The sequence below is a fragment of the Chryseobacterium balustinum genome, assembly GCF_900168205.1.
Taxonomy (GTDB): Bacteria; Bacteroidota; Bacteroidia; order Flavobacteriales; family Weeksellaceae; genus Chryseobacterium; species Chryseobacterium balustinum.
In genome coordinates this window covers 57,672-110,206 of sequence record NZ_FUZE01000014.1, presented here as the reverse complement: position 1 = coordinate 110,206, position 52,535 = coordinate 57,672, and the positions used below count along the sequence as shown (strand labels likewise).

Genomic DNA, 52,535 nt, shown 5'->3' with positions numbered 1-52,535 from the left:
GTGGAAAACCCTCGTTTGCCTTTGCTTAAATGAGGTAAAATCCATTTTTCCAGTTTATCTTTGCTTATGAGTTCCAGATTTTAGTTCTTTTTTTTGCAACTCTAAATTGCTAATTTTCTGGAAACTCTTTTTCTGAAAAAGTTTAAACAAGTTCATTATAATCTAGGGCTACTTTTTTTAGAATAATATGTATAATAAGCTTTATCAATTGATAAATTATTATGTACATACCAAGCAATAAACCCAATCCAAATATTCCAAATAAAATATGTAAATGCTTATTGCCATCATAAAATTGACTAAACAGGATATTTTCTGAAAAATAAATCCATTTCGAGCGTTCAACTCCCATAACCAATAAGGTTATAAAAAAGCAGATAAAAGACAAATTGAAAATCTTCGTTCCTATTACTATGTATCTTTTGGTATTGTTTGATATTGCTTTGATCTTATCTAGTATGAAGCATATTGATGAAAGCAAAATTGTTGTATTTATTCCTATTATTGTTCCCATAGAATGGGCAACTGTAATATGCGTTCCATGGGTGAAAAGATTTAAAGCCGGTATCGACAAAAGAATCGCAAGAAAAAGATTAATAAAAATCCACAGCTCAGAAAGTATCATGAAAGAATAGGAGGATGAATAAAAAATTTTCTTCTCGTTCGACAGGTTTTTCTTCCAAAGATATATGATTCGTAAAAGTATTATCCATTCTGTCATACTTACAAGATAAGCTGCATATCTTATCCAGCCAGGATTAGGAACAGCATACACATGATGTGCCCAGTTAAACATTACATTAATTAACCCAAGAAAGAAAAAGAAAAAAGCGGTTTTTGAACGGCTGTAAAAGTCGTTTTCGCTGCTTTTTTCCATTATATACATGGATGACCCGTATACCAACATATTCCAGGCTCCTACATAAGCGCCTCCCGACTTCCACTGCATTGTTAAATTCTGTATATAATTTTCTCTGAAATAGGGTAAAATCCAAAGATGAGCCTCGGTAAAATGAAAAATCATTAGTAAAATTCCGGTTCCCCACATCCAATAATAGACCGGCCACTGAGAAAAATTTCGCCACATCACACGGAAATAATAGAGTCCAAATAAAAGCCAGCCCAACAGTATGGGAATGTAGAACCAATGCGGAAACTCCAGATATTCTTTTCCTTCAAACTTCTTAAAAAGATAGCTTATGACAATCAATATTCCCGTGATAAAGAAAATCCAAAACTGCCATTTCATTATTACAGGATTCACTTTATCATTTTGTATATACCAAAAAATACCGCCCATTGCAGCCATAAAAATCCATGACAATGCAAAAAGTGTATGCAGAGGCCTTAGAACGGTGAATGGAAGATTTTCTTTAATAAAATCTGGGATAACATATTGAACACCCGATAAAAGCCCAACCAACAGGCAAAGTGCAAGACTCAACAATCCAACGAGTATATAATATAATGGATATGTGCTATTTTTCATTATTTTCTTTTTTTTGATATTGAACCCAACCTGTATATTTTATCTGTGCATTTCTGTTTGGGTAATAGCCTGTTCTGTCAACTTCTTTTAAGAATTGAAGAATATACTCCTGCTCATCTGATGAAAAATTGAATTTGGGCATAGATTTCACACCACTTATCATCATCACTTTTAAGTATTCTGCACTTTTTTGGGGATGCGAAGAAACGTTTGTTAAATCCGGCCCCATGTACCCGCCTAATCCGTATAGTTGATGACAGGCGTTGCAATTATTCTGCAGCCACAGATTTTCTCCTTTTAAAGCATTAGAGGACAATTTAATATACCCAAAGTTGGTTTTTTCTGTGTAGATTTCTTTACTATACAATGCGTAGATTACTACCAAAATAAAAAATACACTCACGTAATATTTATGCATGCTGTACTTTTTATTGAATTTTTGAACCAAAAGCAGTCATACGTCCTTCTAAATAAGAAAAATGACATACATGATATTGCCAATTTCTATTTGTGATTGAGCTGATTAATTTTGCCCCGAATTTTAAAACATTGTCAAACTCATTATGCTTCTTTTTTAATAAAGCTCTAGAAGAGTTTACATTTTTTACTTGGTCATTGACATTGAGAATAATTTCAATTTCTGTTACACTTTTCATAATGATTTGAATATGATTCTATTATATAAATCTACAAAGGATGGTACGATGAGTATTTAAAATTTAGTGCTCTATCTGAATCGCAAGAGCAATATGATTTATGACACAAAAATAGAAAAAAAAAGTATAATAAGATAAAAATGTCTTATTTATAATATCTTTGTATCAGAATCAATTTTTCTTTTAAACTGGTACAAAATGGATACAAATTTATCTTCCGCCCACAAAATGTTATTTCTAAATACATTGGCATTTACCATCTGTTTTTCTTGCTGGACTTTGAATGGTGTTTTAGTTACCTATTTAGTAGATAATAATATTTTTAATTGGTCTGTAGTAGAAACAGGCTGGCTTTTAGGTATACCAATTCTCACGGGCTCAATTATGAGATTGCCATTAGGAATTCTTACAGATAAATATGGCGGAAAACCTGTTTTCTCCATCTTACTTCTTTTGTGCAGCATTCCACTTTTCCTACTTTACTTTGTAGATTCCTATTGGATGTATTTTCTGCTAAGCGCACTTTTCGGAATGGTGGGAACTGGCTTTGCAGTGGGAATCGCATTTACATCAGCTTGGTATCCTAAAGAATGGCAGGGTCGTGCTTTAGGAATTTTTGGAATGGGTAATGCAGGAGCTGCACTTACCACGTTTTTCGCACCAACTCTACTTAATTATTTTTCAGAAAACAACCCAGAAAATGGATGGAGATTACTCCCAATCATCTACGGAATCACTTTGGTTATCATTGGTTTGATTTTTTTATTTTTTGTACAGAATAAAAAAGCAGCTATTCAAAATAAATCTATCCGAGAACTTCTTGCTCCACTTTCTAAGGTTAGAGTTTGGAGATTTGGACTGTATTATTTCCTTGTCTTTGGTCTGTTTGTCGCCTTTTCTCAATGGTTAATGCCATATTATGTGAGCGTTTACAAAACATCATTGGTTTTGGGTGGACTTTTAGCCTCAGCTTTTAGTTTGCCAAGTGGTGTTATCAGAGCGTTTGGTGGCTATTTGTCTGATAAATTCGGGGCGAGAAAAGTAATGTACTGGGTTTTATATTCATCTTTAGTATTAAGCGGATTACTCATGCTTCCAAAAATGGAAATATTAACGCCGGGAAAAGGCATCACTGCTAAGAAAGCCGGAATAGTTACAGCAATAGAAAAAGAAAAAATTATCCTTAATACAGGTAAATTTGAAATTAATTCAAAACCCGAAATTCCACAACAGACCTCGGTGTTACCTGAATCTTTTTCGTGGCAGGAAGTATTAGTAAAACAAAACGAGCAGGTTCAGAAAAAGCAACTTTTAGCTCAAGGTGTTACCTTAATCAAATTTGAAGCACATATTTGGGTTTTCTCAATTCTTGTCATTCTCATAGGGATTATGTGGGGAATTGGAAAAGCCGCAGTTTATAAACACATCCCTGAATATTTCCCGAATGAAGTGGGAGTAGTTGGCGGAATGGTAGGTTTAATAGGTGGGCTTGGCGGTTTCATAGGTCCTATATTATTTGGATATCTGCTCGATTTCTCAGGATTATGGACGAGTTCATGGATTTTCGTCTTCATTGTTTCCGCTATTTCTCTGTTTTGGATGAATACTATTATTAAAAAAATGATGCACAACGAAGCTCCTCATCTCAAAGATAAAATTGAGCATGAGAACAACAACAAAGACTAAACTTTAAAAGAATAAACAATTAAAAATATGAACAATTCACATTGGTTAACCGACTACGACCCATCAAACGAAGAATTTTGGAACAAGAAAGGAAAAAAAATTGCCTGGAAAACACTGACAATAACGACGGCTGCACTTACTTTTTCTTTTGCTACATGGTTTCTTTACAGCGTTGTCGTCATCAAACTTCCCCATATCGGATTCAAATTTACCGATGACCAACTTTTCTGGATGGCAGCAATGCCCGGTCTTGCAGGCGGACTCCTGAGAATTGTAAATACTTTTTTAATTCCGATTTATGGAACGAGGAAAATCATTTCCATCAGTTCATTAATTAAAATCATTCCCTTACTAATGCTTGGTTTTGCAGTGATGAATCCTCAAACTTCTTTCACCTATTTTATGATTATCGGATTTCTACTCGGAATTGGAGGTGGAGATTTCTCTTCATTTATGCCTTCAACATCCCTTTTTTTTCCTAAAAAATCAGCGGGAACTGCACTCGGAATCCAAGCTGGCGTAGGAAACTTCGGAGTAAGTTTGGTGCAGCTTCTTTCTCCATTGATTATGAGTTTAACAATCTTTTCATTTTTAGGTGGTGGACAAATAATCGCCGAGACCGGAAAAACCATTTATCTGGAGAATATTGCATTCATTTATGTTATTCCATTATTGATAATCGGTATCTGGGCATGGTTTTCTCTAAAAAGTATTCCTGTAAAAGCTTCATTTAAAGAACAATTAGATATTTTCAAAGACAGACATACTTTGTACTGTACGATGACCTATATTATGACGTTTGGTATTTTTGCAGGCTTTTCAGCAGCTTTTCCGTTAATGATAAAAAATCTATATCTTCCCTTAGATAAAAATTTGGACCCTTTGCAATATGCTTTTTACGGTCCGCTTATTGGCTCAGCATCAAGAATAATTTTCGGAAAAGTTGCCGATAAAATTGGAGGTGCTCTTCTCACTCATATTACAGGAATTTCTTTAATAATCTTACTTACAAGATTAATTCTTGGTGGCTATTTAACTCCTACTTCACCGGATCAATTTCAAGGATTTTTACTGATTGTTTTAGCCATTTTCTTCTTTACCGGTGTTGGAAATGCGGCCACCTTCAAACAATTTCCTACCATCTTTGCCAAATCACCAAGAAAAGCGGCAGGTGTAATTGGTTTCACATCAGCAATTGCGGCGTTTGGACCATTCGTGTTTAATGTTTTGATTACTCAATCCCGAGCAATTTCCGGAGATGCGCGATTATTTTTCTGGTTTTTAGTTTTCGGATGCGTAATGGCTACTGGTGTGAATTGGTATTTCTACACGAGAAAAGGCTGTGAAAGACCTTGCTAAGTTCTGCTACTAATTTGTTTAATAAAAAAGTAATGAAAAAAATAACGATTATTCTACTCTTGCTTTCAATATTCCTAAATATAGGTTTGATCTATAAATTCTTTTACGAGGGTGAGAAAGTAATTTTAGCAAAAGACGGAAGATCCGAAATAAAGATGACTGGAGAAAACCGTGAGTTTGTGATGACAGAAATGCGTGGCTTTTTGGAAAGTGTTCAGAAAATCAACGAAGGAATTGCCAAAAACAATCCCGAAATAATTACAAAAGTCGGTCAGCAATCAGGAACCTGCAAAGTAGATGTTGTTCCTCAAGGATTGGTTAGATCTCTACCGTATGAATTTAAACAAATGGGATTTCAGACCCATGAGCTTTTTGATGCGATATCGAAAATAGCAAAAAAAAATTATGACCGTCAGCAAACTCAAGAGAAACTCAATCAACTGTTGAACAATTGTGTTGCATGTCATAAAACTTATAAAATTTCTGTTGAAAAATAATTTGATATGGTACAAAAATCAATAACCTTTGTTTCTATTTTTTTTATTTTAGGAAATGTCAATGCTCAGGTTGATAGCCTAAAAATGAATATAGATTTCCGAACGAGAGCCGAACTGGATAACGGAGCAAGAACAATAATGCCAAAAGGAAAATCACCTGAAACAACGATTGCTTCCAGGGCACGTTTTGGCATAGATTATTATTATAAAAATTTGGAACTTTATATCTCTGCGCAAGATACCCGCACTTGGGGTGAGACTTCGTCAAACGCAAGCAAAAATCAAAATTTCATTCTAAATGAAGCATGGGCAAAATATCAGGTTTCAGAGAAATTCTCATTAAAGTTAGGTCGCCAAATTCTTTCTTACGATAATGAAAGACTTATTGGAACACTCGACTGGATGATGCAGGGACGAAGTTTTGATGCATTAAAGGGTATTTATAAATTAAGCCTAAATTCAAAATTAGAAACTGTAGTAACTTATAATAATGACGACAATGATCTAAATGATTTTCCCGATAAAGAAATTTATACTATTTCGGAAGCGGGAGAAATAACAAAGTCTTTGCAGATCATTCATTATCAATATATCGGAAAGAAAAATTTTGAATTCTCTGCGATCGCTATGAATAATATATTACAGAATCCATCCGGAACCCATTACGATATGCTTACAATAGGAATTAATACAAAAAAATACTTGGAAAATATCGGCTTCTTTGGTTCAGCATATTATCAAACCGGAAAAAATACACTTGCGCAGAGTAAAAATGCTTATCAGTTTTCTGGGAATATTGACTTTACTCTTCATCCAAAATTCAACTTTGTTTTGGGAACAGAATGGCTTTCAGGGAAGAATTACGATACCGAATCCAGCAAAAATAAATCCTTCAGTCCGTTATACGGCACCAATCATTTTTATAACGGATTTATGGATTACTTTTATTTTGGAACAAGCCATTTTAACAGTTTTGGACTGAATGATTATTATTTAAAATCAAATTTAAAATTCAGTCAAAATTCATTGTTACAAGCTAATTTACATGCTTTTACCTCTAATGGAAAAATGGGTTATTCTGATTTTGGTCAAAAAATATCCACCTATTTAGGAACAGAGCTAGACTTTGTTTTCACCCATAAAGTCGGAAAAATGATTACAGCAAATGTGGGTCATTCTTTCATGTTTTCAGGGGAAAGCATGAAATTCCTTAAGAATGTCTCAGACCTTAAAAATGTACAGACATGGACGTGGGTGGGTTTGAAAATTATGCCCAATTTTAGATTGAAATAATATTTAGAAAGACATTTATATAAAAAAAAGGCTGTCTCAAAAGTGAGGCAGCCTCTTTTTTTTGTTGACTTATGATTTGCGAATCTCTGACATATTTAAATACTCTTCAGCAATTCCCTTTGTTGAAGTTCTATGCGTTACTAAAATTATAGTTTTATCTACTGAAGCCTCTTTAAGTGATTTTAAAATAATGCCTTCATTAAGACTATCTATATTGCTTGTAGGTTCATCTAAAAGTAAAAGCGGTGCATCATGCAAGAATAATCTTGCTAAACTTATTCTTTGTTTTTCTCCTGCAGACAGACGGTCTCCCAACTCTCCCACTCTAGTATCGTAACCATTTTCGAGCTTATTTATAAACTCATCTATACTCGCTTTTTTTGCGGCATTTTTAATATCCTCCAAATCTGCATTATAGTTACCAATACGAATATTCTCAGCAATGGTATCGTCTAGCAAAATAGGATTTTGAATAAGGTATGATTGATTAATCCTTAAAGATGATGTATTAATATGGTTTATATTTTCGTCTGATATTTTTATTGTTCCACTATCTGTTTCCCAAAAACGCATCATAAGTTTCAGTAAGGTAGATTTTCCGGAACCACTTTTACCATTGATGGAGAGAATTTTATTTTGTTCTAAATTTAAAGATAAACCGTTCAAAATATTTTCTTTTTGATAAGAAAAACTGATATTATCACATTCAAGTTTATTAAAAATAATATTAGAACCGTTTGTTATTTCATTTACTTCAGGCTGTTCATTAATTAAATCGATGATTCTTTTTCCGGAAGCAGAAACCAGTAGTAAAGTATTAGCGACATTCGAAAGCGCTAAAACAGGACCAAATGATGATAAAAGCGCAATCACGGGAATAATCATCGATGGGAAATCTATCTGACCTGTTTGATATAGCTTCCCCCCGAAAATAAGAATAAAAGCAGGAAAAAAAACCATTGCAAAACCATTCAATAAACTTGTTTGAAAGCCATATTTTTTCAGTTTCCGCTGATTATTCTTTAAGTCGGTTCCAATTTTAGAAATGGTATCAACTCTTTGTTTTTCAACACCAAACTGAAAAATCTCACTAATTCCTTTTAAAGTTTCATACATATAATCGTTGAGTTTAGAAAAACTTTCACGTTGCCTTATGCCGCTTTTCCTTCCCGCTTTTGAAATATATAAAGGTAAAAATACACCTACGAATAGATAGGTCAATAATGCAATTATACCAAATATCCAGTGAAATGATCCAATGAACAATACCATTACAATAGATACTATTCCGCCAATTATCATAGGTGATACCGTATGTGCATAGAAAACCTCCATAATCTCAACATCTGCTGTAACCATCGAAATAAGTGATCCTTTATCTCTGTTTTCTAATTTTGCAGGTGCGAGCCGACGCAAGGCAGAAAAAATTTTATCACGCAATAGGGCAAGTACGGTAAATGCAATAAAATGATTGCATAGTTGCTCTCCGTAACGCAGAAATCCTCTCAAAGCGGCAAACGTAAAACATAAAATGATGAGAACATTGAATGATAAAGGAACTTTAAACCCCAAAATATCTGCCATGGCATATGTTCCGAAAATTGGAATGAAAATAGCCATTAAAAAACCAATAACACCAGCGCTTACCGCCAAACACATATAGCCTGTAAGTGGTTTCACTAACTTTAGAAGTTCTAAAAAAAGATTCAGCATATTATCTTTTCTTTTATTACTATTTTGCATACTTTTCTAAATGTTTTTGATGTTGATATAAAATTGCATAGTCTTTCTGTGCATTAATAAGTTCTTCGTGAGTGCCCTGTTCTTTCACTTCTCCGTCTGACATATAATAAATATTATCAGAAAGTTTTACATTGGAAAGGCGGTGAGAAATAATGATAATGGTTTTCTCGCATGAGATTTTACGAATCAATTTCATGATAATTTCTTCGCTTTCTTCATCGATGTTAGAAGTTGCTTCATCAAATATTAAAATTTCAGGATCTTGAAGAAGGGTTCTTGCAATGGCAAGCCGCTGCTTTTGTCCTCCTGAAAAATTGCCGGCATTTTCAGAAAGATATGTTTCCAGCCCTTGTTGCTCATAGAGAAAATCATAAAGATGTACGTCTCTCAACAAAGAATCTATCTCTTCATTGGTTGCATTTGGATTTGCTATATGTAAATTTTCTTTGACAGTTCCTTTAAAAAAATAAGGATTATGAGTCAGCATATTGATCGTCATCATGCGGTTTTCCGTGGTAAGAAACTTATTCTCAATTCCTCCAATAATTATTTTACCCTGATAGCCAGTAACTGTTGCAATGAGTAAATTTGCAATTGTTGATTTTCCACATCCAGATTGCCCCACAATTGAAGTAATTTTTTTGTGAGGAAATTCCATATTCAAATGACTTATGATTTTATTCTTATCATATGAAAAACTAACTTCTTTCAGTTGTATGTCATAATCCAAATTCTCTATTGTTTGATTTGCCTGAGTATTCTCAGGAGCATCAAGAACATCCTTTATAAAAGTGCTAGCCCAGATTCCATTCATTGCAACATGAAATAATGAGCCCAAAATTCTTAATGGTACAAAGAAATCATAACAGAGAAGAATAATAAAAAATACTGCCAGAAGACGTGTATCACCTTGTAAAACAAACATTGACATTTGATGATTTTTTAGTTGATACAAAGCTGTAACAATTCCGGCGGCAAGACCTCCAAATGCAATAATATCCATCATATTAATTGAATTAAGCTGCGATCTCAGCAGACTCATTGTCTTTTTACGAAAGTCTTCGGCTTTAAGATTCATTTGCAAATGTTTTTCTGCATCTAAATCATAACTTTTTAGCATGGTGAGGCCTTGTATATTATCTAAAAAAATGTGTCCAAGACTAAAGTAGCTTTTCCAATATTTACCTAATATTTTTTTTGCTATCCTCAATCCAATCACTATCATTAATGGGATAATTGGTGATAGTAATAACAGAATAAGTGATGTTTTAATATTAATAAAAAAGCTGATCACAACCATTGTTAAAGTGGCCGCAATACTGTAAAACAACTGAGGCATAAAACCTGAATAATACGTTTGCAGTTGCTCAATACCCTCCCCGGCAAGCTGCATAATTTTGGAGGTAGAAATTTTCTGATTATAAGAAGGTCCAATCGAAATAATCTTTTTGAAAAATTTTTGGCGTAGGTCTATTTTAACGCTTTCTGATAATTGATGTCCGTAAAGTTCAGCCCTTCTTTCAAATAAAAATTTGACCAACCAAAAACTCAGTACCGAGATAAAATATAAAAAATAATTAGGAGGTTGACCAATAAACAAATCATTTAAAAGCCGTGCAACTGAAAAAGAAATTAGAATGTTCATCAACAAAGCAAACCATCGAAAAAGAACGTTCAACAGAATATTCTTCTTAGTTCCCTGTACATAATGTAAAAGTTCTGAATTAAGCATATAATGAAGTTTTAAATTAATAGTATAAGACCTTTTTATCTTATTTTTTATATTAGTTAAGTTTTTTCCATACATTCAAATATTGAATCAGAAACAACAACATATTTCATAATGCTTTATTTCATCAATATGTCTGATAACAAAATTCAATTTCAATAGTAAGCTGATTACTTAAAGATTTTGTAATTTTATCACTATTTTTTTGGGTAGAAATATTCAAAAAACATTTTTAAATAATTATTATAAATGCTAATATTTTCTTATACCTGTCAATACGCTATTAAAGCCTGCATTGTTCTTGCTACAGAAAGAAAAAAGATAGGTATCATTGATATTTCTGAGCAAATAGGTACCCCAACATATTTCACCTCTAAAATCTTACAACAGCTCACTAAAAAACAGTTGATCTCTTCAGGAAAAGGAAAAGGAGGAGGATTCTATCTAACAGATGAGCAATTTGAAAATCTTACCATTCAAGATATCTACGAGAATTTTGAAGGTAAAGAAGTTCTCACTTCTTGTCTTTTGGGTTTAAAACACTGCAGCGGTGAAAACCCTTGTCCTATTCATCATCTTGCAGTTGCAGTAAGAGAAAAGGTCCTTATTATGTTCCAATATAAAATTAAAGATTTGAAAGATTTGGGAAGTGTATTTCAAATTATGAGTCAACCTCCTGAATTACTGTAATTTTTTTATATTAAATTATTTATTTTCAATTTTTAAAGATCGTATAAAAGTTAGGATTGAAATCATTATAACAACCGAAGCAAAGAGCAGCCAATATTTTGAGCTTAAAAAAGGAATGTAGAATATTGAAAAAATTCCGGATAAAGCTAAGATAAATTCGTTGCAAATAATTCCGAAAACCATTAATAACACACTGAATTTTAATACGAGATTTAGTTTTATCATTCTATTCTGCAAAATTCTCCAAACCAAAAATAGACTAACTCCCATCAATAAAACCAAATGCAGATAAGCTATAACAATGTTAATATTGCTAAAAGCAAAAATTCCTAAACTTGGAATTACCGATAAACTTTGAAGAATAAATTTTAGAATAAAAGCAAAACCAAAAACACAAAGAAGAAGTTTCTGTATAAAATTTTGACGCTTAAAAATATTCGTTTTTCTTATCCAATTCAAAAATGGAATTGCGCCGAAGAATTGAATTACGGAAATCAAGACAAAAAATCCATATAAAACTGAGTTCATTTCAATCCATAAAACGGACAATCCGTAACCGAAAAAACATCCGAAAAACAAAAGATAGAAAATGGTTTTGTTGAGTTTTTCATTGATTTCAATTCCGATTTTTTTTAATGAAATCAACAATAATCCGATGCAGGAAAACAGGAAAAATCCGTTGTATTGATAATGCAAATAAAAGTAAGTGGAAGCTCGAAACAGAACATCAAACTCTTCTTTTTTGCTAGAAAAATACGCCAATCCGAAAATCCCGATTGCTGAAAATGTGGCAAAAAAAGCGCCTGATTTCAACCAGATAATTTCAGGATTTTCATTCGATTTTGTATCAATTAACAAAAAAATAAAATATGCAAACCCAGTAAACAAAGCAATCGATGCAAAGACAATCGACAACCAAAAATAGCCTCCATAAAGAAATGTAAACAACATTCCGTAGGAACCAATTTGATTGCAAATCATTAAATATTGATATTTCGCAAGATTGATTTTCTTGAAATTTTCACTTAAATATTTCGTCACAAAAAGAAAAATTCCCGCCGAAACCCAACCATAAAATGCAAAATGTGAATGCGATTCCTGCATAAATTTATGATTAAACCCAGACAAAGAAAAAGCCATATTGTAGCGCATCATCACACCGACGGCCGATACAACGAAGAAATTGAAAACGCAGATTTTTAACCAAAAATTAAAGTTTTTCATTTCTTATTCAGTACTATTTCTCAAAGTTAAAAATTACTCCGGAACATAAATAATTTCACCATTTTCCAGCTCATACGCGATTCCGATTTTCTTGCCTTTTTTGTCAGACGATTTTTTGTCTTCAGATGGTGTATATTTATTAATTTTTCCGCCTTCTTTGGTGATGATTTCCATATTATCTTTACCCGGATTTTTCACAACGGTGAAATCTTCTTTTGTGAAAACTTCCGACATATTCATATTCATCACCATTGCAACCATCAGAGCCACAGAGAAAACCATCGCAACATCAAAAAGATTTACAATCACACTCAACGGATCAACATCCTCTTCTACCCGAAATTTAGACATGCGTCTTTTTCTTCTCATTTCTACAAATCTTGGGTTAAAACTTGGGCAACATAATCCAAATTATTGGTTTCTTTGGCATACCATCTTTGCTTGAATTGCAAAGTCACCAAACCGACTGCACTCACCACCAAACCGACAACCGTGGTCGCAAAAACCACTTGCATATTGTACGCCATACCAGAAATATCGCCCGAAGACAAACCAACCAAAGCGGGACTCATCGCTATCAAAGTTCCAATCAAACCCAAAACAGGTCCTAATTTTGCCAAAAGTTTGGAAACCGCAATGTCTTTTTCCGCTTCACCTTCAAAATTTGAAATCAAAAAATCAGAATAAGTAACATCCGGACGATGCGTGAGCAAATCTCTTAAATATTTAATATACAAAGAATTATCTTTTTTCGGCAAATTGTTTCTCAGATTTTCTGAGGTTTCAGAACTTAATGTTTTGATAGACAAATCCAGCAATTTGTCGTTTTTCTGTTTCGTGATAAACTGGTTGTAAAAACTGCCCGTAAGCAATAAAGATCGTACAAATAAAATCAGCAAAATGATGATATCGGGAATCAGCAAACTGTTGGCGACCCAAAAAAGTACTTTAGAAATTGTTTCCATTTTCGTTTTATTCTATTATTTTTTTAAATTATTTTTATGATTTGGGCAGCTATTTGACTACGTCGAAAGCAATTTTATATTTACTTTTTATGGCAGCTTTTACGCCTTCCACTCCCGCTTTTTTGCTCGTCATTCCTCCTCACAAAAAGAGCTCCATTCAAGTCGGGCTGCGAGCAATTCTCTGTTCCAGACTATGGTTTCCGAAAAAATTTCCACCAGATTTTATTAATGAAAAATCCTGCAAAAAATAAAAATCCAAACAACCCAAAAGTAAATCCTAACCTTTGGAAATTCAGAGGTTCATCTACTGCAACATAAACCATTTTTCCACTTGTTGTGACGATTAATCCAAGAATTGCAACAAACAAACTCATCAAAAAATGAATCTCCAATCTCAAATCTTTTTCAGGAACCAAATAGCGAATTCCGAAACTTAAACCGATTATCAAAACAATGACAATCACAGCAAAAAGCATCGATAAAACTTCAAAATCAAAACCTGTAAAAGTGAAAAAACTTTGTGTCAGGAGGTACAACAAAACAGGAAAAATCAACAAACCGGGATAAAATTTCAAAACCGAATTCCATTTGCTTTGTTTTCCATTCATATATTCCAGCAAAGCCGTAAAACAAAAACTGAGGCAAATTGCAGATTCCAGCGTTACCAAAATCGCAATATTGCTGAGAATCTCTGTATTTTGAAGATATTCTTTCATTTTCACCTGCGACTGTTCTATCGCAAAAGGATAGACAAAAAATAGAAATCCGCCGGCTAAAATCGCCATTACCAAAATCTGCCAGAATTTCCAAAAACTCAATTTCAGCAGTGTGTTGATGATGATGAAGAGAATCAATATGTCGATGATGATGTTCATAGATTATTGTTCGTTTTTTCTTCTTTTTCTTAAAACAAAAATCAAAATTCCGAATAAAATCACAACCACAGCTCCGATGAAAACGCCGTTCAGTTCAGTTTTTTCCTGTTGATCTGCAGTTTGTCTTTCTTCTTTTTTAAGAACTTTTCCGTCTTTAGAAATTTTCCCATCGTTCACGCCTTCTTTCATTTCCCGAATCTGTTCTTTATAAATTTTCGCATCTTCAGGAGAGCTGTTTTTAGAAATATAATCCTGTAATTTTGTATTGTCTCCAGCAAAACCTCCAGGTTCTGCGCCAAATTCTTTTACCAGTTTCGTATGAAGCGAAGCAAGACCTTTCAATTGTTCTGCATTGGCTTTCCACATTCCTTTTCGGGAAGTTTCCAGCATTACGGCTGTCATTTCTTGCAAAGTGGCAGGATTTTCTTTCGTAAAAAATTCTTTCACGCCAAGATTATGAACGTCATTCATATAAGTATCATAGATTTCGTTCCACATTTCATTGTCAATAACTTCTGGTCTGGTTGCGTTCCAGCCGTAAGTATTGGTCACGATTTCTGTAATTTGCGATGCGCTGGAAGCTTTTCCTTTCATCACCTCATTAATATAAGTCGGGTTGAAAATCGTTGCTCTGGCTTCCACACCAATTGCTTCTTTCAGTTCCTGCATTCTCATATTATTTCGGTTTCGGTAATCTGCCAAATATGCGTCAGGATCTTTGCCCGTCACTTCTTTGATTGCCGTGTTCATTCCGCCCATAAATTCGTAAACGTGGTCCAAACTTATTGCGCCCCAAGTATTATTTTGACGAGGCTGAATAATGACATCCGTATTTTTAAGCGCCGCTCTCAACATTCCTTCGCTGTATTTTCCCCAATCTTTTTCCTGTCCGTAAGTTGCGCCCATATTGTAAATATATTGGTCGGCGATTTCCTTTTGGGAAGTCCATTTATCTCCTGCTGTAATCAGTTCTTTGATTCCTGTATCGTATCTTCCCTGCAAACCTCCGAAAATCCTTTGCTTCGACATTTCCCGCGCATCTTTTGGTGGAACTCCGTTGGCTACCAATTGTTTTTCAATATCTAAAGTTCCTTTATTAACTTGATTTTCAAAACCTTCATCTTTTGCATTCGCTGCTAATTCGATGGCTTTAGAAATTAAGAATAATCGTGAAGCCGCCAAATCTCTAAACTGACCAGAAGTCTGAATAATCACATCAATTCTTGGTCTTCCCAATTGTTTTGATGGAATCAATCTCACATCCGAAACTCTACCGTAAGTATCTCTCACAGGCTCGGTTCCCAACATGTATAAAACCTGCGCAATGGAAACACCTTCCGTTTCTACAAACTCACTGCTCCAAAATGTATAACAGATTTTTTTAGGAAATTCTTTATGTTTTTTCTTGTATTCGTCCAGTGTTTTTTGAGCTAAAGTCACGCCTCTGTCCCATGCAATTTCTGACGGCGTAGATTCTGCATTTACGGAATATAAATTATGCCCAGTTGGAACAGCATTCGGATTTGCAACTGCGTCTCCGCCAGAAGAAGGCGCAATGTAACCGCCGGATAAAGCGTTTAGCAAAGTCTGCAATTCAAATTCAGGGCTTTTTAGAAGATTTTCTTTGTAGCGCAAAACATTGGTCAAAGTTCTGTCGATTTCCAAAATTGCCCTCGCTTTATCCTTCATCGCTTTTGGAATTTCAGGTTTTTTGGAATCTGCAAAAGATGGCTTTCCTGATGGTTTTTCAGCATTTGGTTTTCCTGAATATTTCTGATTTCCGGATTTTGCAAAGTCTGGTTTTTGACCTTTCATTTTACTTAAATTCGGTTTTCCTTTTCCTGATTTTTTATCTAAAAACGCAGGTCGCATTTTTGGAGGATTCAAAAGCAATTTGGATTTTTCTAATTCATCCATTTTAACACCAGCAACAGAGCTTACAAATTCTGGAGAAACTTGTTTTCCATTTAAAATTTGATTCACTAAAACTTTCACAGGATTCAAATATTTTTGATTAAAAAAAGCTTTATTTTTCAGTTGAATATCCGTTACTTTTCCATTCATTTTATCCAATGAAGCTAAACTGTAAGCAATTGGATCTGCGCTCATCGCCAAAACGGTAGAATTTATTTTTTCTGATTTATAAGCTTGTCCAGCAACATAAAATTCACCATTGATTTTTTCCGTAGAAACTTCTTCAGCAAAATTATCCAGCTTTTCGATTTCCATTTCAGAATAAGGTTTTGTGAGAATACTGTCTAATCTCAAACTTCTGTGAAGTCCCATTTTAACAGCCATTTTCTTAACCTCGATAGAAATTTCAGGTTTATTTTTAGCATCCGTTTTATGATAAAATCTAATCTTGTCTTGCAAACTTCGGAAGTAATTTCGCATATCGCTTTCTACAAAAGCTGGCGTTAAATAAGAAATCGTTGTTGCATAAGTTCTTCGTTTAGCCATCATACTTTCGCCGATATTTCCAATCGTGTAATAGTAAAAATGAGGAATCGTTCCGACCAAAATATCGCCCCAATCGTTTCCGGAAAGAGCAACTTGTTTGTCTGGCGTAAATTCTAAACTTCCGTGCGTCCCGAAATGAAGCATTGCATCTGCTTTAAACTCTTTCTGAGCCCAAAGATAAGCGCCCAAATAAGCGTGAGTTGGAGGTTCTTTTACGCCGTGAGTAATTTTAAATTCATCATCACCAATCGCTGCAGATGGTTGTGGAAGCAATGCTATGTTACCAAAACGAACCGCAGAAATTGCGAGATAAGATTTTTCGTTTTGATTGACATTCATAAAATCTCCCGGTGCAGAACCATATTTTTTGATGACATCATCATAGGATTTTTTGCTTAATGAAGATTTCAGCCAAGAATCATATTTCGAAGATTCTATCAAAGTCGGTTTTCCATTTTTCACAAATTCCTCGAAATGACCTTTCGCTTTTGGACTGAAAATACTCCCTTGTTTTTGAATAATATTTTCAAATTCTTTCTCGGTTTCGGGAAGCCCGTTCAGGTTGTAACCTTCAGCTTTCAATCGCTTCAGAACGTTGTAGAGAGACTCTGTACCTTCCATTCCTTGTGCGTTCAGCGTGTTTTTTCCTTCACCTTTAAAATAATAGACCGCAACTTTTTTATCCTGATTTTTTATGTTTTTCAAATCAATAAAATTATTTACGATTTGGGTGAATTTCGCCAATCTGTCAGGAATCGTTTTAAACAAAAACATTCCGTCTTTGGTTTTTTCCTGAGCGATGAGAACATAAGGATAAATCGCGCCGTCCAATTCCGGCATTACGATACATTGCCCCATAAATCCACCGACCATTCCCATTGGATCTTCCAACCATTTTTCTTCCAACTGCAAAATAGAAAGTGGTGTGAAAAACGGAATATTTCTTTGTTTCAGCCAATTGACAGCTTCGTCGGGATTTCCCATTGTGAGACGACCGTGTGGAAAATAGACGACTGCATTTGGATTTATTTCTGATAAAAATCTGATTCTATCGGTGAAAGAAGCAACAGGATAAACATTCAAACCGGACTTTTGAAATGAGACAATAATGCTGTCCAAATACTGCTTGTTTCCGCTAAAAGGATCGTGAATACCAGAAATCAAAGCTACTTTTGGTGCACCTTCTTTATAGAAATTATTTTTTTTGAGGTAATCTTCATAAGATTTAATATCGTTAAAAGCTACTTTCTCATCAATATGGAAATAGACATTTTCTTTACTCGCAATCGCATCTTTAGGATTGGTGACGAATAGTTTTTTACCATCAATATCCTTTCGGATGTAGCGAACCAGATTTTGATAATTTTCTTTATTTCCGCTTTCGAGATAAGACGAAACTTTCTTCAGTTGAAGCGAATCTAAACTGTTGATATTATTTTCAGGATTCGTAACCGAAGTGAAATGCATCGGTACTTCTTTGGAAATCTCAGTTAGTTTTGCACGTTGTTTGTCATCGATTTTAAGTCCCATTCCGAAACCGAGAACAAAATCATAATTCTTGAGTTTATCGATATTATCCAAAGAAACTTCCTTAAATTTTATCATTTTATCCTGATTCGACAATGCGATATTCGACGCTTGATACGGCTGAAAATTGACCAAAGCAATGCGTGTTGCAGATGCAGTTGATTTCCAAATAAACCAACCTGCGAAAAGTAAAACGATGGCAAGACCAAAGTAGATTGCCTTTTTTTTGTTTTTAATTAATTGAGATCCCATTTTAATCCTATATAATATGTTCTGCCAGGCGAAATGCTGGAGTAAAAACTTGAAAATTTGGTTTTATAATCAAATAAATTATTGATTCCTGCGCTTGCTGTAAAATTGAAAAGCAAAGGCGCAGACAACTGCAATCGCCAGATCGAATATGGCTCGTAGTAAATTTTGTATTCTTCTGTGTGCGTATCGATTCCCGTTGTGTTATCAACATCTGTGATATCCGCAGTTCCGAACGTATTCATACTGCTGAAATATTTTCCACTGAAACTAATTGTTGGCGCATATTTTTTGAGAAAATCCAAAGTATAATCCGCTCTCACAGTCGCTGTATGCGGTCTTGTTATCGATCTTTTTTGTGGATTTTCATAAACATAAGTATAGGCACCTTTCAACAACAATGATTTTCTCAAACGATAAGACAAAGAAACTTCACTGCTGAAAACATCGGTTTTCCCAACATTTATGTACTGAACGGTATCGCTGGAAACCCAATTTGCATTGATTTTGTCCTGAATTTTGGAATATTGAGCCATCAATGTGATGTTCAGTTTTTTGAAATTTAAGTCCGAAGAAATATTGAAATTGTTGCTTTTCTCCGCTTTCATATTGTTGTTTCCAATGATCTGAAAACCGCCACCATAAGGATGAAACCAATCGGTGTACAATTCTTTCAGCGTCGGTGCTCGGAAACCTCCGGAATATCCACCTCGAAGAGTCATATTTTTATTGACTTTGTACATTCCCGACAAACGAAAAGTCGGATGTCCTTTGAATTGTGAATGATAATCGTATCTCGCACCTGTAACCAAGGTAAAAGCATCTGCCAATTTCCATTCCTGCTGTGTGAAAAGTGAATAATTCTGAGCATCTCTTTTCGCACCAGAACCATCACTCACAAACATAAATGTGAGCAAATCTTCAGAAAAAGCTTCTGCACCGGCAACCAAAGAATGTTTTCCGAAAAGTTGAACATCGTAAATGGAACCAACTCGCCAGATTTTGTTCTCGTAGTTTTTATCTTTTTGATTTAATAATTTATAAAAATCGAATTTCTGATACTCATCATAACTTCCTGATACAACCAAATTGCTGTTCTCGCGAAGCTGAAAACTTGTCTTCATCCCAGTTCTGAAATTATGAAACTGATCCCGAACTTTAAAGCCATCCAAACCACCCGTATTTCTCTCCTGAAAGTAAAAACCTGTATTGATTTCTGTCTGGATTTTTGGCGTAATTTTTATGGAAACATTCGGACTGAAACCGTAATCTGTATATCCAGCAATGTAGGTACTGCTCAGTTTTTGTTCCACAATATTTCCGTGGGTGTATTCTTGTTTGAACGCTTCTGTATCAGTCAATAAATAAGGATCTCTGCTTTTATAAAACGCTGAAAAACCTGCACTTCCCCATTTTTGTTTTGTTCCGAAAGTTAAATTGTAATTCTGATCTTTATTGCTTCCGTATAAAGCCGAAGCACTGATCTGCAAAGGTTTTTTAAGCTTTTTAGTAATGATATTGATGACACCACCAATCGCATTGGAGCCATACAAAGAAGACGACGCTCCTTTCACGATTTCCACACGCTCGATGTTGTTCATATCAATTCTGTTGTAATCGATATTATCAAAAGTTTCCCCTGCCATTCTTTCGCCGTCAATCAGAAAAAGAACATATTTCCCGCCAAATCCCATCATATTGATGTTTGCGTGACCACCATTATTAGTAAATTCTACACCCGCCAATTCTTGCTCCATAAAATCACGAAAATTTGCCATTTTCGATTTCTCAATCGCTTCAGAAGTGATGACTTGTGTGGTTACAGGAACGTCTTTCAGTTTTCTTTCGGTTCTTGTCGCCGTTACTACAACTTGCTCAATATCTTTGTATTGTTCTTGTTTTTCGGAAAGATTTTCAGTCTGAGACCAGAGAATATTTGCAAGAAATATCAGTGGAAGAATTATCAGTTTTTTTAGCATCTCCATTCTTTTTTAAATGAATTGCTGAAACATATCCAACAATTCATTTCATTCAATAACCCGAGATTAATTTGTTGATTTTAAAAAGCAGAACCGCCTTCAGCATTGTATTGGTATTTGAAACTTACGTGACCAGCAGTGTTTGTTGCACTTTTATTATCGTAAATCTGTAGTTTCACAAATTTTCCAGAAGCCGATTTCACAACATACACAAAATTATGAACCGTATATTTTGGTGGCGGACTGCTTGTATCGACTGTTAACCAAGTTGTTAAAGTTTGAGAAAACGGTTGATCTTCCTCCGTGATTCCAGTTCCTGTAAACGCAGTTGTGATTTTTCCAATTTCGTCTTTCACGTATCCGGAAGTTGGTGCAGAAATGATGGAGTTCCATTCAGTTTTGTTTGTGTTGATTGCTTCGCCACTCCCTTTTCCAGATTTTCCACCATTCAGTTTTACATCACCTCTGTGGAAAGCGATGTCCCAATTATTATCATTTTGAGGATCTGAAACGGTAACAATTTCATTTTTTGAAAATGAAAAATAAATCCAGTTGGTGTACGATCTTGCATCTAAAAATTGATGCGTTTTGATTTCTCCTGCTGTTGCAATATCTTCTTCTCTATCGTCGCTACTGCTACATGAAGTGAAAATTAGAAGCACTAATAAAAGAGCAAAAATTGATTTTAATTTCATAATGTATAAATTATTTTTACAAAGGAATTAATTTTATTTATACTTAATAAAAATAGCAATATGATAAGAATCATAAATAAGACATTTTTGTCTTATTTTAAATTTCAAAGCAGTTTTATGAAGAAAATAAAGAATTATTAAAATTTAATGATGAATAAAGTTTAGAGGATAAAAACTTTATATTAACTGATTATCAAATTTTTGAAACTAACATTTTGAAATTCGCCTTGGTTATGACTGATCATAAAAATCGTCGAATCTTTATCTTGATTAATTTTCAAAATTTCTTCCATCATCGAGTGTCGTAAAGATGCATCAACAGCTGATAGTGGTTCGTCAAGCAAAATAATTTCGGCATTTTGAGCCAACGCTCTCGCTAAGGCAACTCTTTGCTGTTGTCCGCCAGAAAGCTTTGAAGGAAAAACATTTTCCAGAATTTTCAGATTAAATTTTTCTAAATAATAATCGATTATTTCTAGGTTTTTGTCTTTTTGTGCAAAAGCGATATTTTGCTTTACCGTCATATTCGGAAACAACGCGTAATTCTGGAACATTATCGAAATATTTCGCTTTTGAGGAGACAGAAAAATTCGGTTTTCGGTATCTAACAAAATGGAATTATTGACTTTAATAATGCCAAAATTCGGAGTAATAATTCCTGCTAAAATCTTGAAAAAAGTGGTTTTTCCAATTCCGGAATCGCCCGAAATGTGAATAAAACTTCCCTTTTCAATCACTTCACTAACCTCCAGAAATTTGCTTCCGGAAGAAGTGAAAATCTGATGTTTTATATTCAATTCAATCATCGGAAAGTGGTAAAATTAATTTTTCGATTGATACCATAAATCAACAATAAAATCAAAAACGAAACGATGAAAAGTATGAATGCATAACGGTTTGCAACTTCAAAATTCAGCGCCTGAACCTGGTCGTAAATCGCGACAGAAGCGATTCTTGTTTCTTTAGCAATATTTCCGCCGACCATAATGACAATACCAAATTCACCGATGCAATGGGCAAAAGTGAGCGCAATTCCTGTAATAACAGACGTTTTGACATTAGGAATAAGAACTTTAAATAGAGTTGTAATTTTAGATTTTCCCATAGTGTAAGAAATTTGGCGCAAATCATCATTCAATGCAGAAAAGCCGTTCTGCAAAGGCTGAATCATAAACGGAAGATTCGCGATAATGCTCGCAACCACAATTCCGTTAAAGGAAAATGCGAGGCGAACATCAAAAAATTCCTGCAAAACATTTCCGAATGCATTTTCGGGGCTGAAGGCGACCAACAAGTAATATCCCATCACTGTTGGTGGCAAAACCATTGGCATACAGATTAAAGTTTCGGCGATAAATTTCAATTTAAACTTTGAATAAGTAAGCCAATATGCAATCGGAACACCGATGAATATCAGAATCGTTGTTGTTATCAACGCTAATTTTCCGGTGAGTAATAAAGTGTAAATAAAATCCTGATCAAGCATTTACTTTGAAATTTTTGTTTGATAACCGTACTTTTCCCAAGTTTGGCTGGCTTTTTTACTTTTAATAAAATCAAAAAAATCTTTTGCTTCGGTTTGATTTTTACTTTTCAAAACAATTCCGCTTTGGGCGATTGGTAAACATTCGCTTGCTGATAATTCGTAGAAATTTCCTCGTGTCATCATTCCTTTGTTCTTTGCATTGGAAAGTGCGATGAATGCGATATCTGCGTTTCCTGTTGAAGCAAATTGTGCGGACTGATTGATATTTTCTGCCCAAACAATTTTGTTTTCAATTTGAGAATAAATTCCCATTTTTTTCAAAGCTTCGACCGTATTTTTTCCATAAGGTGCAAGATCTGGATTGGCGATGGCGATTTTTTTTATTTCAGGATTTAAAATCAGTTTCAAACCTTTGGAAACATTGGCTTTTGAACTCCATAAAGCCACTTTTCCAAAGGTGTAAATTTCAGAATTTCCAGAAGTTTTATTTTTACTTTTTAACTTATCTGGAAAAGAAGAATCGGCTGACAGAAACAAATCGAAAGGTGCTCCATTTAGAATCTGCTGAACCAGCAAACCCGACGAACCAAAAGTAATTTCGACTTTTTTATCAGGATTTTCTTTCATATAAATCTGTTTCAATTCTTCCAAAACATCCCGAAGATTAGCTGCTGCTGCAACTGAAATTGTAAAGTTTTGTGTCGACTTTTTTGTAAAATCAGATTCAGTTTTTTTACAATTTAACATTAAAATTGTTGCTAAAAATAAGCAAAAAGAAAGTCTTAAATAAATCCAATTTTTCATAAAATAAACGAAAAGAAAGATTTAAAATAAGACTTTCTTATCCTTTTCAAAGATAAGGCTATCCATTGAAAATTCAAAAATATTTTGTGGGGATTTGTAAGATCAAACCAATTTTTCCAAAGTTTTGCATTTTTCTTTATCACCAGATTTCACGACTGAAATATCAATATATTTTACCGTTCCCTGACTTGCTTCTTCAAATTGTTTAGCTTTTTTATCTGCGTAACCATAAGTGTAACCAACTGCTATTACAACTTTATGGCCGTTACAGTCACCCATCGCCAAATAAAGATAGTCGCCCAATCGTGATTGAATATGAATGCTCATGTTTTTAATTTAAATTCAATAATTTATTTCCAGAATTCATCTTGATAAAAATCATTTTCTTTTTGATGTATTTGCTCAAGTTGAGCTCCAATATTATTCAGTTTCACATCAGATAAATGTTCTTCTAAATGAGGAAAATACATCCGCTCTTCGAAACGAATATGATTGCTTAAAGCATTCGCAAAATCTCCTAAAATACGGATATCGTTAGTTTGATTCATAGTATTGATCAACTTACGGATCTCGATGTGTTCTTTTTCCATCTGAATCTGAAGAATATTGTTTTCAGTTTCGGGAAGTACGAGATCTTCGATTTCAAAATGACGACTCAGATTTTCCTGCCAATAGTAATTGATGTATTTTTTTATTCTGTCATAAGAAACATTCTTTTTGATCCCTTGACGAATTTTCCAGCTGCAAAGCAATCCGAAATGATGATCTCGGGAAAGCGGGACTAAGTTTTCGTTTCTTTTCATATTTTAAAATTTAAAAGAACCACCACTACAAAAGTGGCAGTTCTCAGGATTAAATAATTGATTATCTTTTATCTTTTAAAGACCAGCCGGTTTTCAGTCCGATAATGAAAATTACTAACAGCATTTCTCCTATTGCCAATAAAATATCACCCGGAACACGTAGCCATCTCAATGTATGCATCATATCGGTTTGCATAAATTCGGCGGAACGTGCATACCAATACCCTTCTTTAATTGAGGCTACAGATTGCATAATTCCTATCGGCAGCAAACTGATGGTTACCATCACCAATAATCCGATATTAGTTAACCAAAAAGCCCAACCGATCAGTTTATCATTCCATTCTCTGTCCGGATACAATCCTCTCAACATAAACATCATCAAACCAATTCCCAGGATTCCATACACTCCAAATAGTGCAGCATGGCCGTGAACTGCAGTGGTATTAAGCCCTTGAATATAGTACAATGCTATCGGTGGATTAATGGCAAATCCGAAAATACCTGCTCCTAAGAAATTCCAGAAACACATTGCAATGAAACAGTAAATTGGCCACTTATACGCTTTGATCCATTTGGTAGATTTACTAATTTGGTAATTTTGATACGCTTCAAATCCTATTAAAACCAACGGAACAATTTCGAGTGCACTAAATGTTGCTCCCAAAGCCAGAACTGCTGTTGGTGTTGCACTGAAATATAAATGGTGGAACGTCCCCAAAATACCTCCGGCAAGGAAAATAATTGTAGAAAATAATACTGCGTGAGTTGCTGCTTTTAATCTTAGTAATCCTAATCTCGTAAATAAAAACGCAGCTACAACGGTTGCAAATACTTCAAAGAATCCTTCTACCCAAAGATGAACCACCCACCATCTCCAATATTCTGCAATTGCCATGTGGGTTTGTCTTCCATACATCAATCCTGCACCATAAAATAATGCGATTGCCACTGCGGAAAGTGTAAAGAGTAATAATAAATGTCTGTCGCCATCTTTCTTTTTCAATGCTGGTAAAAGAGCTCTTACCATTAAAATTAACCAAAGAATTAATCCCACTAACAATAAGATCTGCCAAATTCTTCCCAATTCTACATACTCATAACCAGAATGTCCCCAAAGGAAATTATCTACATAGCCCAACTTTTGCATCACGCCTAACCATTGTCCGGCTAATGAGCCAAAAACTACGATCAATAGGGCTCCAAACAAAATATTGACACCCAAAACCTGATATTTTGGCTCGTATCCTGAAACTGCAGGAGCGATGTATAATCCTGTCGCTAACCAAGAAGTTGCAATCCAGAAAATAGCTAATTGCACATGCCAGCTTCTCGAAATTGACTGCGGTAAAAACTCATCGAGCGGAAAACCATAGAACCCACTTCCTTCAACTCCGTAATGCGCTGTGATGACACCTGCAAACATTTGCACTAAAATCAATAAAGCAACAACCCAAATGTATTTTAAAGTTGCACGCATCGAGGCTGTAGGTTTCATACTTCTCAAAGGATCTTCCAATGGAAGCATTTCACTGATCTCTTCTTCTTTATTTTTAGCGTGATAGAAAACCAACAACCCAACGCAACCTAATAACATTAATACACTGAATCCAGACCACAAATGCAGCGATGGTGGAGGAATATTTCCTATCAGTTCATCATGAGGCCAATTGTTGGTGTATGTAATTCCTGTGTCTCCGGGACGATCTGTGATACAAACCCAGGCTGCCCAAGAGAAAAAAGCATTCATTTTTGCCATCCTCTCCTCAGTTTTCACTGTATTTTTAGGAATGGCATAATGGTCACGAAGCTGATTCATCTCCGCATCATTCATAAATATCTTAGCATAATATTCTGCTAATTCTGCCTGTACTTTAGCTCTTTCAGGAGAAATTACAATCGTCTGAGTTGCCTCATCTAAAGTGTTTTTTCGGATTTCTCTTTTCAGAAGTACCTTATATCTTGCCTGCTCATCATCGGGAAGATCTTTATAAGTTTTCCCGTCTTTTTTTGCCAATTCATCTAATAAAAGCAGAGATTCGCGATGAAGGTAATCTGCGCTCCAATCGGGTGCAATATAGGCTCCGTGCCCCCAAATACTCCCAACAGTCTGTCCACCGATCGACTGCCAAACATTTTGACCATCTTTTATATCTTGCCCTGTTGCCATAACTGTTCCATCAGCTGTAACAACTTTATCGGGAACCGGAGGGATTTTCCTGTAAATATCTACACCGTAGTAAATCAAAACGGCAAATGATCCGATAATAACGGCAGCAAGCCAGGTCCATAACTTTTTAGTTGTCATAATCTTCTCAATTTAGTGTTCTACTGAAAATTCTTTTTCTAATTGAATCGCTTTTGGAAAGAGAATATTATTTTCTAAATGAATATGTTTATGAAGATCATTTTCAAAATCCTGAAGCATTGCAAATGTTACTTTATAGGTATTACAAGCATCTGCAGGAGGTGTATATTCATCTGTAAGTTCTGCAATTTTTCTTAATCGCTCTCCTTCAACAGTATGCTCGTGCTTCATCATATTTACAGGGTTTTCTACCGATCCAAATGGAGGTTGCGGAATTGCCATTCCTTCTATTTGCGCTCTAACCATATTTTTAATAAATGGGAAAAGCATTAACTCTTCTTTTTTCATGTGTGAAGCCAAATCCTGTGCAGATGCAAAAAACAGATCCCTGATCTCGAATAACTCAGGATGCAGGGCACCATGAACTTTACATAACTTATCCAAAAATTGTTGCAAAACAGGTGTTTTTTCTTCCACATAGCGGTGATGCGTTTTTTCTACGTAATCTGCTAAAAGATCTAATGGCCAACTGTTGAAATCAATAGAATTACCATCAGTCTTCGGAAGATTTTCTATGTCTGAATAAATTTGATCACTATCTAAATTTCTCGGACCACACGCTTCTTCTATCGTTCTACCTCCTTTACAACAAAAATCGATGCCATATTTTTTGAATATCGCAGCAGTTCTAAAATCTTCTGCTACAATGTCTCCTATAAAGTCTGTCTGTGTATTCATAATTTAATACTTTTTTATCTTTTATTATTTTAAAATTTTTTTGTTTTGCACTATTGCTTTGTTTCAATTACAGATTTTTAAAATAAAAACTGTAACTCAATTATTTCAAAAGCCACTCTCTTTCATGGCATTACGATAATTAAAAATTCAGCAAGTAAAAAACATGGATTCGTAATGCCAGAGAGAAAAGTGAGATCAAAACAGGTTCAGCTGTTTTAACTTCCAAATATTATATAAATATTTATCTATTTTTTTAAAGAAAGAATATATTTTACCATCTTCTGAGCATTTTCTTTACTCATTCCTGAGTGAGGTGTCATTGGGATATCTCCCCAGTTTCCTTTTCCGCCATCAATGATTTTCTGCGCAAGCATATCAATATCAGCTTCTGTATATTTTGCTGCAACATCCTGATATGATGGACCAACCAATTTAGCGTCTACTTTATGACATGACAGACAATCCATTCCTTCTAACAACTCTTTTCCTTCGGCTTCGGGTGTTAATGTTTCAGATTTAGATGCCATTGCTGCAGAATCTATTGTCTTAGGCTCTTCAAGCATTACATTAGATTCTACCGCTGTTTCTGTTGGCTTTTTATCTGAGCATGAGATCATTGTGAGTGCTGATAAAACTGCACCTAATACTACCTTTTTCATTTTTCAATTTTTTTATAATTTATAACTCTAGTTGCTTTTTAATTTCTTTTGCAGTGCGTTGAATATTGTTATCAAGGCCTTCTTTCTGGTAAGCCAGTGTACCTTTTTTTGAATACACACTAATAATATTGGAGTGCGAAAATTCAATAGGAGAAATCTCTTTATACTTCACGGCCATAATATTGGCAATTTCCCTTGTATCGTTTTCGTTGCTGCGGATAAACATCCATTCTTTTTCATCAAGCTGATGGGTTTTTAGATAAGCCTTCATAACTTCAGGAGTATCTGTTTTAGGGTCAATAGAAATCAATAAATATTCGATATTATCAGGATCTACTTTTCCAACTTCTTTTGCTATTTTTTTCATTTCCGCAGTCAGCCTCGGACAAGCAGTTTTACATGAGGTAAAAATCATTGTCGTTACAATTACTTTCCCTTTAAGATCTATAAAGGAAATTTTACTTCCATCCTGTTTTTCCCATACTGACCCCACGTTGTAAATCGAGTCGGGACTTATAATCTCTTCTTTTTTGCTGCACGACAAAATTGAAAATGCAAACAAAAGATATAGTAACCGTTTCATTTTTTATTTATTTAAATTTTTTGCACATCTGAATCCTAAGTTATTAAGACAATAATCAGCTTTAAGGCTCCCTCTGAGTGCATATCTCACGAATCCGGCATAATTTCTAAGATCACTAGAAGTGATGGCAGCACCTGCACAGAAAAGAGATTCGTTTGTCGTATTATCCTTGCGGGATTCTCCGCTCATCATTACAGAATTAAAATCAAATGTCCATTCCCAAACCATTCCATACATATCATAAACACCATAATAATTAGGTAAATCTTTTTTGATAACTTGCTTATTTTTATCCTTTTTCTGATATGATTTTAAAATATAGTCCGTAAACTCAGGTTTCTTAGAAGCATTTTTTGAATTACGATCTGCCAATGCTGTAAATTCCCATTCGTCAATTGTAGGTAATCTTTTACCAACACTTCTTGCATACTCTTTAGCTGCGTACCAGGAAACATTTGTAACTGGTGCATCCGGACTTAGATTTTCGGGTATTTCGTAATCACTTTTCCAATGTTGAAGATATGAGCTGTCTGCATAAAGACGTTTTACTTTACTTTTGGTCCATTGAGGATTTGCTTTAAGAAATCTGAGATAGTCTGCATTGGTAACCGGGCTGTCGTCCAGATAAAAGGTTTCTACTTTTACAGTTCTTCCTGAATCTTTACCTATAAAAGCTTCATAGACACCTCCGTCAATTCTTACCATTTTTTTTGAGTTGGAGACATATTTTAAATGGCTATGAACATCCGGAGATTTTTCATGCATATTAGAATGTCTGGAACAAGAAAACAGGGTTACGGCAATTGCAAAAAACATACTCACCACAATTCTCATTATTTCTATATTTTAGATCCTCAATGTAACCTTAAGTAATTTTAGTTTTTTTTGTAAACCGCAGGATTTTCAGCTCCGGTGATTTTAATTTTACCTAAAGCACCTTTATTAAAGGCTCTGAAAATCGCATGATCCACAATCACATACTCGCCGGGAACTGTCGCTTTAAACTCTACGATTGAAGCTCCGCCCGGAGGAATTACCGTTGTTTGTACATTCTCATTAATTTTACTTCCACCTTCTATGTATACTTTATCGAAAATTTCACCAATAACATGGAATGATGATGTCATATTTGGTCCACCATTTCCAACATAGAATCTTACGGTTTCACTTACCTTGGCCTGAAGCTCATTTGCACCTAACAGGGCACCTGTATTACCATTGAATACAATATAATCAGGATGTTCGGCAATAGCTTTATCCATATCAAATTCCTGAAGACCTTTGTCTCCAAATTTACCTTTGGTGTAGAAATCACCCTGCATAATGTAGAATTCTTTGTCCACTTTTGGCAGTCCACCTTCCGGTTCAATTAAAATCAAACCATACATTCCGTTGGCAATATGCATTCCTACAGGTGCAGTTGCACAATGGTAAACGTATAACCCCGGATTGGTTGCTTTAAAAGTAAACACGGCTTCTTTTCCTGGCGCAACAAAAGTTGCTTCTGCTCCACCTCCGGGGCCGTTTACCGCATGTAAATCTATATTGTGAGGAAAGGTTGAATTTTCGTTATTTTTAAGATGAAGTTCAATGTCATCTCCCACTCTTGCTCTGATGAAACTTCCGGGAACTGTTCCGTTGAACGTCCAAAAATTATATTGCGTTCCATCTGCAAGTTCGCCCACTTTTTCAATGGTTTCAAGTCTGACGATAACTTTTTTTGCAGCACGGTTACCAATGGGTAAGGGAACATTAGGTGCTACTGCAAACTTGTGTTCTTCGGTAGTTCCGTCAGTTTTGATCTGTTCTGCATCTTGCTTGTTTTCAGATGAAGCAGATTCGTTTTGTTTGCAGGAATTCAAACTAATGAATGCAGACAAAACAGCTGTTACTAAGAGTGATTTTCTCATTTTGTATAGATTTACAAAGATTCTCATGTTTTAAAATAATTAAATTTAAATAATATATAAATACCTTAAAGTATTTTATTATTTGATAGTTTTTATATTCAAAATTATTATCTTTTTAATTATTTAAGTGGTTTATTTTTTTAGAAAAGTCAATTTCAAATCTAGATTTTTAACAAACATTTCGATTTTAGAATTTTCCAGCATATCTTTTATTTTCTGGCGAATATGCTTAAAATCATTATGAATAGGACAAGGATGATCTTCCGAACATTCTTTAAGACCGAGACCACAACCCGAAAAGAGTTTATCTCCATCTATTTCTCTCACGATATCAGCTACAGACTGTTCAAGATCTTTTCCTTCCATGTAAAAACCTCCGTTGGGTCCTTTTGCTGATTGTACAAAGCCCTTTCTGCTGAGATCCTGTAATATTTTAGCAATAAAATATTCCGGAGAATCTATCCCTGATGAAATATCTTTAATCCCCACCCTACTTCCGTCCTTAGACTTCTGTGCGATAAATATCAAAGCTCGAATGGCGTATTCACAGGTTTTAGAAAACATTTGCTATTTTTATAATACAAAGATAAAAATCTATTTTGAAATAAAAGACAATTTAGTATTTTATTTTAAATGATAATTATCATTCCCATTCCAAAAGTCTTCGCTCCCCTTCAATTTTTTTTGTCTCAGAAATATCCTGCGACATCTCAATTACGCCACGATAATTTTTTTCCGAATCACGGACTGCAAAATATCTAACATAAATCAGTTTATCTCGGTAATTAAACCAAAACGAAGCTTCATTTTGTTCACCTTTTCTGAAAGCTTCTAAAATTTTCAGTACCGTATCAACACTTTTCGGAGGATGGCAAAAACGAACTTCCCTTCCTATAATACCAGCACTTCTGGGAAAAACACGCTCTTCTCCACGGTTATAGAAAATTACACGATCGTTTTCATCTACATACGTTAGATCTAATGGCAAAGTTCTGAACAACAGATTTACCTGCTCTACCGTCATATATCCTTCATCAAAATGTGATGCATTTTCATCAAAAACAACCTCTGTTCTCAAAGTGGTATCTTCGGAGGGATGAACATATTGTACTTCATCAGGATACTTTGCAGGTGATTCATTCAGCATCCAGCCTATTTCGTTTTCACCTTCACGCATTTTTATCCATTCCTCATCTGAGAGAATATCCATCGCATTGGGGAACAGTACTCTTTTTTCAACTTCCATCAGGTTTTTCAGATTCTGACCCGCATATTCTATATTTTGTTTAGCAGAATCTAAATCTTTATCGTCAATATTTTTTCTGATTATTCTGAAAATATCCCGAATCGTATCATGAAAAGACCACATATTTCTTGAAGGCCCTGTCCAGCCCTTTTGTTCTAAAAAGGGAAACAACTGATTTTCTTTTCGCTCAAACCTTCTTTCTATAGTTGCTAAATGATTGAAAAGGTTATAAAATTTCTGAAACTCTTCGTTCGGATTTGTATTAATTAACTCTTCCAACAGAGTGATGATTAACTCCTCTTCAACCAAATAGGTATGAACGGGATGACCTGCTTTAAATTGTTCTTTGACCATTTTTAAATTTTAAATAAAATATTAATATCTTTTTATCTTTTAATTTTAAAGAAAAACCTTTGACTTTCCTTTTTTACTATTTAGATAATGACAAATTTAAGGTTTGAATTCCAAATAAAAGACTTTTTAGTATTTTATTATTCTGATAAATATCAGTTTACTTTAATGTTTTCCTCCGTTCAAAATTTTATAGATATGTAAAATTCCAGGGAAGATGGCATCCATAGATTCTTCCGCACCTTTTGTAGAGCCGGGAAGTGCAATAATCAACGTATCGCCAATCATTCCGGCAAGACTTCTGGAAAGCATAGAATAAGGAGTTCGCAATTGCCCGTAGCTTCTGATTGCTTCGGCAATTCCGGGAATTTCTCTGTCTAAAAGCGGACGAACTGCTTCTGGTGTAACGTCTCTTTTTGAAAGTCCGGTTCCGCCTGTAATCATTATTAGGTCAATCCCATTTTCAATATCAGACTTTATTTTATTTTGAATTTCTAAAACTTCATCAGGAATAATTACATAATCATTTGTCTTTACATTATTCTTTTCTAAAGATGAAATAATTGCTTTCCCTGCTTTATCTTCTTTTTTTCCTGCAAAAATACTGTCGGAACAAACAATTACAGAAGCATCGATACCTTCTCCCGAATCTTTGATATCAGATTTTCCGCCCTTTTTCTCAATGAGTCTGATATTTCTGATTTCAATGTTTTTATCGATTGGCTTCAGCATATCGTACATTGTAAGCGCTACAACGGATGCCGAGTGCATTGCCTCTACTTCCACACCCGTTTTATAAATCGTGTGAATCTCTGAAGTAATATAAATATCAAGATCTCTAATTTCAAACTGTATGGAAGTATATTCTATCGGAAGCGGATGACAATCAGGAATCATGTCACTTGTTTTTTTTGCTGCAAATAATCCTGCTGTTTTTGACATTTCAAAAACATTGCCTTTAGGAACTTTGTTGTTAACTATTGCATCAATTGTATCTTGTGAACTAACGCTCAGTACAGCTTCGGCTAAAGCTTTTCTGAGAGTACTATTTTTGTGAGTAATATTAACCATTTTATTTTTAATTATTTATTTTCTTTCCAAGTGTGAGTATTATCTTCCCATATTTCTTTCCCCCATAAAGGAACTTCTTTCTTGATCCTATCAACCATTTCATCGCAGGCAAGAATAGCTTCCTTGCGATGTGGGGCTGAAGTGAAGACGAAAAGACATATTTCGCCAACTTTGATTTTGCCCAGAGAATGGTAAATATGTGCGCAAGTCAATTCATATTTTGTAATGATATCTTCGCGAATTTCTCCAGCTTTTTCTAAGGCCATTTCATGATATGTGGTGAAATCAATTGCTTCTACTTTTTTATCGTCAATTAAATCTTCACGGATCTGACCGAGAAAAATACTATGTCCTCCAATAGCAGTTTTTACTGTATGCTTAGTGATGCTTTCCGCAACAAAAGCAGGATTTATAGGGCCTTCGATAAAAATATTTTTTAATTTTTTCATTGTTGAATTGATTTTATCCCTGATTTAAGATGCTTTATTTCTTTATCAGGAAAGTGACTTTTTAACAGTTTTAATGCTTTTTGGCTTCGAGCTCCTGAAGCACAGACAAAACAGATGGATGTGTAACAATTTAGTTTGTTCAGATTTTGTTCCAGTGAACTTAACGGAATTTCTAAAGTCTTTGCTAATGCAATTTTAGGTTGTTCATCGCTTTCCCTTACATCTATCAAAATACTGTTGTTTTGATTTAAAAACGATATCAATTCCTGATGTGATTTTATGCTATTATCAAAACTGTTACAAAATTCATTATAATTAAAGTTCAGAAATTCTTGAATCGTTTTCGGTCCTGATTTTTCCGTACTTTCCTTAAAATTGATTTTCATTGACTCATAATTCTTCGTGTTGAAAACCAATAATTGGTGAATCAGAGTTTCGGGAGAGTCAATCAATAATTTGATAACTTCATTTGCCTGAAAAGTACCGATAACCGCCGAATGCGCAGGCAAAACTCCGGCTTCATTACAGTTCGGAACTTCATTCTGATTGGGTGGAACCGGGAAAAGATCCCGATAATTGGTGATTTGATTTTCCTTTTCCACATTAAAAACCGAAACCTGACCTTCATTCTGAAAAATAGAGGCATAGACCAAAGGTTTTTTCATCAGATAGCAAGCGTCATTCAACAAATATCTTGTTGCAAAATTGTCTGTGCAATCTACCACTACATCAAAATTATGGATCATCGACAAAACATTTTTACCCGTTATCATTTCCTGAAATGCAATAATCTCAATTTCAGAATTAATTTTACTTAGATGTTCTACCGCGGTAATAACTTTGGGTAATCCTACATCTTGCTCTCTGTACAAAGACTGGCGATGAAGGTTTTCTAATTCTATTGTATCAAAATCTACTATACCTACTACCCCAACGCCCGTAGACACCAATATCTGGAGAACCGGGCATCCCAATCCACCTGCGCCGACCACCAATACAGATGAATGGGCGATTTTTTCCTGTGCAGAAACTCCGAAATCCGGTAATATAATCTGCCTGTTGTATCGATTTAAATTCATTATGTTTAAATTTTAACCACCTGAATATGGAGGCAATAAAGCTATTTCAGATACATTAGAGATTGCTTGAGTATTTTCTGCTTTAGTTCCGTTAACGGCGACCAAATAAGTCGTTTCTTTTAGTTTGGGGAATTCTTTTTCAAGCATCAATTTCAGTTCAGCAATGGATTTTATGTTTTCTAAAGAAAAATTATATTCATCCGTTGTAAAGATATCCGTGAGTTTTCCAAATATTTTAAGTTTCATTAATTTAAATTTTAAAAATGATATCGCAATGCAGTTATAAAAGATCTTCCTTCTTTAGGATAGCCATAAGACAAATAATAATCTCTGTCCAATAAATTTCTGATACCAAAATCAAAGTTGACTCCTTTCACAATGTTTACCGATAATTTAGCATTAACCAACGTAAATTCGGGTGCCTGATCTCCTGTACTTGTTGTGTATCTTTTTCCATAAAATTCCATATTTACATTAAGTGTAGAGCGTAATTTTGGTACTTCCAATTTAGTATAAGCCATTAATTTATGATTCGGAACGTCGGTAAATTTTTCGTTACTACCTTCCGTTTTATCTTTCATATCGATATAGCTGTAGTTAGCTCCTAAAGTCATATTTTTAATCGGCATATATCCGAACGCCAGTTCATAACCCTGGAAAACGGCTTTGCCGATATTCACATTTTGACTGACGGGGTTTCCGTTGTCTAAAGCGCCGACTGTTCTGGCAAAAATGGCATCTTTCACATTATTGATGAAACCTGAAACTTCATAGTTGAATTTGTTTCCCAACTTTGCAGAATAGGTGATATCATAAGCCCAGGTGTATTCTGATTTCAAATCCGGATTGGGAACCTGACTTCCGAATCGGCTTGAATATCTTTCTTTCTGAGAGGCAAATCTTGATCTTTTGGAAGCTGAAAGTGTGATTAAATGATTCTTTACAGGTTCCACAATAATTCCTCCTTTGTAATCGAAAGCGTGATCTGAACCTTTTGGAAAATCATACAGTACATTTTTTTCTCCTGTTTCAAAGTGAGTTCCGTATTCCTGAGCCTTGATATTATTTCTTGAATTGTAAGAAGCTCCCACTACGGCTTTTATCAATGAATTAATTGTCACGACATCCTCCACACCAACATAAAAAGTATTATCCCTATAATTTTGCTCAGGTTCACCTTCTTTAAATTTTTGTCCGGTAGAGGTATTGGCTAAAATTTCCTCGTTATGTTCTTTATGAGAATCAAACTTATTATTAACAGAAAGTGTAATAACATTATTTTTAATCGCTTCGATCGTTAAATTTAAAATTCCACCTAATGAATAATCGTCATAGACGCTTGAAAATGAAGAATTTTTGTTGAGCAAAGTATACTGATCGTCATCATATTGCTTCATTTTATTGTAATAGGTATCATAATATCCGGTAAAATTTAAAAAGGTTTTATTGGCAACCAAAGTTCTTGTTTTCAAATACATGCTTCTCTTATCGTACGTCGGGTAATTTCTCCAGTTGCTGTTTCCTGCTTTCAATGCATTGGGAGCGATGTCTTTATCTGCATTTTGGGAAATGATGCTGAATGAATATTCGTCCGTTTTGTTTGGCGTATAACCGAATTTTGCACTGAGCCTGACATCCATAGATTCGGAATTCACTCTTTCTAATGAAGGCTGCAACGGTGTTCCGTCAAATTTTCTTGAAATCAGATAATTATCAACTTTCAATAAAGAAGCAGAACCCATGATATAATATTTATCTTGTCTTGTTCCGATGTTGAGTGCCGTAAAATAAGAATTCACTCCCGTTCCGTCTGCAAAACCAACGCCTGACTGCCCATCGATATCTAAAGCTTTTACAGGTTTTCTGGATACGATATTCACTGCTCCACCCATCGTATTGGGTCCATACTGTACTGAAACCAAACTTTTTTCTACAGAAATACTATGAATATCAAAAGTTGTAAATCTGCTTAAGTCAAAATTACCGTCATAAGGTGTATAAATAGGAATACCATCAAAAAAAACAGGTGTTCTGAGTGAATTGAACCCTCTTACTAAAATACTTCCTTCATTTCTTGCACCCATTTGTGTGATGCTAACTCCGGGCAAAAGATTGACCGCATCTACGACGTTCGTTTTATTAAAATCCTGAATTAATTGTACATCCACCTTGTGAATAGGACCTTCATTTTTATCTTTTCCAAAGATATTCACTTCCTGAATTTCATAATAATTCTTTAAGGAATCTACCTTTGGTTGTTCTTGTGCTAACATATTTACTGAAAGCAGAATTGCTCCTGCCACTACATAGTTCTTTTTCATTTTTATAAATTTTTATTGATTATAATTTCTGCAGCACGGAAGTTTTCCGGCGTATTTATATTTAAAAGTTGAGTTTCAAAACCATCATCATAATCAATATAATGAGCGTTTTGTTGCTGAAGGAAGCTGGTCATTCTGAGATTTTCATTTTTAATTGTTTCTTCTAGAGTACCGAGTACCGCCAGAGGATAAATACCCAAAACCGGATATATTTTTTCGCCATGACGCACCACATTAATTTTATTTTCAACCTTTTTTTGAAGAAAATCTTGAATTAAACCTGAAGAAACGAAGGGCATATCGCAACTGCAGACAAAAATATCTTCCCGGCAGAATTCTAAGGCGGAGTGAATACCCCCCATCGGACCTTTTTGTATTGTAATATCTGTAATAATACCCTTCGAATTTGGATAATCTGTATGATTTCCTGATATAAAAACCTCTTCAAAAACAGAAGATAAATTATCAATAACATGCTGTATTACATATTTTTCACCCAACACCATCGAGGACTTGTCTTGTCCCATTCTGGAGCTTTTGCCTCCTGCTAAAATGACTGCTTTCATTTTGATTTTAGATTTCATCCTGAGAAAATTTGATAAAACATTCTTCTGCTGTTTTGAACTTTTCCACTATCAGTTTCCCATAATCTGTAAGTGAACTTTTCCCACCTGTTTTTCCGCCCACTTCCTTAATGACGATTTCTTTGGAAGAATTGGAATTAATATCTTTTACAATTCCCCACGCTTTTCGGTAAGGAATTTTTAAAACTTTTGCCGCTTCTGTGATAGAACCCAAATCATTGATTTGCTGTAAAAGCCGGGCTCTTCCAATTCCAATCTTTAATCCGGATTCGGTTTCAATCCATATTCTGCCTTTGATTTTCAGACTTTCCATATTGTAACTTTCTCTCCTATATTAATTTCAGTTGCATTTTCAGGAAACTCTACCAGACAATTGGTCTGTGCAACAGAATCCATTTTATAAGATTCTTGTGCGTTGAGAATTTGCACACGACCTTTAGAATAGAAGGCTTTCAAAAACTGCGTCTGGTCTTTGCTTTTTTTCTTTGCAAAAGATTCTGAAATGGCAAAATCTTGTTCTTCATTAAAATCTTTCCGCCCGAAACAACCTAGTAAAAAGGGTTTTACATATTGATGATAGCAGGAAAAAACAGAAGCCGGGTTACCGGGCAATGCAAAAACAATTTTCTTGTTTAACTTACCGAAATACAGAGGTTTTCCTGGCTTTTGCTTGATTTTATAGAATAATTCTGAAACGCCTGATTTTTCTAAAGCAGGTTTCACATAATCATAATCTCCTACAGAAATTCCCCCTGTAATTAGTAAAACATCCACCATTTCAAAACCATTTTTTATGGCAGAAAAAGTAGCTTCTTCCGTATCTTCGACATGATTGATGAATGACAACTGATGATTAATTTCAGCCAAAGCTGATTGAAGCGTGTACGTATTAGAATTGTAGATTTCCCCATCCAGAAGAGGTTTCCCTATTTCCACCAATTCATCTCCTGTATAGAGTAGTCCTATTTTTAATTTTCTGTAAACATCAATTCTGTCAATTCCAAATCCTGCTAAAAAACCTATAACCGCGTGATTGACAAATGTATTTTCATCTATTATTTTTGTTCCTACTTGAGTTTGAGAACCTTTCAAACGGATGTTTTCTCCTTTTAAAATTTCATTACAATTAAATTGAATTTGGTCTTCAATCCTTATCGTTTTTTCCTGCATAATTACGGTATCAACACCTTCAGGAATTTTTGCACCTGTGAAAATACGTACAGCCTCTCCCCGAGCAAGCTCAAAACTATTTTTTGATACTCCGGCAGGAATGATATGTTTAACTTTTAATTCTGAAAAATCTGCTAAATCTTCAAATCGAAATCCGTAACCATCCATCGCAGAGTTATCAAAAGAAGGAACATCTAAAGTTGCCAAAATAGGTTCTGAGGTATAAAAACCTTGAGCTTCTAATAGTGAAACTGTTATTTTCTCTGTACGATAAATTTGTGTTTCGATTATTCTTTTAGCATCGGAAACAGGGATGAAATATTTCATTTTGCAGATGTTTTTGAAAGTTTAAAAATTGAAGGTATAAAATTGTTTCTTATTAATCTCTCCTATTTCACTCGGTTCACTTCAATGTTTTTCAGCCACTTTACGTGTCGTGGGCCGGTTTTGGTATCGTTAAGACTTACCACAATCATTTCTCCTTTTTCTTTAAGAGGCTGACCGTTTTGTTCAAATAATACGTACACCTTTTCACCTGTCGGACTATTGAATAACTCTGCCCAGGAAAATGTCGCTTTGTAATCATCCGATGCTCTTGCAACAATGTAAAAATTTCGGTCTTTATGCTCCTGTTGTGCGATTTTTGCTTTCTCTAAAATATCTGTCAGAAGAACTCCTTTTGTTGTTTTAATGTCGTCTTTCGTAATCCCAGATTGACAAACGATTTTCATGTCATTCAGTTCTTTCACATTCATTTTTTTTAAAGAATCGACTGTTAATGTCAATTGATTTACAACATCTCCAGTCACTTTTACTTCTTTTGAAATGTATTTTAAGTCATCTTTTTCGTCGTGTTTGTGATTTTCTTTTTCAGAACTATTTTGTGAGGTTCGTGGTTGATTTTCGGTTACAACAGTTTCAGATTTTTTGCATTGCAGTGTTGTGATTGCAATCATCGCAACAGCGATTAGCTTTGTTAATTTTTTCATTGGTAATTGTTTAAAGATTTTATTTCTGAAAAGCATTATGCTTTTTGAAGTTTGTATTGGCTTATAGATTAATTATCCGGTAAGAACTTTATTTTTTAATCAGTTTTAGTGTAATTAAATTATCAATTCTAATAATGTATGCTCCGGTCGGTTGATTAGAAATATCAATTGAATAAGATTTTCCAGATATATTTTTAACTTTTTGTATAAGTTTTCCTGTTAATGAGTAAACTTCTAAGCTGCTGTTATTAAAAAGATGATTAATCGTAAAGTAACCGTTTGAAGGATTTGGAGCCACAGTTGAATCTTTTTTCAAGCTTGTTTCTGACGTTGACAATGAACCATTTCTTTCTAATTTGATGAGTAGGACATCGTTATTTCCGTGGTGTGTTCCTGCGGAAATATTCGTCGACTTTGAACCTAAAGCAATTACAAAACCTCCATCTTCTGTTTCCGTTAAACTTCTCCCCCAGTCATAACCCATTCCTCCCAGTGATTTTTGCCATTCAATGGTTCCTGTTTCATTCAGCTTTGCAATCCAACAATCAAATCCACCATTATTTCCGCTTACATTTCCGTTATTTGAGTTAGAATAACCTGCAACGATGTATCCTCCATCTAAAGTAGGTTGTGAAAAACGCCCATAATCGGAATTTGTTCCACCCAAAGATTTTTGCCAGATCAAATCTCCTGTATTACTTACTTTAACAATCCAATAATCAAATTGTCCGTGATTACCCGTAACATCACCATTATTCGGTGTATTTGATCTTCCTGATGCGATATAACCACCATCTAATGTCTGATGTATTGCATAGGGCTGATCCATACCTGTACCCCCATAAGTTTTTTGCCCTTCTATATTTCCAGCTGAATTAAGCTTGATAAACCAATAATCAAAATCACCATGATTAGAAGTCAAATCACCATTGTTTGAGGTAGTTGTAGCTGCTACGATATATCCTCCATCTGAAGTATTTTGAATATATTCTGCTCCTTCATATGCCGTTCCTCCGTAATTTTTCTGCCATTCTAAAGTTCCGTCTGAAGAAATTTTAAAAACCCATGCATCATAACTTCCTTTATTTTGAGTTAAATCTCCATTGTTAGAATTCGAGTCCCCTGCAACAATGTACCCTCCATCTCCAGTAGGTTCAATAAAATTGGCGGAATCGCTATTGGATCCTCCATACGTTTTTTGCCAGACCAAATCTCCATTTTGATTCAACTTTACAATCCAGGCATCTGTCCCTCCGTGATTTCCTGTGACATCTCCGTCATTTGAATTTGTTTCACCGGCAATAATGTATCCTCCATCAGCCGTTTGTCTGATTGAATGTGCTTCTTCGTCCTGACTTCCTCCGAGTGATCTTTGCCACTGTATAGCTCCTAAGGGATTGCTCTTTACAACCCAAAAATCTTTTTTCCCATTATTGGATGTTAAATCACCGTTATTAGAATCAGAATCTCCTATAAATATATACCCTCCATCCGAAGTCTGCCTAATACTGATTACGTCATCATCTTTCGTTCCGCCATAAAATTTCTGCCACTCAATTGCTGGTGTTTGGCCATAAGCCAGCCCCGCTATAGCCAGAGCGCATAGCATTAATTGTTTCATATAATAAAATTTTTTGTTAGTTTATAGTAAAACCTGCCGTTATGTTTTTTTTATCCTATCGGTGGCCAAATAAAAATCAACCTCCTATTTTTATCATACTTCTATTGACAATTTCATTGTTCTGTATATTTTCCATTTTAGAAAACTGTCCACCCTTTTCCTTGTGTTTTTTGAGGATTCCGAATTGGATGAGTTGTTTTAGATCTTCATTATTTCTTAAAGATTTCAGCAAATCAAATTCATCAGCTCCGAAAAGACAGTTTTTCATTTTCCCGTCAGATGTGATACGAATTCGGTTACAACCTGCGCAAAATGAGTTGCTCATTGTAGAAATCAATCCGAAAACCCCTTTGCTTTCTGAGTTGATCCTATATTTTCTGGAAGTATCATTTTTATGGTCTTTTACTTTTTCATAAGTGAAGTGTTTGGAAACTAAACTCAGCATTTCCGAAATCGGAATCACTTTATTTTTCTCCCAGGAATTTCCGGTAAAAGGCATAAATTCTATAAACCTCAACTCTATCGGATAATGATGCGAAAGTGCGATGAATTCTGGAATTTCGTCTTCATTGAAACCTCGCATCATGACAACATTCAATTTTACATTAAATCCTCTTTTAATACTTTCTTTGATATTGTCCCAAACCGTTTGAAACAAATCTCTTTTCGTGATGTATTTGAATTTTTCGCGGTCGAGAGAATCGATACTGATGTTAAGATTTTTCACGCCACATTCTTCAAATAAATCAAAATATTTGTGAAGCAAAACGCCATTTGTGGTGATTCCAATCCTTGCATTTAAGGTAGACATCTGGCGAATAATTGTTTCAAGATCACTTCTTACCAAAGGTTCGCCACCCGTAATTCTGATTTTATTGATATTGAATTTTTGAACGAAAACTCTAGCAAGCTCATAAATTTCCTGACTATTCATCAACTCAATTGAAGGCGTACTTTTGAACGGCTCATCGGGCATACAATACAGGCAACGAAAATTACAGCTGTCAGTAATCGAAAGCCGGAGATAATCATGTTTTCTCCCGAAAGAATCGAGTAAATCAGTAGGATTTGTCATCGTTTTCTGTTTTTGAATTTTTGATTTGCCCTGTCGGAATATCGGGTACATATCTCAGAAAGAAAATTGTACACATAAAAATAACCACTGAACCAATTGCCGAATACCAAGCAAAATCAATATGCTCTTTGTCTAACGCTTTATTGATAGTTCCAAACAAAAGCCACATCTGTAAACTGACCAGCAAAATGTAAATACTAATGATGGCAACCAACATTTCGTTGACGCGGAAGGTTACTTTTTTTATAGGTTTCTTTCGTACAGACATTTCTTTTCAGTTTTAATAATTTTATTTCAATTACGATGGGCTTTAGGCCAAACTTATTTTTTGTCTAAAACCAGTGTTTATTATAGTCTTCAAAAACGGGTAAAAGTCCGTTTACATCGATTTTTACTTGATTTCTCTGTAATTTTCAACAGTGAATTGTTGCAACCCGGCTTGAGCGGAAATCCTTTTTTTGCGTTGGGAAAAGCCTTGGCAAAAAGATTGGGAGCGGAAGACGGAATAGTTGCCCAAATAATTATCGTTCTAACCGTGACCGTGAGTTTCTTTAGTTTCTTTAGCGAAATCTGTCACGTAAATTTTATCTTCTTTTATCACAACCGTTAATTGTGGAAGCGGTCTTGGCGGCGGACCTTGAATCACAGAACCATCGTCTGGATTGAAAAAACCGTGGTGACAAGGACATTCTATTATTTTTTCTTGATGATTGTACAAAACAGAACACGATAAATGAGTACATTTCTGCTCAAAAACTTTCCATTTATCTTCTGCGAGACGAATGAGCATATAGGGAACCCTATGATTCTCATTGATGTAGAAAGTTCGCATTCCTCCGACTTCCAAATCAGTGGTTAATCCTACAAAATATTCACCAATAGTTTCTTCTTTTCTAAAATGATTAAACACCGGAACCGCCACGTTCGCCAATGCTAAAGTACCTGAAAAAAAGGTGATTAGTTTAATAAATTCTTTGCGAGACACATAGGCTGCTTCTCGTTTTTTTATAGGAAAATCAGCTTTCCAGGCGGGGATTTTTTTATTATCTTCTGACATTGTTGTAGGTTTAAAAAACTTTTAATTCTTCGCTGCCTTTTGGCATCATAATATTCACTTTGGTATTCACTATTTCTTTTCCAAAAATAAAACGGTTGACCGGAGTACTGTTTGGCCTTTTTTTCGCAACATTATCTCTTGTATCGAAAGTTAACGCGCCACTCGGACAAACGGTTGCACACATTGGTTTCAGTCCCACACTTGTTCTGTCGTAACACATATTGCATTTCATCATCAACATCGCACTTTCATCAGGAATTTGCGGAACTCCGAACGGGCATCCAATCACGCAATTCGCACAACCGATGCATTTTGAAGTATCTGCAGTGTGCACGATTCCGTACTCGTCTTTTGTAATTGCGTCTGCCGGACAAACATTGGCGCAAATAGGATCTTCGCAGTGCATACAGACCTGAACCGTGGTTTGAATTGTTTCTGCTCTGTCTACATAATGAATATGAATCATCGAGGTTTCTCCGTTAGTTTCACATTCTGCACACGCCATCTCACATGAGTGACAGCCGATACATCGTTGCATATCCACAAAAAACTCCATGTCATTAAATTTTTCAAATTGTTCCGCCATAATTTTTTAAAATTTAATATTGAATATCTCTACTTTGGTTGGCAAACTCTTCTGAATGTTCGCCTTTTTTTCTTCCGGTTTTTTCAACTTTACAAGCGCAAACTTTAAATTCAGGAATTTTTGAAACCGGATCTAAAGCATCAATGGTTAATTGATTTGCTGAGTTTACACCACCCCAATGATAAGGAATGAAAACAGTATCTTGTCTAATGGTCTCCACGACGTTTGCAGGAAATAATGCACTTCCGCGTCTTGTAGAAACTTTAATTAAATCATTTTCTTCGATACCGTATTTTGCTGCCAATTTTGGATGAATTTCCAATAAAGGTTCAGGATAAAGGTCAACCAACTTCCCGATTCTTCTTGTTTGAGAACCGCTTAAATACTGACTTACCACTCTTCCTGTTGTCAACACAATCGGATATTCTTCGTCCGGCTCTTCGGTTGGTTTTTTGTAAGGAGTCGGGTTGAAATGTGCCTTTTTATCATTGGTATTGAAAACCTTATCTTCCCAAAGCCTTGGTGTTCCGGGGTGATTTTCGGTTGGACAAGGCCAGAAAATCCCGAGATTTTTTTCTACTCTTTCGTAGGTAATGCCGTAATAATCTGCGGCGCTTCCTCTGGATGCAACTCTTAATTCATTAAAAGTTTCTTCACTGTTTTTATAATTGAATTTATCGCCTTCACCTAATCTTCTGGCTAATTCCATTAAGATCTCGCTATCCCGTTTTGCTTTTCCGGGTGGGTCTACAACTGCTCTGATTCTGATAACACGACCTTCCGCAGAAGTTGTAGTTCCTTCTTCCTCTTCCTGTAAAGAACCTGCGAGAATAATGTTGGCGTGACGTAAAGTTTCGGACAAAAAGAAATCAATTCCGGCATAAAATTCCAGTTTTTCTAAGGCTGCACGAACGTTGCTATTATTTGGTAATGAAACTAAGGGATTGAAACAAATCGACAACAAACCTTTGATTTCGCCTCGGTTGATTGCTTCGATAATTTCGTAAGCACTTAAACCCTTTCCTGGCATATCTTCTTCTTTGATTCCCCAGACATTGGCCACAAATTTTCGGTGTTCAGGATTTTCGATATCTCTGTTTCCGGGAAGTTGGTCGCATTTGTGTCCGTGTTCTCGTCCACCTTGTCCGTTTCCTTGTCCGGTAATTGTTCCGTAACCACAATAAGGCTTTCCTATTCTTCCGGTTGCTAACACCAAATTAATACAGCTTGAAACATTCTGAACACCCTTAGAATGATGTTCTATTCCACGAGCATGCATCAGGAAACTGGTTTTTGCTTTCCCCCACATTTCTGCCGCTTTAAAAATCAATTCTTTCGGAATTCCGGTTACTTCTTCGCCCCATTCCAAAGTACACTCTTGTACAGCTTCCGCAGTTTCTTCAAATCCTGAAGTATAATTATTAATGAAATCGTTATCCAGCCAATTGTTATCAATTAAAACTTTCAACATTGTATTCGTTAAAGCAGAATCTGTTCCCGGTCTTAACGGCAAATGAATATCGGCAGTTCTCGCAATTGGGATCTGACGCGGATCAATGACAATGAGTTTGGCTCCATTGTCTCTTGCTTCCCAAATTTTATGTGTTAAAACAGGAAAACATTCGCTCACATTAGCTCCGGTAATGATGATGACTTCGGCATGCGCCAAGTCTGCCCAACTGTTGGATGATCGATCCATCCCGAATGCTTTTTTATTTCCCGCACCTGCACTTACCATACAAAGACGACCGTTATAATCGAGATTTGCGGTTTTCAGGGCAACTCTGGCAAATTTCCCGACCATATAACTTTTCTCATTCGTAAGAGAAACACCGGACAACATTGCGAAAGAATTTTTACCATATTTTTCCTGAATTCTTCTGATTTCTTTGATGACAACATCATATGCTTCGTCCCACTCAATCGGAACAAAACCTTTACCTTCTACCCTTTTGTATGGTGAAAGTAAACGATCCGGATGGTTATCCTGCATATATCGTTGCACACCTTTTGGGCACAGTCTTCCTTCATTAAAAGGGAAATCATTCCATGGTTCGAAACCTACAACTTTTTTGTCTTTCACTTTTAATTGAATTCCACATTGTAAACCACAAAAACAGCAGTGTGTTTTCACCAAAGCATCGGGATTTTGAGGATTTGATCTCACTGTTCCCTTGTTTGGGTAATGCTTGTGGGGTCCGAATACATTAATGATTTCGTCGGCTGTTACGGGTAATTTTGCCATTTCTATTTTATTTTAACCAAAATAAGTTCCTGATTCTTGTCTTGCTTTAAGATGCGCTTTTGCAAGCATTGCTCTTTTTCCTTCGGGGCTGTAATCTAGATAACTTTTTCCTTCTTCATTTTCTAGATTGAAACCTATTTCTTGGGTGATTTCTTTTAAATCTTCTATGTGCATTGAAGTAGTATATTCATCTCCTGTATGCGGACAAATCTGCATTCCGCGACGTCTTCCTTCTATTTTATAGATGTTTGCACCCACTTGTGCAGGTCTTTGAAAAATGTGAAAGAATTTTCCGAAAGGAATCCACATCAGAAACATCGCAACAGTAATTGCGTGAATAATTGCCATAAACTGGCTCATTTTACCTTCGAGATAAGTATAATCAAACCAAATTCCTAATCCTGTAACTGAAACTGCAACGAGTAAAATCAACGGAAGCCAATCTCTTTCAAACCATTGTGTTGCTATTAAACCTTCATCAATAAATCTTCTATGCATCATTATCAAACAACCTACGATAACCATAATCGCAGTCCAGACCAAAATGTGGAAAAAAAAAACTGCAATAAAGGTATCTAATGGAAAAGTCATCACCGTTACTCCCATCATATGTGTTTCGTAGATATCAATAGTTCCAGGTTTAAGCGTAAAGTGCAGCCAACCAAATGTAAGCCCGAAAGTAACTCCAAAAGAAATTAAACATCCGGTAGCTAAAAGAAAATGTCCAAGCCAGCGCATCCTTCCTCTCGGTACAATAAATTTTTGGAATAAAATATTACGAACAGAAAGCCGAATGACCTCTTTCATATACACCGGATAATCTTTGCTAAAAATGAATTCCCAGGTACGTTTCCAATATTTCTGTGTCGCAGGACGCTGCTTCCAAACAGAATGGTGATAAACCACACCAAACGTCATACTGATAGTTCCGAAGAAATAAATAATTAGCGCAGCATCGAAATTTTGCAAATTGACCGAACCTAATATGGTAATTGCAATTACTACAAACGTTGCTATTATTGCATTGATAAATGCTTTTTTGTTGATGTTAGTAAAAATGCTGAACATAGCTAAGAATTTTAAGTAAAACCTTATTAATAATCGATGACGACTTATTTTTTCTTTAACAAAGATACAGTAATACATCCTTAAATAAGATAAAAACATCTTATTTAAAATTATTCTAAAGCAATAAGTTTTAAATAATACAAATCATTAATTTGATAATCAAATAATTACAAATAACATGATTTACATCATATTGAAAGAATTAAAGATTTTTTTTTTAAATCAAATTAGAACTGAAGATACATTCACATTATATCAACTACTGAAGTGTTGATATTTTTGACGATTTTTTAAAATTTTGAATGAAGAGATGTATGAATTAAAAAAGTAAACGCCTGATAACTTATTATTATCAAGCGCTGTTTGGCTTTAAATTGGAACTTGATCTTTATTTTGAAAGATTTTTGAATCTCAATCGGAAAACGCCTCCTGACTTTGACATCGACTGGAGTTGGAAGAACCGGGATACCATATTGGAATATATATTTAATAAATATGGAAAGGATCATGTGGCCTTTTGCGGAACCAACGTCGAATTTAAAAGCAGGTCAAGGTTCAGGGAGCTTGGAAAAGTATTCGGACTGCCTAAGGATGAACTGGATCAGCTTTCTAAAAGACCGAGAGATCAGCATGATCAGAACTCCATTGTCCAGGAGATCTATAAGTATGAAAATTTATTGATAGGTTTCCCTAATCAAAGAAGTATGCATTCCTGTGGAATCCTGATTTCTGAAGAACCGATCACCAATTATTCTGCTTTAGAATTCCCCCCAAAGGAATTTCCTATTGTACAGTTTGATATGCATACCGCAGAGGAGATCGGTCTTGAAAAATTTGACATCCTTTCACAAAGAGGATTGGGAACCATAAAAGATACGGTCAGACTGATCGAAGAAAAAAGAGGAATCACTGTCGACATTGAGGATACAAGGATCTCAAAAAATGAGACCAAGTGCAACGAGTATCTGAGTATCGGAAATACGATTGGCTGTTTCTATATTGAATCTCCTGCAATGCGGGGCTTATTGAGAAGATTGAAGTGTGAGAATTATAAGGTTTTGGTAGCCGCCTCATCCATTATTCGCCCCGGTGTGGCGCAAAGCGGAATGATGCGGGAGTATATATTCCGGCACAATCATCCAAACCAGTTTGAATACTTCCACGAAGTCTTTGAGAAAGAACTCGGTGAGACCTATGGAATCATGGTGTATCAGGAGGATGTGATAAAAATTGCCATGCATTTCGGTGGTGTTTCTGCCGAAAACGGTGATGTCTTAAGAAGAGCCATGAGCGGCAAGGGACGTTCATTATCAGCCTTACAGAAATTAAAAGATGATTTTTTTGAATCCTGTAAGAAGAAAGGACACCCCGAACAGTTATCTCAGGAAGTCTATCGTCAAATCGAATCCTTTGCAGGCTATTCTTTTTGTAAAGCTCACTCAGCTTCGTATGCGGTGGAAAGTTATCAGAGTCTCTATCTCAAAGCCTACTACCCTATCGAATTTATGGTCTCAGCCATCAATAACGGTGGTGGATTTTACAGAACGGAAGTATATGTTCACGAGGCAAAAATGGCAGGAGCGACCATTCATAATCCCTGCATCAACCTCAGCGAATTTCAGACGACCGTTTACGGTACTGACGTATATTTGGGTTTTATGCATATTGAAAAACTTGAAGCCTCGGTTAAACTATCTATTCCTGAAGAACGTAAAGAAAATGGAGATTACAAATCCTTAGAAGATTTTGTCAAAAGAGTCAATATCGGTATACAAACTTTACAGACTTTGATCTTTGTCGGAGCATTCAGGTTCACCGGAAAACAAAAACATGAATTATTAATAGAAGCGAGATTTCTTTTATCAAAGAATTACTACAAAACTAAAATTATATCGTTGTTTGATGAACCTCAGAAAGATTATGAATTGCCTGTTATTGAAAGAAATCCTTTTGAAGATGCTTTTGATGAAATCGAAATATTGGGTTTTCCAGTTTCTTATTCAATTTTTGACTTACTAAAAACTAAGTACAGAGGTCACGTATTGGTTAAGGACCTATTAAAATACCACAAAAAACAGGTTAAAATGCTCGCCTATCTGATCTCAAGAAAGCACGTTCCCATCAAAAAGAAAGATCATCCCGGCAAAAAAGATGATATGTACTTCGGAACCTGGATCGATGCTGAAGGACAGTATTTTGATACCGCCCATTTTCCCGATAGCCTCAGAAAGTTTCCTTTTAAAGAAGGAGGTATTTACCTTCTATTAGGTACGGTCGAGGTAGATTATCATTTCCCGACCGTGACCATCACAAAAATGGCAAAAATGCCCTTAGTTCCTGATCCCCGTTATTCGATGGATAAGGATAAAGAGAGGGAAATAGAGAGCGGACTGCGGGAGGATGTAAGTGTTACATTTAGACAACCGTACCCGCAAGAACACGAGATTGGGCTGCCAAGAATTAGAATGATATGATTACATTAAGACTATTTGGATAAATTTTGTAGACTAGCATATAGTATTTGTATTCAAAGGATATTCTTTCTCCTACCATCATTACAGATGGAAAACCCAGACAATTATCTGTCAGTTTGAAGAATAGATAAACAAGTAACAATAATTGACAAAAATAGGTCCATTCATGTAAAACTGAATCCAGAAAACTAATTAAGCTTCATAACTCGGTTTAGACCAATGGCTTCGATTTCTTCCGCTTTTGTTATAACAATTTTGTGTTTTTTATTCGTTGTCAGTGCTGCAAATTCAACATTTGTTTTGATGACATTAATGTCATCTATAACTCCATTATAGTAGTATTCAGCATCCGGCAACATATATAGCTTCTGTGTATTCTAAACTTATTGATCTTGTAAAACCTTTCTTATACATTTGTTTATGAAACGCAGTATAGGTTTCTGTTTCCGCATCAATCAATTCTACACGTACGATAAATTTAGCCATAAGTTATTGTTTTAATTTCTATGAATATAATATCAATTCCCGCTAAGAAAATCTTTTACTATTAAACTTCCATGGATGCAATTGACGCTCTGTTACTATCCGTAAGGTTCAAGGAAACTTACAACCTCTCAAACATGATTATCTTTGATGCGCAAAATCGGCAATATCAAGAATAGCTTTCTCAATTTTCATCCGTCCCTCCTTAGACTTTAAATTAATTCCACAAAAAGTAGTACTGTTATGTACAGTACAGAGATTAAGGTAATGAATTCCTGCCAACAGTATTGCTAATGTCGTTTTAAACTCTTCAGATTGCTGACTAAAATCCAATTCCTTAGCGCTACTTTTCAAACCTTGAAAAACTTTTTCACGCTGCTCAAATAAATTTTTGAGAACACTTCGTTTTTCCGAAATTTGCCAAATGATGATCTTTTGCAATTCTTTATTAGTTTTTAAACCTTCAAACTGGCTTAACAAAGCTATTTCTGCAGGTGTTTTTCCACTAGCTGAAAAATTAGCCTCAATTTGTTTCTCATCAATTTTACGCCAATAATCCTGCGATCTGATATACTCATCAATAAGTTTATCCGTACTACCAAAATAGGTATAAATTAACTTTTTATCAAAACCGGCAACAGCTGATATTTTACTAACCTTTAATCCTAAATAACCTTCGGTTTTTAAAATTTTACCAACTGCGTTCATTAATTTTTGTTTGGTTCTTTCTTTATCCCTGATAGGGCCCTGTACAACTTTTCTTGGCATTGTTTATTATTTAAAATTGCGTAACCTATTATTTTATATTACTTCAAGTATATGTCGCCCCAGCGTATTCTTAACTTTTGATTTTATAAGTGTATACATTATAAGGGAAAATTTTCTTTGCTAAGCCTTTTGATATCCAACATCCTACTAATATTGGGAAGAATAATACATATCCATTTGGCACCAAATTGCAGACTAAAAAAAGAGCAGTAAATGGAGCGTAGATAGAAGCAGACAATGTGGCAGCTGCGCCCACTAAAACAAAATTCAAATAAATCAAAGAAGTTCCGAAGAGGGTATTACAGCAAAGAGCAAAAGCAAACCCTAGGAAAGCACCCGCGACAATACTTGGCGCAAAAACACCACCGTCTCCACCCGCTCCCAGTGTTAATGCTGCCGCTAACGGTTTTAAAAAAATTAAAACGAAGATCAATATGAAAGAATAACTTTGAGGATGATACAAAATTTCTGACAGTGAATGATAACTGTCCCCATATAGAAAAGGAAAACAGAATATCAAACCTCCAACGATTAAGCTTCCGAAATTTACTCTTAGAAAGTCATTTGATATTCCAGAAAAGAAATCCTTTATTTTAATAACTGAAATAGTAAAATAGACAGATAAACCACTACCCAAAATGCTCAACAATAAAAAAAAGGGGACTGCCGACCATCTCCATTCTGTGATCTCAAAAGGAAGTAATGGTTTGATTTTTATGTAAAATAAAAACACCACAGAAATAAATGCTGATGCGGTACAGCTTATAAACAGGGTCTTAGTAAATTTTCTGGCAATCACTTCCATCGCGAAGAGCCAGCCTGCAATCGGACTTCCAAATAAAACAGCCACGCCCGCCACAACACCTGCACAAATAAGCTCCAGCTTATATATATTAGCAGAAAATTGTTTTTCATACGCTGCATTTCCAAGCGTTGCGGTCGCAACAACTGTAGAAACCTCAATTCCTGTTGAGCCACCGAAGATGACGGTCAAAAAGCCATTAAAATAATGTGATGGAATTTTGAATAGTGGCAAATGGTCTTTACGTTGGTCAACTGTTTTATAAATTTCTGTAATCCCTTTATTCTTCCTGTTCAAAAAAAGATATTTTCTTAAAAAATAAATTGCTGTGATCCCAATTGTTGGAAATAAAACAAAAAATAAAGCATTTTCTTTTTCTGCATAATGAAATATTAATTTTTGAAAATGTTCCGTAAAGAATTTTAATGAATACCCGAGAAAAGAAGCACAGATACTTATTAAAATTGAAACTAAAATGAGTCTGAAATAATGATGTCTTCGTACTTTCTTCCGTTGCATTAAGAAATTATTTTTTTTAGTATTTTAAGGTATTTATGAGAAACTTTGAAAATAGATTACATTTTATTTTCTGCTTTCAATTTTTCCAGATATTCTTTCAAAATCTTTGCGTGGCAATGTTTCTCATCTTTTGCGGCATATAACAACGTAATAACTTCATGCTTTCTATT

The 52,535-nt window shown here is 35.0% G+C and carries 50 protein-coding genes and 1 pseudogene (1 of these 51 only partly in view); 6 read left to right on the top strand and 45 right to left on the bottom strand.

Translation table 11 applies throughout. The annotated features are described in order from the left end of the window. Positions 1 to 142: 142 nt before the first annotated feature. From B5X64_RS15190 to B5X64_RS15180, 3 genes are read right to left on the bottom strand one after another with little or no spacing between them, the layout of a single operon-like run. Positions 143 to 1,489, bottom strand: coding sequence for a cbb3-type cytochrome c oxidase subunit I (locus B5X64_RS15190; protein ID WP_079466034.1), 1,347 nt, complete (start codon positions 1,487 to 1,489; stop codon positions 143 to 145). Then, a complete protein-coding gene (locus B5X64_RS15185) occupies positions 1,479 to 1,907 on the bottom strand; it encodes a c-type cytochrome (RefSeq protein WP_123885209.1) in 429 nt (142 codons plus the stop codon). Before B5X64_RS15185 ends, B5X64_RS15190 begins: the two co-directional genes overlap by 11 nt. A 10-nt stretch (positions 1,908 to 1,917) precedes the next feature. Continuing rightward, the gene (locus B5X64_RS15180; RefSeq protein WP_072408849.1) at positions 1,918 to 2,145 is read right to left on the bottom strand and encodes a hypothetical protein; all 228 of its coding nucleotides are present in this window, start codon (positions 2,143 to 2,145) and stop codon (positions 1,918 to 1,920) included. Between the two features lie 198 nt (positions 2,146 to 2,343). On the opposite strand from B5X64_RS15180, the gene B5X64_RS15175 reads away from it, so the two are divergent. The 4 genes from B5X64_RS15175 to B5X64_RS15160 are packed head-to-tail and all read left to right on the top strand — an operon-like array spanning position 2,344 to position 6,980. Next, positions 2,344 to 3,831 carry an MFS transporter gene (locus B5X64_RS15175; RefSeq protein ID WP_079466032.1) on the top strand — a complete coding sequence of 496 codons (1,488 nt, stop codon included), beginning with the start codon at positions 2,344 to 2,346 and terminating at the stop codon, positions 3,829 to 3,831. A 27-nt stretch (positions 3,832 to 3,858) separates the two neighbouring features. Beyond that, positions 3,859 to 5,190 carry an MFS transporter gene (locus B5X64_RS15170; protein ID WP_079466031.1) on the top strand — a complete coding sequence of 444 codons (1,332 nt, stop codon included), beginning with the start codon at positions 3,859 to 3,861 and terminating at the stop codon, positions 5,188 to 5,190. A gap of 32 nt (positions 5,191 to 5,222) precedes the next feature. Next, on the top strand, positions 5,223 to 5,687 hold the full coding sequence (locus tag B5X64_RS15165) for a hypothetical protein (RefSeq protein ID WP_072408845.1): 465 nt from the start codon (positions 5,223 to 5,225) through the stop codon (positions 5,685 to 5,687). Between the two features lie 6 nt (positions 5,688 to 5,693). After that, positions 5,694 to 6,980 (top strand): alginate export family protein, encoded by a 1,287-nt coding sequence (locus B5X64_RS15160; protein ID WP_072408843.1) that lies wholly within the window; start codon positions 5,694 to 5,696, stop codon positions 6,978 to 6,980. A gap of 69 nt (positions 6,981 to 7,049) precedes the next feature. Here B5X64_RS15160 and B5X64_RS15155 read toward each other — a convergent pair whose 3' ends face one another. Beyond that, positions 7,050 to 8,723, bottom strand: a complete 1,674-nt coding sequence (locus tag B5X64_RS15155; RefSeq protein ID WP_228418944.1) for an amino acid ABC transporter ATP-binding/permease protein — start codon at positions 8,721 to 8,723, stop codon at positions 7,050 to 7,052. Continuing rightward, entirely contained in the window at positions 8,713 to 10,455 is a 1,743-nt protein-coding gene (locus B5X64_RS15150; protein ID WP_164463422.1) for an ABC transporter ATP-binding protein/permease, read from the bottom strand. Before B5X64_RS15150 ends, B5X64_RS15155 begins: the two co-directional genes overlap by 11 nt. 246 nt (positions 10,456 to 10,701) lie before the next feature. On the opposite strand from B5X64_RS15150, the gene B5X64_RS15145 reads away from it, so the two are divergent. Continuing rightward, positions 10,702 to 11,142: an RrF2 family transcriptional regulator gene (locus B5X64_RS15145; protein WP_079466029.1), complete on the top strand. Its 441-nt coding sequence runs from the start codon at positions 10,702 to 10,704 to the stop codon at positions 11,140 to 11,142. Positions 11,143 to 11,157: 15 nt separating this feature from the next. Here B5X64_RS15145 and B5X64_RS15140 read toward each other — a convergent pair whose 3' ends face one another. The 36 genes from B5X64_RS15140 to B5X64_RS14965 form a co-directional block, all read right to left on the bottom strand. Continuing rightward, a complete protein-coding gene (locus B5X64_RS15140) occupies positions 11,158 to 12,366 on the bottom strand; it encodes a hypothetical protein (RefSeq protein ID WP_079466028.1) in 1,209 nt (402 codons plus the stop codon). A gap of 33 nt (positions 12,367 to 12,399) precedes the next feature. Further along, positions 12,400 to 12,717 (bottom strand): DUF2149 domain-containing protein, encoded by a 318-nt coding sequence (locus B5X64_RS15135; protein WP_228418942.1) that lies wholly within the window; start codon positions 12,715 to 12,717, stop codon positions 12,400 to 12,402. 20 nt (positions 12,718 to 12,737) lie between these two features. After that, on the bottom strand, positions 12,738 to 13,331 hold the full coding sequence (locus B5X64_RS15130) for a MotA/TolQ/ExbB proton channel family protein (protein WP_072408836.1): 594 nt from the start codon (positions 13,329 to 13,331) through the stop codon (positions 12,738 to 12,740). A gap of 191 nt (positions 13,332 to 13,522) precedes the next feature. Continuing rightward, on the bottom strand, positions 13,523 to 14,206 hold the full coding sequence (locus B5X64_RS15125; RefSeq protein ID WP_072408834.1) for a hypothetical protein: 684 nt from the start codon (positions 14,204 to 14,206) through the stop codon (positions 13,523 to 13,525). A gap of 3 nt (positions 14,207 to 14,209) precedes the next feature. Beyond that, a complete protein-coding gene (locus B5X64_RS15120; RefSeq protein ID WP_079466027.1) occupies positions 14,210 to 18,445 on the bottom strand; it encodes a cobaltochelatase subunit CobN in 4,236 nt (1,411 codons plus the stop codon). Next, positions 18,430 to 20,421 (bottom strand): TonB-dependent receptor plug domain-containing protein, encoded by a 1,992-nt coding sequence (locus B5X64_RS15115; RefSeq protein WP_079466038.1) that lies wholly within the window; start codon positions 20,419 to 20,421, stop codon positions 18,430 to 18,432. Before B5X64_RS15115 ends, B5X64_RS15120 begins: the two co-directional genes overlap by 16 nt. 80 nt (positions 20,422 to 20,501) lie before the next feature. Next, positions 20,502 to 21,116, bottom strand: coding sequence for an HmuY family protein (locus B5X64_RS15110; protein ID WP_072408830.1), 615 nt, complete (start codon positions 21,114 to 21,116; stop codon positions 20,502 to 20,504). Between the two features lie 182 nt (positions 21,117 to 21,298). Continuing rightward, positions 21,299 to 21,922 carry an ATP-binding cassette domain-containing protein gene (locus B5X64_RS15105; RefSeq protein ID WP_072408828.1) on the bottom strand — a complete coding sequence of 208 codons (624 nt, stop codon included), beginning with the start codon at positions 21,920 to 21,922 and terminating at the stop codon, positions 21,299 to 21,301. After that, positions 21,919 to 22,602: a molybdate ABC transporter permease subunit gene (gene modB, locus B5X64_RS15100; protein ID WP_079466026.1), complete on the bottom strand. Its 684-nt coding sequence runs from the start codon at positions 22,600 to 22,602 to the stop codon at positions 21,919 to 21,921. Before modB ends, B5X64_RS15105 begins: the two co-directional genes overlap by 4 nt. Continuing rightward, positions 22,603 to 23,349, bottom strand: coding sequence for a molybdate ABC transporter substrate-binding protein (modA, locus tag B5X64_RS15095; RefSeq protein WP_228418940.1), 747 nt, complete (start codon positions 23,347 to 23,349; stop codon positions 22,603 to 22,605). A 159-nt stretch (positions 23,350 to 23,508) separates the two neighbouring features. After that, on the bottom strand, positions 23,509 to 23,733 hold the full coding sequence (locus B5X64_RS15090; protein ID WP_079466024.1) for a hypothetical protein: 225 nt from the start codon (positions 23,731 to 23,733) through the stop codon (positions 23,509 to 23,511). A 23-nt stretch (positions 23,734 to 23,756) separates the two neighbouring features. Next, the gene (locus B5X64_RS15085) at positions 23,757 to 24,209 is read right to left on the bottom strand and encodes a hemerythrin domain-containing protein (protein ID WP_079466023.1); all 453 of its coding nucleotides are present in this window, start codon (positions 24,207 to 24,209) and stop codon (positions 23,757 to 23,759) included. Between the two features lie 61 nt (positions 24,210 to 24,270). After that, a complete protein-coding gene (locus B5X64_RS15080) occupies positions 24,271 to 26,517 on the bottom strand; it encodes a nitric-oxide reductase large subunit (protein WP_072408822.1) in 2,247 nt (748 codons plus the stop codon). Between the two features lie 12 nt (positions 26,518 to 26,529). Continuing rightward, positions 26,530 to 27,255 carry an iron-sulfur cluster repair di-iron protein gene (gene ric / locus B5X64_RS15075; protein ID WP_072408821.1) on the bottom strand — a complete coding sequence of 242 codons (726 nt, stop codon included), beginning with the start codon at positions 27,253 to 27,255 and terminating at the stop codon, positions 26,530 to 26,532. 245 nt (positions 27,256 to 27,500) lie between these two features. Then, entirely contained in the window at positions 27,501 to 27,914 is a 414-nt protein-coding gene (locus B5X64_RS15070) for a c-type cytochrome (RefSeq protein WP_072408819.1), read from the bottom strand. Between the two features lie 19 nt (positions 27,915 to 27,933). After that, the gene (locus tag B5X64_RS15065; protein ID WP_072408818.1) at positions 27,934 to 28,497 is read right to left on the bottom strand and encodes an SCO family protein; all 564 of its coding nucleotides are present in this window, start codon (positions 28,495 to 28,497) and stop codon (positions 27,934 to 27,936) included. A 3-nt stretch (positions 28,498 to 28,500) separates the two neighbouring features. After that, complete coding sequence (locus B5X64_RS15060) at positions 28,501 to 29,331, bottom strand: formylglycine-generating enzyme family protein (RefSeq protein ID WP_079466022.1); 831 nt, start codon at positions 29,329 to 29,331, stop codon at positions 28,501 to 28,503. 41 nt (positions 29,332 to 29,372) lie between these two features. Then, the gene (nirK, locus tag B5X64_RS15055) at positions 29,373 to 30,407 is read right to left on the bottom strand and encodes a copper-containing nitrite reductase (protein ID WP_079466021.1); all 1,035 of its coding nucleotides are present in this window, start codon (positions 30,405 to 30,407) and stop codon (positions 29,373 to 29,375) included. 132 nt (positions 30,408 to 30,539) lie between these two features. Beyond that, the gene (locus tag B5X64_RS15050) at positions 30,540 to 30,971 is read right to left on the bottom strand and encodes an RrF2 family transcriptional regulator (protein ID WP_072408812.1); all 432 of its coding nucleotides are present in this window, start codon (positions 30,969 to 30,971) and stop codon (positions 30,540 to 30,542) included. A gap of 79 nt (positions 30,972 to 31,050) precedes the next feature. Further along, a complete protein-coding gene (locus B5X64_RS15045; RefSeq protein ID WP_079466020.1) occupies positions 31,051 to 32,007 on the bottom strand; it encodes a DUF438 domain-containing protein in 957 nt (318 codons plus the stop codon). A gap of 162 nt (positions 32,008 to 32,169) precedes the next feature. Next, on the bottom strand, positions 32,170 to 33,075 hold the full coding sequence (moaCB, locus tag B5X64_RS15040; RefSeq protein ID WP_072408809.1) for a bifunctional molybdenum cofactor biosynthesis protein MoaC/MoaB: 906 nt from the start codon (positions 33,073 to 33,075) through the stop codon (positions 32,170 to 32,172). A gap of 11 nt (positions 33,076 to 33,086) precedes the next feature. Then, positions 33,087 to 33,524, bottom strand: a complete 438-nt coding sequence (locus tag B5X64_RS15035; protein ID WP_079466019.1) for a molybdenum cofactor biosynthesis protein MoaE — start codon at positions 33,522 to 33,524, stop codon at positions 33,087 to 33,089. Further along, on the bottom strand, positions 33,521 to 34,603 hold the full coding sequence (locus B5X64_RS15030) for a ThiF family adenylyltransferase (RefSeq protein ID WP_072408805.1): 1,083 nt from the start codon (positions 34,601 to 34,603) through the stop codon (positions 33,521 to 33,523). The genes B5X64_RS15035 and B5X64_RS15030 overlap by 4 nt, the downstream gene beginning before the upstream one ends. A gap of 12 nt (positions 34,604 to 34,615) precedes the next feature. Beyond that, on the bottom strand, positions 34,616 to 34,849 hold the full coding sequence (locus tag B5X64_RS15025) for a MoaD/ThiS family protein (RefSeq protein WP_072408803.1): 234 nt from the start codon (positions 34,847 to 34,849) through the stop codon (positions 34,616 to 34,618). Positions 34,850 to 34,860: 11 nt separating this feature from the next. Beyond that, complete coding sequence (locus B5X64_RS15020) at positions 34,861 to 36,924, bottom strand: TonB-dependent receptor plug domain-containing protein (protein WP_079466018.1); 2,064 nt, start codon at positions 36,922 to 36,924, stop codon at positions 34,861 to 34,863. A 2-nt stretch (positions 36,925 to 36,926) separates the two neighbouring features. Next, positions 36,927 to 37,490, bottom strand: coding sequence for a molybdenum cofactor guanylyltransferase (mobA, locus tag B5X64_RS15015; RefSeq protein ID WP_164463423.1), 564 nt, complete (start codon positions 37,488 to 37,490; stop codon positions 36,927 to 36,929). 7 nt (positions 37,491 to 37,497) lie between these two features. Next, on the bottom strand, positions 37,498 to 37,821 hold the full coding sequence (locus tag B5X64_RS15010) for a winged helix-turn-helix domain-containing protein (RefSeq protein WP_072408800.1): 324 nt from the start codon (positions 37,819 to 37,821) through the stop codon (positions 37,498 to 37,500). Continuing rightward, positions 37,809 to 39,005 carry a molybdopterin molybdotransferase MoeA gene (locus B5X64_RS15005; protein WP_079466016.1) on the bottom strand — a complete coding sequence of 399 codons (1,197 nt, stop codon included), beginning with the start codon at positions 39,003 to 39,005 and terminating at the stop codon, positions 37,809 to 37,811. The genes B5X64_RS15010 and B5X64_RS15005 overlap by 13 nt, the downstream gene beginning before the upstream one ends. A gap of 62 nt (positions 39,006 to 39,067) precedes the next feature. Then, a complete protein-coding gene (locus tag B5X64_RS15000) occupies positions 39,068 to 39,667 on the bottom strand; it encodes a molybdopterin-dependent oxidoreductase (RefSeq protein WP_072408916.1) in 600 nt (199 codons plus the stop codon). 88 nt (positions 39,668 to 39,755) lie between these two features. Beyond that, a complete protein-coding gene (locus B5X64_RS14995) occupies positions 39,756 to 41,288 on the bottom strand; it encodes a T9SS type A sorting domain-containing protein (protein WP_079466015.1) in 1,533 nt (510 codons plus the stop codon). 76 nt (positions 41,289 to 41,364) lie between these two features. Continuing rightward, on the bottom strand, positions 41,365 to 42,363 hold the full coding sequence (gene moaA / locus B5X64_RS14990; protein ID WP_072408794.1) for a GTP 3',8-cyclase MoaA: 999 nt from the start codon (positions 42,361 to 42,363) through the stop codon (positions 41,365 to 41,367). Continuing rightward, positions 42,347 to 42,631, bottom strand: coding sequence for a DUF6755 family protein (locus B5X64_RS14985; RefSeq protein WP_072408792.1), 285 nt, complete (start codon positions 42,629 to 42,631; stop codon positions 42,347 to 42,349). Before B5X64_RS14985 ends, moaA begins: the two co-directional genes overlap by 17 nt. A gap of 261 nt (positions 42,632 to 42,892) precedes the next feature. Further along, the gene (locus B5X64_RS14980; RefSeq protein WP_072408790.1) at positions 42,893 to 43,420 is read right to left on the bottom strand and encodes a QcrA and Rieske domain-containing protein; all 528 of its coding nucleotides are present in this window, start codon (positions 43,418 to 43,420) and stop codon (positions 42,893 to 42,895) included. A gap of 10 nt (positions 43,421 to 43,430) precedes the next feature. Then, entirely contained in the window at positions 43,431 to 44,006 is a 576-nt protein-coding gene (locus tag B5X64_RS14975) for a 4Fe-4S dicluster domain-containing protein (protein ID WP_072408788.1), read from the bottom strand. Between the two features lie 13 nt (positions 44,007 to 44,019). Continuing rightward, complete coding sequence (locus B5X64_RS14970; RefSeq protein WP_072408786.1) at positions 44,020 to 46,251, bottom strand: molybdopterin oxidoreductase family protein; 2,232 nt, start codon at positions 46,249 to 46,251, stop codon at positions 44,020 to 44,022. Positions 46,252 to 46,263: 12 nt separating this feature from the next. Then, positions 46,264 to 47,319 carry an MFS transporter gene (locus tag B5X64_RS14965; RefSeq protein WP_072408784.1) on the bottom strand — a complete coding sequence of 352 codons (1,056 nt, stop codon included), beginning with the start codon at positions 47,317 to 47,319 and terminating at the stop codon, positions 46,264 to 46,266. Positions 47,320 to 47,693: 374 nt separating this feature from the next. Here B5X64_RS14965 and B5X64_RS14960 point away from each other — a divergent pair. Next, a pseudogene (locus tag B5X64_RS14960) lies at positions 47,694 to 49,793 on the top strand (helix-hairpin-helix domain-containing protein); the annotation flags it as partial. 342 nt (positions 49,794 to 50,135) lie between these two features. Here B5X64_RS14960 and B5X64_RS22840 read toward each other — a convergent pair. The 4 genes from B5X64_RS22840 to B5X64_RS14945 all read right to left on the bottom strand — a co-directional run. Next, a complete protein-coding gene (locus B5X64_RS22840; protein ID WP_164463424.1) occupies positions 50,136 to 50,279 on the bottom strand; it encodes a hypothetical protein in 144 nt (47 codons plus the stop codon). A gap of 138 nt (positions 50,280 to 50,417) precedes the next feature. After that, positions 50,418 to 51,044, bottom strand: coding sequence for a TetR/AcrR family transcriptional regulator (locus B5X64_RS14955; RefSeq protein WP_072408653.1), 627 nt, complete (start codon positions 51,042 to 51,044; stop codon positions 50,418 to 50,420). Between the two features lie 70 nt (positions 51,045 to 51,114). Further along, positions 51,115 to 52,365, bottom strand: coding sequence for a chloride channel protein (locus B5X64_RS14950; RefSeq protein ID WP_079466014.1), 1,251 nt, complete (start codon positions 52,363 to 52,365; stop codon positions 51,115 to 51,117). A 56-nt stretch (positions 52,366 to 52,421) separates the two neighbouring features. Then, positions 52,422 to 52,535, bottom strand: the end of a protein-coding gene (locus tag B5X64_RS14945) for a DUF488 domain-containing protein (RefSeq protein WP_249414639.1). 237 nt of this gene lie beyond the right edge of the window; only the last 114 of its 351 coding nucleotides appear in the window; its start codon lies beyond the right edge, outside the window; the stop codon is at positions 52,422 to 52,424.

What these genes read in the sequence shown, in the direction of transcription:
- B5X64_RS15190 (WP_079466034.1), bottom strand. Translation starts at nt 1,489, where the DNA reads ATGAAAAATAGCACATATCCATTATATTATATACTCGTTGGATTGTTG.
- B5X64_RS15185 (WP_123885209.1), bottom strand. Translation starts at nt 1,907, where the DNA reads ATGCATAAATATTACGTGAGTGTATTTTTTATTTTGGTAGTAATCTAC.
- B5X64_RS15180 (WP_072408849.1), bottom strand. Translation starts at nt 2,145, where the DNA reads ATGAAAAGTGTAACAGAAATTGAAATTATTCTCAATGTCAATGACCAA.
- B5X64_RS15175 (WP_079466032.1), top strand. Translation starts at nt 2,344, where the DNA reads ATGGATACAAATTTATCTTCCGCCCACAAAATGTTATTTCTAAATACA.
- B5X64_RS15170 (WP_079466031.1), top strand. Translation starts at nt 3,859, where the DNA reads ATGAACAATTCACATTGGTTAACCGACTACGACCCATCAAACGAAGAA.
- B5X64_RS15165 (WP_072408845.1), top strand. Translation starts at nt 5,223, where the DNA reads ATGAAAAAAATAACGATTATTCTACTCTTGCTTTCAATATTCCTAAAT.
- B5X64_RS15160 (WP_072408843.1), top strand. Translation starts at nt 5,694, where the DNA reads ATGGTACAAAAATCAATAACCTTTGTTTCTATTTTTTTTATTTTAGGA.
- B5X64_RS15155 (WP_228418944.1), bottom strand. Translation starts at nt 8,723, where the DNA reads ATGCAAAATAGTAATAAAAGAAAAGATAATATGCTGAATCTTTTTTTA.
- B5X64_RS15150 (WP_164463422.1), bottom strand. Translation starts at nt 10,455, where the DNA reads ATGCTTAATTCAGAACTTTTACATTATGTACAGGGAACTAAGAAGAAT.
- B5X64_RS15145 (WP_079466029.1), top strand. Translation starts at nt 10,702, where the DNA reads ATGCTAATATTTTCTTATACCTGTCAATACGCTATTAAAGCCTGCATT.
- B5X64_RS15140 (WP_079466028.1), bottom strand. Translation starts at nt 12,366, where the DNA reads ATGAAAAACTTTAATTTTTGGTTAAAAATCTGCGTTTTCAATTTCTTC.
- B5X64_RS15135 (WP_228418942.1), bottom strand. Translation starts at nt 12,717, where the DNA reads ATGTCTAAATTTCGGGTAGAAGAGGATGTTGATCCGTTGAGTGTGATT.
- B5X64_RS15130 (WP_072408836.1), bottom strand. Translation starts at nt 13,331, where the DNA reads ATGGAAACAATTTCTAAAGTACTTTTTTGGGTCGCCAACAGTTTGCTG.
- B5X64_RS15125 (WP_072408834.1), bottom strand. Translation starts at nt 14,206, where the DNA reads ATGAACATCATCATCGACATATTGATTCTCTTCATCATCATCAACACA.
- B5X64_RS15120 (WP_079466027.1), bottom strand. Translation starts at nt 18,445, where the DNA reads ATGGGATCTCAATTAATTAAAAACAAAAAAAAGGCAATCTACTTTGGT.
- B5X64_RS15115 (WP_079466038.1), bottom strand. Translation starts at nt 20,421, where the DNA reads ATGCTAAAAAAACTGATAATTCTTCCACTGATATTTCTTGCAAATATT.
- B5X64_RS15110 (WP_072408830.1), bottom strand. Translation starts at nt 21,116, where the DNA reads ATGAAATTAAAATCAATTTTTGCTCTTTTATTAGTGCTTCTAATTTTC.
- B5X64_RS15105 (WP_072408828.1), bottom strand. Translation starts at nt 21,922, where the DNA reads ATGATTGAATTGAATATAAAACATCAGATTTTCACTTCTTCCGGAAGC.
- modB (WP_079466026.1), bottom strand. Translation starts at nt 22,602, where the DNA reads ATGCTTGATCAGGATTTTATTTACACTTTATTACTCACCGGAAAATTA.
- modA (WP_228418940.1), bottom strand. Translation starts at nt 23,349, where the DNA reads ATGTTAAATTGTAAAAAAACTGAATCTGATTTTACAAAAAAGTCGACA.
- B5X64_RS15090 (WP_079466024.1), bottom strand. Translation starts at nt 23,733, where the DNA reads ATGAGCATTCATATTCAATCACGATTGGGCGACTATCTTTATTTGGCG.
- B5X64_RS15085 (WP_079466023.1), bottom strand. Translation starts at nt 24,209, where the DNA reads ATGAAAAGAAACGAAAACTTAGTCCCGCTTTCCCGAGATCATCATTTC.
- B5X64_RS15080 (WP_072408822.1), bottom strand. Translation starts at nt 26,517, where the DNA reads ATGACAACTAAAAAGTTATGGACCTGGCTTGCTGCCGTTATTATCGGA.
- ric (WP_072408821.1), bottom strand. Translation starts at nt 27,255, where the DNA reads ATGAATACACAGACAGACTTTATAGGAGACATTGTAGCAGAAGATTTT.
- B5X64_RS15070 (WP_072408819.1), bottom strand. Translation starts at nt 27,914, where the DNA reads ATGAAAAAGGTAGTATTAGGTGCAGTTTTATCAGCACTCACAATGATC.
- B5X64_RS15065 (WP_072408818.1), bottom strand. Translation starts at nt 28,497, where the DNA reads ATGAAACGGTTACTATATCTTTTGTTTGCATTTTCAATTTTGTCGTGC.
- B5X64_RS15060 (WP_079466022.1), bottom strand. Translation starts at nt 29,331, where the DNA reads ATGAGAATTGTGGTGAGTATGTTTTTTGCAATTGCCGTAACCCTGTTT.
- nirK (WP_079466021.1), bottom strand. Translation starts at nt 30,407, where the DNA reads ATGAGAAAATCACTCTTAGTAACAGCTGTTTTGTCTGCATTCATTAGT.
- B5X64_RS15050 (WP_072408812.1), bottom strand. Translation starts at nt 30,971, where the DNA reads ATGTTTTCTAAAACCTGTGAATACGCCATTCGAGCTTTGATATTTATC.
- B5X64_RS15045 (WP_079466020.1), bottom strand. Translation starts at nt 32,007, where the DNA reads ATGGTCAAAGAACAATTTAAAGCAGGTCATCCCGTTCATACCTATTTG.
- moaCB (WP_072408809.1), bottom strand. Translation starts at nt 33,075, where the DNA reads ATGGTTAATATTACTCACAAAAATAGTACTCTCAGAAAAGCTTTAGCC.
- B5X64_RS15035 (WP_079466019.1), bottom strand. Translation starts at nt 33,524, where the DNA reads ATGAAAAAATTAAAAAATATTTTTATCGAAGGCCCTATAAATCCTGCT.
- B5X64_RS15030 (WP_072408805.1), bottom strand. Translation starts at nt 34,603, where the DNA reads ATGAATTTAAATCGATACAACAGGCAGATTATATTACCGGATTTCGGA.
- B5X64_RS15025 (WP_072408803.1), bottom strand. Translation starts at nt 34,849, where the DNA reads ATGAAACTTAAAATATTTGGAAAACTCACGGATATCTTTACAACGGAT.
- B5X64_RS15020 (WP_079466018.1), bottom strand. Translation starts at nt 36,924, where the DNA reads ATGAAAAAGAACTATGTAGTGGCAGGAGCAATTCTGCTTTCAGTAAAT.
- mobA (WP_164463423.1), bottom strand. Translation starts at nt 37,490, where the DNA reads ATGAAAGCAGTCATTTTAGCAGGAGGCAAAAGCTCCAGAATGGGACAA.
- B5X64_RS15010 (WP_072408800.1), bottom strand. Translation starts at nt 37,821, where the DNA reads ATGGAAAGTCTGAAAATCAAAGGCAGAATATGGATTGAAACCGAATCC.
- B5X64_RS15005 (WP_079466016.1), bottom strand. Translation starts at nt 39,005, where the DNA reads ATGAAATATTTCATCCCTGTTTCCGATGCTAAAAGAATAATCGAAACA.
- B5X64_RS15000 (WP_072408916.1), bottom strand. Translation starts at nt 39,667, where the DNA reads ATGAAAAAATTAACAAAGCTAATCGCTGTTGCGATGATTGCAATCACA.
- B5X64_RS14995 (WP_079466015.1), bottom strand. Translation starts at nt 41,288, where the DNA reads ATGAAACAATTAATGCTATGCGCTCTGGCTATAGCGGGGCTGGCTTAT.
- moaA (WP_072408794.1), bottom strand. Translation starts at nt 42,363, where the DNA reads ATGACAAATCCTACTGATTTACTCGATTCTTTCGGGAGAAAACATGAT.
- B5X64_RS14985 (WP_072408792.1), bottom strand. Translation starts at nt 42,631, where the DNA reads ATGTCTGTACGAAAGAAACCTATAAAAAAAGTAACCTTCCGCGTCAAC.
- B5X64_RS14980 (WP_072408790.1), bottom strand. Translation starts at nt 43,420, where the DNA reads ATGTCAGAAGATAATAAAAAAATCCCCGCCTGGAAAGCTGATTTTCCT.
- B5X64_RS14975 (WP_072408788.1), bottom strand. Translation starts at nt 44,006, where the DNA reads ATGGCGGAACAATTTGAAAAATTTAATGACATGGAGTTTTTTGTGGAT.
- B5X64_RS14970 (WP_072408786.1), bottom strand. Translation starts at nt 46,251, where the DNA reads ATGGCAAAATTACCCGTAACAGCCGACGAAATCATTAATGTATTCGGA.
- B5X64_RS14965 (WP_072408784.1), bottom strand. Translation starts at nt 47,319, where the DNA reads ATGTTCAGCATTTTTACTAACATCAACAAAAAAGCATTTATCAATGCA.
- B5X64_RS22840 (WP_164463424.1), bottom strand. Translation starts at nt 50,279, where the DNA reads ATGGCTAAATTTATCGTACGTGTAGAATTGATTGATGCGGAAACAGAA.
- B5X64_RS14955 (WP_072408653.1), bottom strand. Translation starts at nt 51,044, where the DNA reads ATGCCAAGAAAAGTTGTACAGGGCCCTATCAGGGATAAAGAAAGAACC.
- B5X64_RS14950 (WP_079466014.1), bottom strand. Translation starts at nt 52,365, where the DNA reads ATGCAACGGAAGAAAGTACGAAGACATCATTATTTCAGACTCATTTTA.